The organism is Pseudoalteromonas lipolytica (assembly GCF_001306915.1).
Taxonomy (GTDB): Bacteria; Pseudomonadota; Gammaproteobacteria; order Enterobacterales; family Alteromonadaceae; genus Pseudoalteromonas; species Pseudoalteromonas simplex.
In genome coordinates, this window is the sequence record NZ_LJTC01000004.1 from 173,015 (window position 1) to 230,309 (window position 57,295).

The following is a 57,295-nucleotide window of genomic DNA, read 5'->3' on the forward strand; positions in this document are numbered from 1 at the left end:
GGTCGTCAGCACGTTCCTGTGTTCATCACAGACGAAATGATCGGTCACAAACTAGGTGAATTTGCACCAACTCGTACTTACCGCGGTCACGCTGCGGATAAGAAAGCGAAGAAACGTTAAGAGGGGAATGATAAATGCAAGCATTAGCTAAACATAAATTCGCCTCTGGTTCGGCGCAAAAAGCACGTCTAGTTGCAGATCAGATCCGCGGACTTCCGGTTGATCGCGCTCTAGAAATCCTGGCGTACAGCCCTAAAAAAGCGGCTGTATTAGTTAAAAAAGTACTTGAGTCTGCTATTGCTAACGCAGAGCATAACGAAGGTGCTGACATTGATGAGCTTCGTGTAACTACGATCTTTGTGGACGATGGTCCAACAATGAAGCGTATTATGCCACGTGCTAAAGGACGCGCAGACCGCATCCTTAAGCGTACAAGCCACATCACTGTTGTGGTTTCAGATAGCTAGGAGTATAAGTAATGGGACAAAAAGTTCATCCTACTGGTATTCGCCTAGGTATCTCTAAACCTTGGGTTTCTACCTGGTACGCGAATTCAAAAGATTTCTCTGATCAGCTTTTTGGCGATCACAAAGTACGTACTTTCCTTACTAAGGAATTAAAAGCGGCTTCTGTGTCTAAAATCGTTATCGAGCGTCCAGCTAAATCTATCCGTGTAACAATTCACACAGCTCGTCCTGGTGTTGTTATCGGTAAAAAAGGCGAAGACGTTGAAAAACTACGTCAAGCAGTAACTAAGATTGCAGGTGTTCCGGCTCAGATTAATATCGCTGAAGTTCGTAAGCCTGAACTTGATGCACAACTAGTAGCTGACGGTATTGCGTCACAGCTAGAGCGTCGTGTTATGTTCCGTCGCGCTATGAAGCGTTCGGTACAAAATGCAATGCGCATTGGTGCAAAGGGTATCAAAGTTGAAGTTAGCGGTCGTCTTGGCGGTGCTGAGATCGCACGTTCAGAATGGTATCGTGAAGGTCGTGTACCTCTACATACTCTTCGTGCTGATATCGACTACGCAACTTCTGAAGCCTTAACCACTTATGGTATCATTGGTGTTAAAGTTTGGATCTTCAAAGGCGAAGTTATTGGTGGTTTACCACTAGTACAAGAGCAAGAGAAGCCAGCTAAACGCGCGCCAAAGAAAGCCAAAAAAAGTGCTAAGTAGAGGTAGCGAGTAATGTTACAGCCAAAACGTACAAAATTCCGTAAAATGCACAAAGGCCGCAACCGCGGTTTAGCGCAAAACGGTAACAAAGTAAGCTTCGGTACTTTCGGTTTGAAAGCTACTGGCCGTGGCCGTATGACTGCTCGTCAAATCGAAGCAGCTCGTCGTGCTATGACACGTCACGTAAAGCGTCAAGGTAAAATCTGGATTCGTGTATTCCCAGATAAGCCAATTACGAACAAACCATTAGAAGTTCGTATGGGTAAAGGTAAAGGTTCTGTTGAATATTGGGTTGCTGAAATTCAACCTGGTAAAGTACTTTACGAAATGGAAGGTGTTTCTGAAGAGCTTGCTCGTGAAGCATTTAACCTTGCAGCGCGTAAATTACCATTCACAACAACTTTCGTAACTCGGACGGTGATGTAATGAAAGCTAGCGAACTAAAAGACAAAAGCGTAGAAGAGCTAAATGCTGAACTTCTAGGACTTCTTCGTGAGCAGTTCAACCTGCGCATGCAAGCAAGCACTGGTCAGTTAGCTCAGACACACACGCTAAGAACAGTACGTCGCGATATCGCGCGTGTAAAAACAGTTATTAACCAGAAGGCAGGTCAATAATGAGCGATAAAATCCGTACTCTTCAAGGCCGTGTAATCAGCGACAAGATGGATAAATCTTTCACTGTTGCTATCGCACGTTACGTGAAGCATCCAGTATATGGAAAATTCATCAAACGTACGACTAAACTACACGTACATGACGAAAACAACACAGCTCAAACTGGTGACGTAGTTACTATTTCTGAGTGCGCTCCTATTTCTAAGACTAAGTCTTGGACTTTAGTAGACGTTGTTGAGCGTCCAAAGAAAGCTTAATTTTTAATTAAGTTTCCTTACTAAAAAGCCCCGGCATCTGCTGGGGCTTTTTGTTTTTAAAATACCGCTTACCGCCATTTTCTGATGAACTATTTCACTCATCTGACACTCTTAAAAATAAAAAGCGAGGCGCTTGGGTGTTAAAAGGGAATTACAAAGCATGGATCATCTCGATTACGCTACATGCTATGCTTTTATTGTTATTTGCTCGATATGGAAAGTCTGTGAAACTTCCCGCAGTCGCTGAACCGCCCAAGGTAATCAACGCGTATGTGAGTGTCGATTTAACAAAGCTACCAAGTTTGCAGAAGACTCAAGACAAACGTTTATCGGATCAGCCGCCAGAAATAGTTGATGAAGCGAAGGCTTTGCCGCTAAGAGAGGAAACCCCTCATAGCAGTCCTAAGCAGAAAAGAGATGCTAAGGTTGTTGAATACTCAGTTAGTGAATCCCAAGAAGTGACAACTGAGGTCGCAAAGCCTGATCAGGCACCTGAACACTCAAAAATAACCGAAGTACCCTTTAAAAAGCTCAACCCGTATGCGCCAATTCCAGAACTTAAGTTTGAAAATGACTCTTCTAATGCATCGCTATTTGGTCTGGTGAACGCCGCAAATAATAATTCGTCTGTAGGCAGGATATCTGTACCTGTGCAATTAACAGTATCAGATAAGGCAAAAGTCGTTTGGCAGAGTGGTGATGGCAGCAAGCGCATCGAGGTGCTAAATGGTATGTGTTATGGCATCGATTTTAATTCGGTGTTTGGTAAATCTGGAGTGCCAAGCGGTTCGCCCAGACCTTGTGAAGACAAGGATGCTAGATTATTTAAAGAAATAATGAATAAGTGGAGTAAAAACTAATAAAAAAACACTTTACCTCAACCTAACTTGAGCTTTTAAAGTGGCGTTTTTAAAAGGGCGCTACAATGAATCCATTAGAAAACTATCTATTAAGTTTGCAGATTAATACTTATAAAACTTCAATTTATCAAGTTATTGAAATACAAACGCGTATTTGGCAATCACTCCAATCAGGCTCTAGCTATGCACTGGCCATGCTGGAGGTATTAGAAGTAGTAAACCATTCAAAACAACAGCAGCATCAAGCACTGTTAAAGCAGGTGTTACAGCTTCTTGGCTATAGTGCCCAATCTCAAGTCGGTAATAATTTACTTGTTGCGCATAAGCGCTTTTCACATTCGTTAGAATTATTATGAGCTGTCATTATTAGGTCACAAAGGTTGGGTGAAATAATACTGTTTTAAGGATTGAAACGGAGTTTCTGCATCATGAATGAGCAGCCAGAGATAATTATTATAGGTAATGGCCCAATAAATACCGAGCTTGCTGAGCTGATTGATTGTTGCCCTCGTGTCGTTCGTTTTAACCGCTGTGCAGCAATGCCTACGCACCTAGGTAGGCGGTGCACTGATCTTTGGCTACTGGGCCGAGGAAGGCAGGCGCAAAGCTTACTTACTGATCCGCTTGTGATGCCGCTTGAAGGGATAAGTAAAGTTGTCGTCACTGATCCTGCGCCAAATTTACTTATGCAGCACATATTCAAACTGATCCGCCGTCAAAGCCGGCTTGACCATGGTGACGCTTTGTTTAAGCACTATGGCACAGGTTTGCAGCAAGAAAGGTTAACCCAGCAATTTCGCCAATCAGTCCTTGAGTATCTATTAACGTTAGGGCCAACAATACATAAGCCATATTGCCCAAGTTCAGGAACTTTAGCGATTGTTCACTACCTTAAATTGTTTTCAAAAGTGCATATAGCAGGTTTTGGTTTTCAGGGCTGGAAGCGTCATCCGTGGCATTTAGAAAAACGCTATGTATCAGAGTTAATTCACGAAAACAAAGTCATTATGCTTGACTGAAAAAAGGCACTTAGCCGAAACTAAGCGCCTTGGCTTAACGAAGTTACCAAATCATTTCTACAAATTCTGGGTGATCCACAAATGGGTTGCGGTTACCTTGATGTTCATAAGCGGCTTGGTTACGGTCAAGCTCTAATTGGCTAACGGGATCCTCGTTATGCCACTTTAATAACATAGTAACGACCCAGCTCTCAAAGACCTGATTAGATGAACCATTCAGTACAGCGTTACTGTAGGTTGTGTTGTTTTGCCATGAGCCAATCACGTTTTCATAGCGTGTTGCCATATAGAAGTACGCTCTTGCAAAGTCACCTTTAAATTCATCAATTGGTTCAAAAACCGTTCCTGAGTAATTTAATGAGCTGGCTGCACTACCTACTTTGCTGCCGTTACTAGAGGTATAGTTTGCACTAGCTACTTCACCAAATGGGTAGTTACTGCGTTTTGAATTGACATAACCGTCAGTGGCAAAAATATGATGTACGTCTGAATTCATTGGCTCAATTGTTCCACCAAACCAACTTTTCGGGAAAGAATGCTCACGGTTGTAGCAGTCTGCTTCGCTGTTGTATGTCCCACATTGGTCGCTCACAGCAACATAGTTGTAGCTGTCTTGGCCTGCAGGGTTTTCTGAATAACGATCTAAAATAGAGTTGTCGTTTTCAAAATACTTATCGCGTGAAGCAACATCGTAAAAGCTCCAAATCGCAGAATAGCCTTGTGAGTTGTGATCTTTAATGATGTTGTATAACTCTGTTTTTAGTGCATAACCACTAAGGCCTTGCGTTGTAACATAGTATCCCGATGGCTCTGTTGGGGTTGTACCACCACCGTCACCGCCGCCTGAGCTATCGCCTAGGCTAAACGGCGTTGCTTCTGAGCTTTGGAAGCTTGCACCACTGGCAAGTACTGTTTGACCTAATGAAAGGCTGTAACTGCCATTGCCGAATGAGCAGCATATGCCATCACCATAACTATCAAAAATAGTAAAGCTATAGTCACCATCCGTTAAACATGCTTGCTCACTGTACTGAGTATTTGCTGCATAGCTGCCGCCTGATGCTACTGCACTACCTTGGCTATTGGTGATTTGCCAGCTGGTTTCTTCTCCATAGTTATCGGTAGTGAGGGTTAAAGACACTTGGTTATAGGCGCAGCTGCCCGAAGGTGGTGGGGTTGCGCCAGTGCTTGGTGCAAAGTTATCTACATAAACTACTTCGCTACCATCAAAACCAGTTACGTCGTAAAAGCGCAGGCCAACATTAATTGATGTGGTAGCAGAGGCTGTGTACTGATAACTGATTTGTTGCCATTGATTAGTTAATGCTGAATTAGAATAGCCTTGATAGCCATCAACCACTAAGCGAGCTTTTACGCCGCCTTCTGTATGGTAAACCCAAGCTGAAAACTCATAAGTTTCACCCGCCACTACATCAACTAGCTGCTGTAAATCGGTATTACTTTGCGTGCCAGTATTAACCACGACTTGCGCTGAGTAATTACCTGAGTAAACCACATTACTATTAGCGCTAAGGCTAATACCGCTATCTATGGTGCTCCAGCTTGCAGGGATGTTTGCTGACCAGCTTTCGAAGCTGGCGTTATTAACATTTGCCAATGCTGAACTCGCTAGGCACAGCAAGCCACTGGCTAGCATATATTTTTTACATGTCCCGTGTGACATTGTATTTTCCTTTTCATATTTTTTAATAGTTATTGCTGTTCTTAAAATGAACACAGCGAGTATAGGCTAATTGTCTCATGTTGCAATAATGTTAATTAATAAAAGTTTCTTATTTGGGAATTTTTGCTTTTAACATGTTTTTTTTGGATAAATACTAAATTAATAACTAAATGGAATATCAAAGCAGATTCTATTCTTTTTTAATCGCCTCAGACCTCGTTATTCTTCACGCTCAGATAAACCTTTAAAGCGTTTTTATTAGGTCTTTAAAGTCGAAAAAATTGTTCGCGAAATGACGGTAGCAAGTTCGTTTCGCAGTTAACTTTTCAGGGTTACGAGGAATAAATTCATGTTGTTAAGTCAACTAAATGCAGCGGCGAGCCCGCTATCGCAAGAGCAAGTACAAAAGCTGCAAGGCTTAGTGGCTGAACTTAATCCAATTCAGCAAGCGTGGGTAAGTGGTTACTTAGCTGCAAATGCCAACGCAGGTGCATTAACCGGTGGTGTTGCAGCCGCTCCAGCTGCAGGTGATGCACCGCCGCTAACTATTTTATACGGCTCGCAAACGGGTAACGCAAAAGGCGTGGCAAGTAAGTTAAAAGAGCAAGCAGAGTCGCGCGGTCTAACGGTTAAGTTAGTAAACATGGCTGACTACAAACCAACTGCCCTGAAAAAAGAAAAGTTCATCACGGTTGTTGTTTCAACTTACGGTGAGGGTGAACCACCAGAAGACGCTGAAAGTCTGCATGAATTCTTAACGACTAAAAAAGCACCAAAACTAGATGGTGTTAAAGTGGCTGTGATCGGCTTAGGTGATTCAAGCTACGAGTTCTTCTGCCAAACAGCAAAAGATTTTGAAGAGCGTTTTAACAAGCTTGGTGCAGAAACTATTTTCCAGCGTGCTGACTTAGACGTTGATTACGATGATGAAGCTGCTAAGTGGATTGACGGTGCACTTGATGCGTTTGAACCTGATCTTAAAGCGCAGCAGCAAGCAAGTGGTGGTCAAGTTGTGGCGATGCCATTTGGTGCCGCGGCACCAGCAGCAAGCCAATACACCAAGCAAAACCCATTTGCTGCAGAGCTAAGCGTTGTGCAAAAAATTACCGGTCGTGATTCAACCAAAGATGTGCGTCATGTTGAAATTTCATTAGAAGGTTCAGACATCACCTATACACCGGGTGATTCGCTAGGCGTTTACTTCTTAAATGACGAAGCGCTTGTTGATGAAGTCCTTGCGCTTACACAAATCGATGCATCTAGTACGGTTAAACTCGGCGACGAAGAACTAAGTATTCGTGATGCATTAATCGAAAAATTAGAATTAACTCAGTCATACCCTGGCTTTGTTGAAAAATATGCAACAGCAACGGGCAACCCTGATTTATTAAAGCTAGTTGAAGATAAAGCGGCAATGCGTGAGTACATTGAGCCTCGCCAAATCTTCGATATTATTCGTCAAAACCCAGCTCAGCTTGAAGCACAAACCTTAGTAGACTGCTTACGTAAACTACAAGCACGTTTATATTCGATTGCATCTAGCCAAGCAGAAGTTGAAGAAGAAGTTCATTTAACGGTGGGCCTGGTTGAGTTTGATGCATTCGGTAGCGAGCACTTAGGTGGTTGTTCTGGCTATTTAGCACGTCGTGCTGAAGAAGGCTGCAAAGTAAAAGTATTCAGCGAGCATAACGATAACTTCCGTTTACCGGCTAATGATGAAACGCCAATTATCATGGTAGGTCCGGGTACAGGTATTGCCCCATTCCGTGCGTTTTTACAAGAGCGTGATGCCCGTGAAGCAAGCGGTAAAAACTGGTTATTCTTTGGTAACCCACACTTTACCCAAGACTTTTTATATCAAGTAGAAATTCAAGGTTACTTGAAGTCAGGTTTACTGACAAAAGTGGATGTGGCGTTTAGCCGTGACCAAGCGGAAAAAGTATATGTTCAAGACAAACTTCGCAAAAACAGCCAAGAAGTATTTGCTTGGTTAGAAGCGGGTGCTCATTTCTATATCTGTGGTGATGCAAACCGTATGGCGAAAGATGTTCATCAGGCGCTTGTAGACATTATCAAAGAAAATAGCGGCAAAGATGATGAACAAGCTGAGCAATATTTAAAAGATTTACGTAGCGCAAATCGCTATCAGAAAGACGTGTACTAATCACGTTTAAAGCTAACAGCCGTCACTGTAACAAATTTAGGAAATACCATGAGCGAACAAGAGAAAAACGTAAAGCTTTCTGATAACGAGCGTTTGAAAAGAGAAAGTAACTTTTTACGTGGCACAATTGAGCAAGATTTAAAAGACGAGATCACCGGTGGCTTCACTGCTGATAACTTCCAACTGATCCGTTTCCACGGCATGTATCAGCAAGATGACCGTGATATTCGCCCTGAGCGCGCTAAACAAAAATTAGAGCCGTTACATAACGTAATGTTACGTGCTCGTATGCCTGGCGGTATCATCAAGCCAGAGCAATGGTTAGCGATTGATAAGTTTGCTGAAGAGAAAACCAGCTATGGCAGTATTCGTTTAACCACGCGTCAAACGTTCCAGTTCCATGGTGTACTTAAGCCAAATATTAAAGGCATGCATCAAATGCTCAATAGCGTGGGCATTGACTCAATTGCAACGGCGGGCGATGTAAACCGAAACGTATTATGTACAACGAACCCAGTTGAATCTGAGCTTCATCAAGAAGCGTACGAGTGGGCAGCGAAGATCTCTGAGCACCTATTACCAAAAACCAAAGCATACGCTGAAATTTGGCTAAATGGTGAAAAGAGTGAAACCACTGAAGAGCCAATTTTAGGTTCAACTTACTTACCGCGTAAGTTTAAAACCACAGTAACAATTCCACCGAACAATGAAGTGGATGTGCATGCGAACGACTTAAACTTCGTGGCAATTGCAGAAAACGGCAAGTTGGTTGGCTTTAACGTGTTAGTGGGTGGTGGTCTTGCGATGACTCACGGTGATACAGCAACGTATCCTCGTAAAGCAGATGACTTTGGTTTCATTCCACTTGAGCACACGTTAAAAATTGCTGAGCACGTGGTGTCTGTACAACGTGATTGGGGTAACCGCTCAAATCGTAAAAATGCGAAAACTAAATACACACTAGACCGTGTAGGTTCTGATGTATTTAAAGCAGAAGTTGAAAAACGTGCTGGTATTCAATTTCAGCAAAGCCGCCCGTATGAGTTCACTCACCGTGGTGACCGTATCGGTTGGGTTGAAGGTATTGATGGTAAGCACCACTTAACGCTGTTTATCCAAAGTGGCCGTATTTTAGATTACCCAAATCAACCTCTTAAAACAGGTTGCCGTAAAATTGCTGAAATTCACCAAGGTGATTTCCGCATGACTGCAAACCAAAACTTGATCATCGCAGGTGTTCCGGCTGATCAAAAAGCGGTAATCGAAGAGATTGCTCGCAACCATGGCTTAATTGATGACAGCCATACAGAGCAGCGTAAAAACTCAATGGCGTGTGTGGCATTACCAACCTGTCCGCTAGCGATGGCTGAGGCAGAGCGTTATTTACCAAGCTTAATTGAGAAAACAGAAGCGCTATTAGCTAAGCACGGCATTAGCGATGACAACATCATTATGCGTGTCGTGGGTTGTCCGAATGGCTGTGGCCGCGCCATGTTGGCAGAAGCGGGTCTGGTTGGTAAAGGTCCGGGTAAATACAACGTGTACTTAGGCGGTAACCGCGAAGGCACGCGTATTCCAAAATTGTATTTAGAAAATGTTGGCGAAGACGTATACCTAGAGGCATTCGATAAGCTAATTGGCCAATGGGCAAGTGAGCGTAATGAAGGCGAGTGCTTTGGTGATTTTGTAATTCGCAAAGGCATTGTTGCTGAAGTTAAAGTTTCAGTAACCGATTTTCACGCATAATTTTATAAGCGACACCGCTTTAAGGTTTGGAATTAACCATGAGTGAATTTAAAAACATCTTAACGATGAGCAAAGAAGACCAAACAGCTATGTTGGCTGATATTAATGGTCTTCTGGCTGATAAAAACGCAGAAGAGCGTGTTGCGTGGGCACTTGAAAACTTACCAAGCACGCACTTTTTGTCGTCGAGCTTTGGTATTCAAGCGGCGGTGATGTTGCATTTAGTGATATCACAGCAGCCAGATATTCCTGTGGTACTGACTGATACGGGTTATTTGTTCCCTGAAACCTATCAGTTCATCGAGCAAATGACGGAGCGACTTTCGCTTAATCTTAAAGTTTATAAAGCTAAGCTTAGCCCAGCGTGGCAAGAAGCGAAGTTTGGTAAACTTTGGGAGCAAGGTGAAGCCGGTATTAAGCAATACAATCAACTGAATAAAGTTGAGCCAATGACTCGCGCTTTAAACGAGCTGGAAGCAGGCACCTGGTTTAGTGGTTTGCGCCGTGACCAGTCATCAAGCCGTGCTGATAAGCAAATTGTTGAAATTAGCCGTGGCACAGTGAAAGTGTACCCACTTATCGAGTGGAATAACCGCGATATTTATCAGTATCTAACTAAGCATGATTTGCCGTATCACCCGCTTTGGGAGCAAGGTTATGTGTCTATGGGTGATGTTCACACCACCCGTAAACTTGAGCCAGGCATGACAGAAGAAGAAACGCGTTTCTTCGGTTTAAACCGTGAATGTGGCTTACATATTGATGGTGACGGTATCTAATCCTAAATTCCTATCAGAATTTTCTCAAAGCGCAGCTTAGCCTGCGCTTTTTTTGTGCTATTTATATACAATCCCTGGCTCAATTTTATGAGAGAAAATTATGAGTCGTGCCGTTGTTTTTTTATTATTGCTATTAATTACGCCTTTAGTGCGAGCAGAAACTTTACGTGTTGCGTTGTATGACACGGATTACCCACCTTATCATTTTGTAGATAGCGGTCAAAAAGGCCTAGTCGCTGACCTATTAAGCCGCTTTGCCGAAAAATATAATTATGATCTTCAGTACATGCTGGTACCAGAAGTGCGTTCGCAGCATTTACTTGATGAGGGTCAGGTTGATGTTCGTTTAGAGTCTGAGCAATGGTATCGTGGAGATAATCAATATTATTGGAGTGATAGTATTGCGATTGTTGAAGATATTTTAGTTATGCCCAGAGGTTGTCATATTCCAGCGATTGATGAGCTCGGCGGCTATGTGTTGATGGCTCGCTTTGGTTACACTTACCCGCAATTTGAAGCATTGTTTGCAGCTGGCAAGTTGCATCGTGAAGATTTTTACTCTGAAATAGATATGTTGAATGCTTTAGTCGATATGCAGCAAAATCAACGTGTTGCCGTCATCTCAAAAAACACATTGCAGTGGTATGCCTCAAGAAATCATGTCTTTAAGAAATTCACGGTAAGTGATTACAGTGTGGGTAGAGCGCCGATGCAATTACAGTTTACATACAATGAAAAAGGTAAGCATATGAGCGAGCAATTTAACGAATTTATGAAAAATCTTAAATCATCCGGTGAATTTGCTAAGATTGAGAGTAACTACCAATAATCGGTAAATGGAATGATTAAGCGTTTTTGTTATCTTGCGGTTATGTTGCTACTGACCAGTGTTGCCCTGCTGTTTTACATTAAAAAGCCAGACGGTAAACCTTACCTAGAGCTGAGCATGTTCGAGCGTTACGCAGAAAAAGTAAGTGGTGATGTGAGTGATTTTGCTTCGCAAGGTGCCGATACACTGACCAGCCAAGCAAAAAAGTTCACTGAGAAGTTGAGCTTTAGCAAAAACGCGGATGCACCTGTCGTCGTGTATAAATGGCAAGATGAACATGGTCAGTGGCACTATGCTGATACCCCTCACCCTAATTACGTTAGTACTACAGTAACTTTGGATCCGAACGATATAACTGTGTTACCTGCAGAGACTTTTCAAGCTGATGAAAAGCAAGCAGCAACAGTTAAAACTGACGAAGTACCTTCAGTGCTTGGGGTATACGACCCTAAAAATGTACAAAAGATGATGCAAGATGCTGAGCAAGTAAAACAGCTTATGGAGCAACGTAATAAGCAACTTGAGCAGCAGCTCAAAGAGCAAGGTGGGAATTAGCTTTGTTTGTTTTGAGCTGTGAGATCGCTTTCCATTTTCATCAGTAAAATAGTGAGATAAATTTTGGTGGGTAACGAGAACAGCACACCAACAGCAATACACGCTGCGCTTATCATAATGCCATGTATACCCATGCTATCACTTAAGTAATTGCCGGCTAATAAAGAATGCCCCAAAATGATTAGACAAATACCTAAAATAATAAAGGTTTTTAAGATTCGAATGATGGTTTGTTCAGTCATACAAGCACCTCACTTTAGCCTTAATTAAAGTGTAGGTACTGTTGTCATTAAGAGGATTGTTCTAAATCAAGCAAGTGTCGGTTATTTGTCTAATTTTAACGCGCTGGTTTTTATGCGCTTTTCATTTTTTGTAAATAAGTGTGTTGGCCTAAACTGCAATTTATTGTAAAAAAGGGCTGAAAATTCAGCCCCTTAGTTAACTTAAATGCAATTACTGCTCAGCCAGCATATTACGCAGAACATACTGTAAAATACCGCCATGTTTGTAGTAGTCCCATTCTTTCGGGGTATCTATACGTACATCAACACTAAAGCTAATTTGTTTGCCTTCGCTGTTAGTGGCAATCACACTGACTTCATTGGTTTTGTCGTATAAGCCTTCAAAATCGAACGACTCTTGGCCGGTTAAACCGAGTGACTCATAGCTTTCACCTTCTTTAAATTGTAGGGGTAAAACACCCATACCAATCAGATTTGAACGGTGAATACGCTCATAACTTTGTGCAATAACGGCTTTAACACCAAGTAAAAGTGAACCTTTAGCAGCCCAGTCGCGTGATGAGCCTGTGCCATATTCCGCGCCCGCTAAAATAATCAGTGGCGTACCATCTTGCTGATATTGCATCGCTGCATCATAAATACTGGCGAGCTCATCACTTGGTTGCATACGGGTCACACCGCCTTCGGTACCCGGTGCTAATAGATTACGTAAACGCACATTAGCAAAAGTACCACGCATCATCACTTCGTGGTTACCACGGCGCGAACCATACGAGTTAAATTGTGCTTTTTGCACGCCGTGCTCTTGTAAGTAAAGACCTGCTGGGGCATCTGCTTTAATTGCACCTGCTGGCGAGATGTGGTCAGTGGTTACTGAGTCACCTAATTTTGCTAAACAGCGCGCACCACTAATGCTCGGAATACCAGGAGGCTCAATCTCCATGCCATCAAAGAAAGGTGCTTTTTTGATGTAGGTTGACGCATCATCCCAATCATAAAGGTTGCCATCAGGAATTTGAATTTTCTGCCAACGATCATCACCTTGATACACATTGCCATAGCTTGATGCGAACATTTCTTTGGTGACAGTTTCGCGGACGAGTTCGTTTACCTCACTAACACTTGGCCAGATATTTTTTAGATAAATGTCATTACCATTAGGGTCTTGCGCAAGCGGCTCATTGTAAACGTCGATATCTGTACGGCCAGCAATTGCGTATGCAACCACAAGCGGTGGTGACGCTAAAAAGTTCATTTTCACATCTTGGTGAATACGGCCTTCAAAGTTACGGTTACCCGATAAAATAGAGCTTACAACTAGTTTATGCTTTTGAATAGCTTCACTGATTTCATCAGCTAGTGGGCCTGAGTTACCGATACAGGTTGTACAACCATAACCGACAAGGTTAAAGCCTAACGCATCTAAATCATCCATTAAGTCGGCTTTTTTCAAGTAATCAGTCACCACTTGTGAGCCAGGAGCAAGTGAGGTTTTAACCCATGGCTTAACCTTTAAGCCTAATTGTTTGGCTTTTTTAGCCACTAGGCCAGCAGCTAAAATAACACTTGGGTTTGACGTGTTTGTACAACTTGTAATTGCAGCAATGACACAAGCACCATCATTAAGCTCAAACTCTTCGCCTTTAAAGTTAACCTTAGCTGCGCCCATAAACTGTGCTTCGTTTACTGGCTCATCAGGGTTAGTGGTTGGGCCTTCATCTTCAATGCGCGCCTCTTGAACATCGCTTTTATCGCGATGTTGCATACGTTCTTCTTGAAAGCCTTTTAAGTGCTCACCAATAATGCTACCTGCTTTATCAAGGGCAATTCTATCTTGCGGGCGCTTAGGTCCGGCAAGGCTTGGCACAACATCATCAAGTGATAGCTCTAGTGTGTCGGTATAATGAGCCTCATCGCCAGGGTTACGCCATAAACCTTGGTGCTTAGCATAGTCCTCGATGAGTTTGAGTTGTTTGTCATCGCGGTTAGTTAAACGTAGGTAGTTGATGGTTTCATCATCAATTGGGAAAATACCGCAGGTTGCACCATACTCAGGCGCCATGTTTGCAATAGTTGCACGGTCTGCAAGCGGTAAATCAGCAAGACCATCACCATAAAACTCAACAAATTTACCTACTACGCCATGGTTACGCAGCATTTCTGTCACGGTTAGTACAAGGTCGGTTGCAGTTGTGCCTTCTGGCAGGCGACCATTGAGCTTAAAGCCAACCACTTGTGGAATGAGTAAGCTAATCGGTTGACCAAGCATTGCGGCTTCGGCTTCAATACCACCGACACCCCAGCCTAGTACCCCAAGACCATTGATCATGGTGGTGTGCGAATCGGTTCCGACTAGGGTATCTGGGTAGGCGAGTGATTTACCATTTTTACTATCGTTAAATACCACGCGGGCTAAATATTCTAAATTTACTTGGTGTACGATGCCGGTTGCTGGTGGCACGACTTTCAAGTTATCGAAGGCAGTTTGCCCCCAGCGTAAAAATTCGTAACGCTCTTTGTTACGCTCATATTCAAGTTTTGCATTTAAGTCGAATGAACCATCTTCACCGTAGCCGTCAACTTGCACAGAGTGGTCAATAACAAGCTCGGCAGGCGACAGTGGATTAATTTTCGCAGGGTCGCCGCCAAGTTTTTCCATGGCATCACGCATCGCGGCTAAATCGACAATGGCGGGTACGCCGGTAAAATCTTGCATTACAACGCGAGCGGGCGTAAACGCGACTTCTGCTGATGGTTTCGCTTGTGGATCCCAGTTTAGTAAAGCATCGATATCTTGCTTTTTAATATTAACGCCATCTTCATTGCGCAACAGGTTTTCAAGTAAGATTTTTAGAGAGAATGGCAGACGTTTTGCTTTGTCGCCTAAACCTTGTAAAGAGTGAATATGATATTGCTCACCATTAATCGTAAGCTGTTTTTGGGTATCAAAACTGTTATTCATTATTTGCCCCTGTGGTTTGAGCAAGCAATTTGGCTTGCTTTGTTGTTTCCTTTTCGAAATAGACACAGTGTTATTGCAAACTTAATACCAGCTGAGAAATTCATCTAGCTGATGAAAAAATATGCTACCTAATATAGTTGCTGCTGATGTGATTTATTTCAAGGGAAGGAGGCAGATAAAAAGGGTAGTCACTTTAAACTACCCTCAGAAATAAGTGTTTTTAGTTAAGCCAGTTTTGTTGTTTACCTTTATGGCTAATAAACAGTAATAGTAAACCAATAACGATAACACACAATGGCATTGCTAATGCGCTAGTACCAAACATAGCAAGGCTATCTATCACCACAAAATTATAATATTGCTGGACTAATACGGCGATAAACGAGATTAAAAATAACTCGCGCGCAAGGGCTTTTTTTACCAGTAATAAGATGCTCGCGAAGCTTGCTGCAAACACGGCTATCGCAAAGGCAGCCGTTGACCAGAGCGGTATGTCGCGGTATGCGGCTTGTTGTGCTTCGGGGAGTTGGTTAATCATTTCGGGTGTGATCAACAGTTGCATTATAAATGCAATGACACCTAAAAGATTCCATACAAGGGCTGCCCAAGCGAGTGGCTTGAGCCAAGCTGGAGGATTCATAAATCACCTTTTATTGTTGTTATAATCGCATTCAATTAAAGGTGATTTATGCTAACTAAGCAAGCTCTTGTTAACCAAAAGAGATAGGGCGGCGACCGGTTTTTTCGTCTACTTTTGGTTTTTTAGTACGTTTACGCTTCGATTTTTTTGGCGCTTCTTCAGAGCTTTGTGGTTGTGCTTTTTGTACTGGTTCTGGTGGGCGAGGATTTGGTGTTGCATCTTCGCTTAGTGTCAATTGGAACAACTCACCATCGAAAGCCAGCACGTCACCACTGTATAATTTTTTCCGTTTTATTGTACAAATTTCATAGTTAACCCCAACATAACCTTCACCAATTAAGGCTTTTGCTTGGCCGCCTGTTTCGACTAGGTCGAGCACTTTTAGCAAGTTACATAGCTCTATTGGCTCTTCTTCTAGTTCAATTTCGATGAAATCTTCGTTCATGTTGGTCTCTCTTAATTCAATCGCAGCCATTATAAAGCCTAGCACTCAATTGAACCAAGATTAAATTTTTAAGCTCTTCAAGCGGTTAAAATTTGCAGCAATAAATAATCTGACATTTTTCTAAACAGTAAAAAAACTGCAGTATTTACTGGGTACACTGCGCGCGTTTGGAATTGGTGTACAAATTGCTAAATGCATGTCCGTTTCATTTTTTATTCGTTCAGGAGAAGTTGTAATGGGCGTAAGAACAGCGCTAAGAAAAGAGTTAATGGGTTTGCAAGATTCGTCATTGCTTGCTGCAGATGATGTGCGAGCTTTGTTAACGCAAACAATTAAATCTCAGCCTGAAAAGTCAGAACAAGGTTTTGCGTTAATTTCGCGTTTTAATGATAACCATAGCCAGCTGAGTTCAGGGGAAACAAATAAAGAAAAACTGCTTCAGCATCAAACTCACCGTTTATTTAAAGATATTTTATATACCCGTCAAAGTGTTAATAGTTGGCTAAAAAAACATCTTAATTAATTGATTTATTGTTTTTCTCACTTTAGACTACACTTGTAATCTAAAGTGAGAAAGAATATGAAAAGGATAATTTCGGCAGCCATATTTTTAATTTTGGCTGGTTGTCAGCAAGCTACAGTCTACGTATACACAGAAAATCTTGATCAGTCGCAGTTGCAATCATTAGAGCAAGCATTAAATAAGCAAAGCTTACCCTATGAATACACTCAGCTCCCAGTGCCAAGAGAGTTTGCGGATGCAACCTTAATGTTATCGAGTGATAAAATCCTCACTCATGAAACTGAGCAACTTGCTGAAATTATGCAAGGATTGGGTTATGAAGTTGAAATCAAATACACCACAGATGCCAACCACTTTTACAATCATGGCAATATTGGCTTTTATTTAAAAGCTAAAAATACTACCACTAATTTTACTATGCCGGCTCGTGTACTCACCACAGGATGTGTTGAAGACAAGTATAATGATCTTGTTGTTACATTCAGTGATAAGCAAGCTCACTTTACTCTTGCTGGCGGTAGTAAAGTTACTCTTGATTGGGAATACTTATACGGCCACCTAGTCATTTATTATAAAAACTATTCGCAAAGTTACAGCCATTTAACGCCAGAAGTGAGTACCCCTTTTGGTATGAAACCATCAGACACCTACCGTTACACGGCTCGCGTTAATAGCCCAAGTTGGTTAAATTGCTCATTTCAAATTGTGTATATGGACTAGTTACGTGACTCAAGGTAAGTGCTTAACTTAGTAATACGTTCACTCATACCTTCGATTATGCGATCTTTAATTTTCTCGCGGATCACATTCGGCAAGCGGGTAAGTGCTTCAGGGGTGATAGCTAACAAAATGGTATCAACTTTTGCGCGCGCACTCGTACTGTGCTCGCGGTTATTGATAAAAGCACCTTCACCGATAAATTCGCCAGGCTCAATCGTGCCAAGTTCAAGGAGATGGCTTTGTTTGAATACCATCAGTGAGCCGCTTAGCACAATATAAAGCCGTTTATCAGTATCGTATTGTTTGAAAACAGCGCGGCCTTGTTTGACCAAATACAAATGACTGAATGACTCTAATAACACTTGTCGTTCGCTTAATGTGAACTCTCTAAAAAATGGTAATCTGTTAATAATTTCCATTTGTTTAATTAGTGGAATGTGCTCGATTAAATTCATTGACTCACATTGGTTTGCGCGAAATTAGCTAATATTGCGCTCTTTTAGCTTGCGGGTCAATGTATTACGACCCCAGCCGATTTTCACTGCGGCTTCTTGCTTGTGCCCAGCACAGTTGGCAAGAGCAGTTTTAATTAAGCGAGTCTCGAGTTGTGCTTGAATGGCAGGCCAAATATTTTCTTTACCTTGTTTAAGTTCAAGGTTAAGCCATTGTTGAAATGCATCTAGCCAGTCGCCTTCTTGCTCGATTGGTGTAACTGCGACGATTTCAGGTGGTAAATCTTGTTCACTAATAAGTTCACCCGGCGCCATAACGGTTAACCAACGGCAGGTGTTTTCTAATTGGCGCACGTTACCTGGCCAGTTAAATAGGCGTAGTTGCTCAGTGGCTTTTGGGCTTAAAATTTTGCTGTCAACTTGCAGCTCTTTGGCACTTTTATGTAAAAAGTGTTGTGCTAGTCGTTCAATATCTTCCGTACGCTCACGCAGCGCGGGTAAGCGTAAACGCACTACGTTTAAGCGGTGGAATAAGTCGTCACGAAACTTACCTTGTTTTACCAAGTCTTCGAGGTTTTGGTGCGTTGCAGCAATAATACGTACATCAACTTTAATACTTTGATGGCCGCCCACGCGGTAAAACTCACCATCGGCTAACACGCGTAATAAACGTGTTTGAACGTCGAGTGGCATATCACCAATTTCATCTAAAAATAAGGTGCCGCCATTCGCTTGTTCAAAACGGCCTTTACGAATGCTGTCGGCTCCAGTAAATGCGCCTTTTTCGTGGCCAAATAACTCTGACTCAACTAATTCTTTAGGAATGGCAGCCATATTCAGAGCTATAAATTGGTTTTCTTTGCGTGGGCTGTGGTTATGCAGGGCGCTTGCAACTAGCTCTTTACCTGTCCCTGACTCACCATTAATCAGCACGCTCATACTTGATGCTGATAATTTACCGATCGCGCGAAACACCTCTTGCATTGCAGGTGCTTCACCGATGATATGCGCATTGGTTTGTGGTGCTTGTTTGCGTTTAGTTTTCTTCGTTGAGTTAGCACGACAGGCGCTTTCTACCAGTGCCACGGCTTCGTCTAAGTCAAACGGTTTGGCGAGGTACTCAAACGCCCCTTTTTGGAAGGCATTTACCGCCGAATCTAAATCCGAGTGAGCTGTCATGATAATAACAGGTAAGCCAGGATTTTGCTCGGCAATTGTTTCGAGTAACGCCATGCCGTCCATGCCAGGCATACGCACATCAGATACCAATACCGTGGGCTGGCTAAACTTTAATGCGTTAAGCACATCTTGTGCGTTTGCATAGCTTTCAGTGTCAAATCCTGCACGTGCCAACGCTTTTTCCAATACAAAGCGAATTGAGGCATCATCATCAACTAACCAGACTGTTTTCATGACTACTCCAAAAAACCATTAATCCGTAAAAGGCAAATAGATATTAAATTCTGTATGGCCTGGCCAACTGTCACAATCAATGTGGCCGTCATGTTGGTCAACCAAGGTTTGCGCTATCGATAAACCAAGCCCTGATCCATTTTCTTTGTTGGTGATCATTGGGTAGAACAAGGTTTCACGTAAGCTCTTGTCTATACCTGGGCCGTTATCCGAAATTTGGATCAGCAAGGTTTTTTTCGGTGCCTTACCCGGGCGCCTGTGTTGATGATTGATGCGAGTTTTTATTCTTATCTCGCCACCATCAACAAGTGCCTGTTGTGCATTACGAATAATGTTCAGTACCACTTGCTGAATTTTACTCTGATCTATGTATACACTCGGTATACTTGGATCATAGTCTTTCACTAAAGTGATATTGGCATTGTTGTCTAACATGCTCAGTTTAATCACCGACTCTAACGCTTGGTGAATATTGCCATGGGATTTGTGTGGCAGTTGATTCGGACCAAGTAAACGGTCGACAAGCTCGCGTAAACGGTCTGCTTGTTCAATGATTAATTCGGCACATTGATCACGTTCTTGCTGATCAACCTCGTACTGCAATAATTGCGCCGCTCCGCGAATTCCACCTAAAGGATTTTTAATTTCATGTGCTAAACCACGAATAAGGTTACGGGCAGCTTGATATTGATGCATTTGATTCGAAGCTTGGTCATGGCGAATTTCATCATCCATTTGGCGGCATTCGAACAGGATATAATTTTCATCGTTGCTACTTATTCGGCGTGTGCTAATAGTTAACTTGGCATGGCGAGAATCGACGAACACCACGTCAGCTCTATGTTGGTGGCAATCGACACCGTCAAACAACGAATACTGAGCAATACGTTTTAAATCTATCGAGTGGTAGTTAAATAGGTTGTCGAACGGTTGGTTGATGATACGTTTTGGGCCTAAACCTAAAAGCTCACTGGCGCTATCGTTTGCGTAAACCAGTTTAAAATCATGATCGAGTAAAATAACAGCAGTACTTAAATTTTTCCAAATACTGTCGAGTAATTGAGAATTAAAATGTAAATCTCTGAGCATGGTTGCACCATTTTAGTGCGTTACAATTTAGTGCAGCTTAGCATAGTCTTTTTGCTTTGCGAGACATCATGTCGAAAATTCTAATTTCCGTTATTAATTGAAGTTCTGTGCATGAAAAAAGTGCTGACTGGGCTAACTGAAACGAGTTTATTATTTGCATCAAAAAGTTTCGCTTGTAATGTGTGTTCGCCTCGAAAGACCTCTCTTAGAGCAAAGGTTGTGCTATTACTTGGTGCGCCATGAGGTGAACCATCAACGAGTAATTGAACTTTGAAACCAGTTTCAAAACGGGGGCTGATTCGTGTAGTAACATAAACAGAACCTGTATTTTCTCTCACAGTTTCTTCATTTGCGGGGGCTGCAATTGACACTTTAAAGTTAACAGGGACTGCACTTGGAGCAGTATCAAGAATACTGGTATCAGCTGCAGGCATTGTAAGGTTTTGGGTATTTAACTTGACCTCAGTAGCACCGGGGCGAGGAGTATCAGAAAATACTAATACACCATTCTCATCTTTCCAAGAATAGACTTTTTGTGCTGCTGTATAACCAAAAAAGCTTGCAAATAATAACGATAATACCAATAAGGTTGTGCTTTTCACCCTGCGACCCTGCATTTTTTCACTTAACTAAAACTGTAGAGTAGAACCCGCTCAATTACCATTAAAAAAGCCCGCAGAGCGGGCTTGAGAACACACATTTATTATCTTTTAGATAATTCTGATACAGCGTGTATTACACGCTGTAGTACATTTCGAACTCAACTGGGTGAGTTGTCATGTTAAGTTTTTCAACTTCTTGGCTCTTAAGCGCGATGTATGCATCGATTAGGTCATCAGTGAATACGCCACCTTGAGTTAAGAACTCACGGTCTGCGTCTAATGATGCAAGTGCTTCTTGTAAAGAAGATGCAACTTGTGGGATCTCAGCTGCTTCTTCAGCAGGTAGATCGTATAAGTCTTTGTCCATTGCATCGCCAGGGTGGATCTTGTTCTTGATACCGTCTAGGCCAGCCATAAGCATTGCAGAGAATGCTAAGTATGGGTTAGCTGTTGGATCAGGGAAACGTACTTCGATACGACGTGCTTTTGCAGACGGTACCACTGGGATACGGATTGAAGCAGAACGGTTACGTGCAGAGTATGCAAGCATTACAGGAGCTTCGAAGCCTGGTACTAAACGCTTGTATGAGTTCGTTGACGCGTTAGCGAATGCGTTGATTGCTTTAGCGTGCTTGATGATACCACCGATGTAGTAAAGTGCTTCTTCAGAAAGACCTGCGTATTTGTCACCCGCGAAGATGTTTACGCCATCTTTACCTAGAGATTGGTGACAGTGCATACCAGAACCGTTATCACCTACGATTGGTTTAGGCATGAATGTCGCTGTTTTTCCGTATAAGTGAGCCATGTTATGGATAACATATTTCATCTCTTGGATTTCGTCAGCTTTTAATACCATTGTATTGAAGCGAGTTGCGATCTCATTTTGACCTGCAGTTGCTACTTCGTGGTGGTGAGCTTCTACTACTTGACCTAGTTCTTCAAGAACTAAACAAGTTGCTGAACGCCAGTCATGTGATGAGTCAACAGGTGAACACGGGAAGTAACCGCCTTTAACACCTGGACGATGACCCATGTTGCCACCTTCGTAATCTTTATCTGAGTTCCAAGCTGCTTCTACAGAATCGATTTTGTACATAGAACCAGACATGTCTGATTTGTATTTAACGTCATCAAAAAGGAAGAATTCTGGCTCTGGACCGAATAATACAGTGTCAGCAATACCAGTAGAGCGCATGTACTCTTCAGCGCGTTTTGCAACAGAACGTGGATCACGCTCGTAACCTTGAAGTGTTGAAGGCTCAACTACGTCACAACGTACGATTAGTGTAGCTTCTTCAGAAAACGGGTCCATTTTCGCAGACTCAGGAACAGGCATAAGTACCATGTCTGATTCGTTGATACCTTTCCAGCCAGCAATTGAAGAACCGTCAAACATTTTGCCGTCTTCGAAGAAGTCTTCATCAATTTGATGATGAGGAATAGAAACATGCTGTTCTTTACCTTTGGTATCAGTAAAGCGTAAATCAATGAACTTAACGTCATTTTCTTTGATAAAATCTAAAACCGATTGTGACATGTGTCCTCCAATTGTTGGGTTTTATTTTTGCTGCATTATTGCTTTTCGCTTATATAAGCTGGTTTCGTGCCATGTTTTTAACACCTTGTTTAGGCTTGTAAAAAGTGAACAGGGCTTCGTTTTGTTAACTTTCGTTGCACTAAGTTGGTGCGTAAAAAGATCATTCTGGTGCGTAAAAAGTGCGACCTTGTTTTGCACAATTATTGAGCGTGCCAATTTTTCGGTTATGAACACGATTTAGTGCCAAAATATGGTTCAAAAACTAAAATTTCGCCAGTTTTGAGCTCAGATTCACTTTAATTTTCATAAATTTGTCATTTATAAAACAGATACTTATAAAAAGCCTGAAGAAAGTTTATAAATTTATATTGGATAAACTTTCATCCATGCCATTATTAAGGGATAATATGCGCCCTTTTAAATCCTATGCTGGGACATCTGGTGAAAACGCAGGTGACTGCGTAGATCTTGCAGGATCAATGAGATTCAATTTCTCTGAGAAAAAATATGAGCATCGAAAAGTTAAGAAATATAGCGATTATCGCCCACGTTGACCACGGTAAAACAACTTTGGTTGATAAACTGCTTGAGCAATCAGGCACATTAGAAACGCGCGGCGGTAACGAAGAGCGCGTAATGGACTCAAACGACATTGAGAAAGAACGTGGTATTACCATTTTAGCTAAGAACACAGCTATCTCTTGGAACGACTACCATATCAATATCGTAGACACCCCAGGACACGCCGACTTCGGTGGTGAAGTAGAACGCGTACTTTCGATGGCTGACTCAGTATTGCTACTTGTTGATGCTCAAGAAGGTCCAATGCCGCAAACGCGTTTCGTAACGCAAAAAGCATTCGCACAAGGTTTAACGCCGATTGTTGTTATCAACAAAATCGACAAACCTGGTGCACGTCCTGACTGGGTTATGGACCAAGTTTTCGATTTATTCGATAACCTAGGTGCAACTGACGAACAGTTAGACTTTAAAGTAATCTATGCATCAGCTATCAACGGCTGGGCAACAATGGATTTAGACGAGCCATCAGATAACATGGAACCAATGTTCCAGATGATCGTTGACGAAGTATCTCCACCGGATGCAGATCCTGAAGGTGCTTTCCAAATGCAAATTTCTCAGCTTGACTACAACTCATACATCGGTGTTATCGGTGTAGGTCGTATCAAGCGTGGTACTGTTCGTCCTAACCAACAGGTGACTGTTGTAAGCGCAGACGGTACTAAGCGTAACGGTAAAGTTGGCCAAGTAATGAGCTACTTAGGTCTTGAGCGTCATGAAGCAGAATCTGCAGGCGCAGGTGACATCATTGCAATCACTGGTCTTGGTGAGCTGAAAATCTCAGACACTATCTGTGATGTAAATACCGTTGAAGCATTACCACCACTAAGCGTTGATGAGCCTACAGTAACAATGACGTTCTCTGTAAACACATCACCATTTGCTGGTAAAGAAGGTAAATTCGTAACGTCACGTAACATTCTTGAGCGTTTACAAGCTGAGCTTGTTCACAACGTTGCATTACGTGTTGAAGAAACTGACAACCCAGATAGCTTCCGTGTTTCTGGTCGTGGTGAGTTACACTTAGGTATCTTAATCGAGAACATGCGTCGTGAAGGTTACGAGCTTGCGGTATCTCGTCCACAAGTAATCCTTCGTGAAGTTGATGGTCAAAAAGAAGAGCCATACGAAACACTTACAATCGACTGTCAAGAAGAGCACCAAGGTTCTATCATGGAACAAATTGGTCTTCGTAAGGGTGAACTAACAGACATGTCTCCAGATGGTAAAGGCCGTGTACGTATGGACTTTATGATCCCAAGCCGTGGCTTAATTGGTTTCCAAACTGAATTCATGACATTAACGTCTGGTTCTGGTCTTCTTTACCACACATTCGATCACTACGGTCCACATAAAGGCGGTACTATCGGTGCTCGTAAGAATGGTGTAATGATTGCAAACGCAACTGGTAAAGCACTTACTAACGCATTATTCAACTTACAAGACCGTGGTAAGTTATTCATCGGTCACGGTGTTGAAGTTTACGAAGGTATGGTTATCGGTATCCACAGCCGTGACAACGACCTAACTGTAAACGCGCTTAAAGGTAAGCAACTTACAAACGTTCGTGCATCGGGTACAGATGAAGCACAAACGCTTGTTCCACCACTAAACTACACGCTTGAACAAGCGATTGAGTTCATCGATGATGACGAGTTAGTGGAAGTAACACCTGAGAACATCCGTATTCGTAAGCGTCACTTAACTGAAAGTGAGCGTAAGCGTGCGAGCCGTGCAGCTAAAGACTAAAAACGTCTTTTAGTTTTGCAAAATAGAAGCCGCCGTATTGAAAAATACGGCGGTTTTTTTGTTTTAGTGTAAGCCAGGTAGGTTGGGCAGAGCGAAGCGAAACCCAACTTAATTTATATAGATTTCTAAACGCAACTCGCAACTTTTTACTAACTCCCCCATCTGTACTATCTTTTCTAAATCCAACTTGCAGGAGAGTAAGATGTATTTAGTTAGACTGATTTATACAAGTGAAATTAGCGATGGGTTTGGGCCTAATGATATTGAGGATATTCTCGAAAAGGCGAAAAAGAAAAATGCTGAATGTAATGTAACAGGGCTACTTTGTTTTAATAGTACTCATTTTATGCAGTGTCTTGAAGGATCGCGAAAAGCAGTGAATGCAACGTATCATCGTATTTTGAATGATAAAAGGCATCGCAACATTATCATGCTGAACTATTGCGAAATTGCAGAGCGGGAATTCGAAAAGTGGTCGATGGGGTACATACCATATTCAAAACTAACAACGCCATTAAATATTAAATACTCAGGTACTAGCGATTTTAATCCATTAGCAATGTCAGCAGGAAGTGCTCACAAATTGATGCTTGCTTTGCGAGACTCCATGCTGGATAAAGTTATTTAATATTAGCCCGTACCTTTAAAGCGGGATTTGCTCTCCTTCGTTCATTATATAAACCGGAACTTGGCTGTTCATCTGCTTTTGCATATTTAACAACCTAAGTAATGCCGAATGACTTGAATGGTCACCCATTTGCCAGCTTGAGTTGCCGTAACCCCATGGGATCATCACTTTACAGCTTAACTCTTCTGCCGCGTTTAATGCATCTTCAGGTGTAGTATGAACATAACGATACCACTTACCATCTTCTTCATGGTAGTAGGAAGCAATTGGCATTAAGCACACATCAATCTCGCCGTATTTTTGCTTAATATCTTGAAAGTGTTTTGAGTAACCGGTATCACCAGCAAAAAACAAGGTCTTACCATTTTGCTCAAGTAACCAACCATTCCATAAGTCTTTATTGTGATCGTCGTAAATAAAGGGAACCATAATGCGACTACTAAAGTGATGGGCCGGCACCGAATGAATCGTTAGGTCATTAATTTGTGTACTTGCATACCACGCCATCTCTGAAATATTAAAGCCACCAGTCGGAAAATTATCTGCAAAGCCTAGTGGCACTAAATAGCGGGGAGCATTACCAATTTCTTCGATATCTGCTTTATTAAAATGGTCATAGTGAATGTGTGAGTACATTACCGCGTTTAAACCTTCGAGCTCTGACTTAGTAGGCCAAAATCCGGGCTTACGATAACTGCCACCAGCAAGTTTAAAGGCCAAGTCTACGGGTGAGTCAAACTGATCTTTAACAGGGTCAAACAACAGTTGTTCACCATTTGGTGATTGAATATAAAAGCCTGCATGACCTAACCAACGGACTATAAACCCTGTATTTGTTGCTGGAACTATTTGTTCTGCTTGATATTGGCACTGAGAATTGCTGTCATCACATATAAGTAGCTCTGATGGTTCATAGCAATTGTCTGTACAGGTTGTTGGGTATTCTTTATCACCCGGATAAAGGTTGTGGTAGCGACCTTCGAAGTCACCTTCAGTTTTTAATGGGGTTATAGTGCCTTCACCGGCAATAACATTCACTGTATTTGAGTTGCTACATGCGCTTATAAGTGCTGCTGCAATAAGTGTTGAGAGTGTTTTTAAATACATACTATGCTTACTTTTTATTCTTTGCCGTGAGTTTAGCAAAATAAAAATTAAGATAAATCATTAAAAAGTAACAAGAGGTTACACAAAAAAGCCTACGTTTAAGTAGGCTTAGATATTAATAGCTTGAGCTGATTAGCCCGCTTTATTCATTTGCTCAATGAACTTATTCGAGTCTTCAATTGATTTGTTCATATCGTCCATTAACACTTTAATATCCCGTTTAAGATTTGTGAACTCACCTTTGATAGCTGTAACAGCCTGTGCGTTTAGGTTATGTTTTAAGTACAAAACATTATCATGAAGTGATGATAATACCGGCTCCATTTTGCTTTCTGCACTGCGCATTGAGCGAAGTAGTTGATCAAACTGGCGCTTAGTTGCGTTGAGCTTTTTGCTGCTTTCACGTTTTAGTGAGGCGCTTTTGTATTGCTCTAGCTCGTCGGCCCATTCATCAAACAGTGCCTCAGCTACATCTTCTACTTTATTGATATTGTTTGTAACGTCGTTCGCTGCAGCTAAGCTCGACTCGTAATCATCATTCAGTTGATTGTAGGCATCTTGTAGCTCACCACCATCAAAGTTGATCAGCGTGGTTAATCTGTCTAGTGCTGATTGAAACTCTTCTTGTGACTCTTGCTGTGCTTCTTTTGTTTCTTCTACGCGGTCCACTAAAATGTCGCGTTTATGCACACCGACAGACTCCATGGCTGAGTAATAAGCTGACTGGCAGCCCGATAATGCCATTGTAACTGCAAATAGTGGTGCACTTAAAAGTGTCAGTTTTTTCATTGAGAATCCTTTTTAGGTACCTGTCATTTCAAATTATGTGGTGGATTGCTATGATTATCAAAACATTTTAGCAGAAATTAGATTCTATGGACGAGAAGCTCAGTCGGTATAAGCTGCAAATAAGCATTTTCTTAAAACAACAACCTGCTTGGTGGATGCAGTATCTCAATCGTTGTATTGACGATCAAATCACAGTCAATGCGGGTTATTTGGCTTATGTAACCTTATTATCAATCGTGCCTTTAGTGGCGGTTGGTGTGGCTATTTTTTCTGCTTTCCCAGGATTTGAAAGCACGTTAGTGACTATAGAAAACTTCTTGTTTACTAATCTTGTGCCGACCTCTACAGATGTAATTAAAGAGCATATCAGCGCTTTTGCCGGTAATGCGAATAAAATGACTGCCGTTGGTGTGGGCTTTTTAGCGGCGGTATCCTTGTTACTTATTCGCAATGTCGATGCTACATTAAATCGAATTTGGCGTATTAAGAAAAAGCGCCCAATGATGATTTCGTTTGCCGTTTATTGGATGGTGCTCAGCCTAGGCCCGGTGTTATTAGGGGCTAGTATTGGTGTTACTTCATATATTGTGTCGTTAGTGTCGTTTGCCGATCAAGGCATTCCCGGCTTTAGCGGCTTTTTATTGAAACTATTACCTTACATAATTTCAATGATTGGCTTCATTATGCTCTATACTTTAGTTCCTAACACACGAGTTCCATTTAGAGCGGCAATTCCGGGCGCTTTGTTTGCAGCTATGTTGTTTGAGCTGACAAAAAAAGGCTTTGCTTTGTACATCAGCCACTTCCCATCATACGAAGTTATTTATGGGGCGTTGGCGACAATCCCTATTTTATTTGTATGGGTTTATTTGTCGTGGATTGTCGTATTACTCGGTGCAGAATTTACTGTATGTATCAGCCCTGAGAATATCGAGGACACGCCTGATATAGAGGTTTAAATTCACTGCACCTAAGGAGAGCGAGGTGCAGTTACATCCACAATATGTTGCCAATCGCGATTACCATTTGAGTGTTGGCGATGGTCATCAAATCCATGTGCAAGAATATGGTGCTTCTACAGGGATTGCTGTGGTGTTATGCCATGGCGGGCCCGGTGCGGGCCTATGTCCTGAAAATTGCCGCTTTTTCGACTTAGAGCGTTTTCGAGTGATCATGTTCAGTCAGCGCGGTTGCGGTCACTCAACACCCCATGATAGTTCAACCAATACCACTTCAGAATTAGTCGCCGATCTCGAGTATTTACGCCAGCAACTGGGTATTGAAAAATGGCTGGTGTGTGGTGAGTCATGGGGGGCCACTTTGGCACTTGTCTATGCTATTCATCACCAAGAGCATGTTGCAGGGCTTATTTTACGGGCTAGCTTTTTAGCTTGTAACAGTGACTTCGAGTGGCTTTACACAACAAAAGGAGCCGGCGCGCATTTTTACCCTGAGTGCTTTAATGAATTTGCACATAATTACACTGATTGGCACGCCTTACTCGACTTTTATCAGCAGCAACTAAACAGTGACGATCAAATTAAAGCTAGTAAATTTGCCAAGTTATGGTGTCATTGGGAGCAGGTATTGTGTCATGGTGAGCCGTTAACAAACTGGGGGTTACAGGAGCCCCATGTCGGGTTAAATCAAGCAAGGTTAATGGTGCATTACTTTCGTCATCACTGTTTCATTGAAGAAGGCTTTATCGCAGAAAATGCACATTTACTGACTCATTTACCGATTTGGTTTATTCATGGCCGCGCCGATTTGATTTGTCGATATAGTGCCGTACAGCAGCTTGCTGAGCAGTTAAATGCACAATTATTGATTTTAGATGGCATTGGGCACAGCAGCGATAATCAGGTATATTTGGCGGCAATGCGACGTGCCGCAGATTTAATGTATATCAAGTTATCGAGGGATCAATGCAAGGCTTAATTCAAAGAGTAAAACAGGCAAAAGTAGAAGTGGCAGGCGAAGTAGTGGGTGAAATTTCAAACGGTATTTTGCTGCTATTAGGTGTTGAAAAACAGGATACAGAGCAAAGTGCCCAGAAGCTTTTACATAAGGTCAGCAATTACCGCATTTTTACCGATGAACAAGGAAAGATGAATTTAAGTTTGAATGATATCAAAGGTGAGCTTTTAGTGGTTTCGCAGTTTACCTTAGCAGCCGACACTAAAAAGGGTATGCGTCCAAGCTTTTCAAGTGCTGGCACGCCAGAACAAGCCAATACGCTCTATGAGTATTTTATTGCAGAGGCTAAAAAAGCAGGCTTAACAGTGGCTACAGGGCAATTTGGTGCTGATATGCAAGTAAGCCTATGTAACGATGGTCCAGTTACTTTTAATTTATCTATTTAACAGACAACTACTTTTTGATCATCACGATATGATTCACGTAGTCGGGGATTTTTACAATGCTTGGGCGCTTGCCAAACTCGGTGATTAGCAGGTGCTCAAGTTGCTTTAGTTGCGATGGGTGATTGGATAAAAAATTAATGAACAACAAGCCATCTTTTGTCATCGCTGCTCTTAGTTTGGTGTAAAACAGGTGCTTGTATAAAAATAATGGTGCATCTACCTCACTGAATAAATCTAAGATAATCCAATTGTATTCGTTATTTTGCTCTAATACTTGCTGCGCATCAAAACAGTGCAGGTTATTGGCATGGTCGCCACCAAAGTAACGTTTATAGCAGTGAATTATGTCGGGGTTTTTATCAACCGATGTCAGTTGGCTATCAGGGTAGGTGTGCTGTAAGTAGTTACGAATAGCACCACCGCCTAGGCCTAATTCTAAAATCTTTTTCGGTTCCTCTAAGTCTTGCCAAAGCTTTGCAAGGTATTGTAAATGAGGGAAAAGTAATCTGGCAGGTCGGCGTTTTTCAATGACCGATTGCAGAGTTTCGTTGATCAGTAACCAGCGTAATTGGTTAAGTTGCCTAACTTGAATACTGTAATTGCCTTGTTTATGCCAATAAATGAGCTGCCCTAATCGGTGACAGTCCTCAATAAAACTATGTTTTACTGCGCCACTGGGTTCAAGAAAATGTTCCATATTTCGGGCCTTTAGCGTGTTATTATAATAATTAGACAATTATTTCAGCATAGACCAGTAAGCATAAAGTGCAATTGTGCATTAGTTTTTACAGCTGTGAATAATAATTTAGGCTGGGTCACCAAAGTATTATTCCAACTTGATAGAAGATCGCGTATCGTAATTCGCATTGCAAAGGCCACGACAGAAAAACAACAGACCCGTGGCTGAATTATCACAGGAGTTTTTATGTTTAAAGTGACCACCCCGCAAAGCAGCGAAGATTGGCAAGCGTACTATTCATTACGTTGGCAGGTTTTAAGAGCACCCTGGGGCGAGCCGCGCGGTTCTGAACAAGATGACTTAGAGCAAGACGCAGAGCACCGCTTTATCAAAAATAATGATGGCGAAGTATTAGGCGTAGCTCGCCTGCATTTCAACAATCATCAGCAAGCGCAAGTTCGTTATATGGCGGTTGCTGAAGGTAATCGTAACCAGCATATTGGTAGCCGTTTATTACATGAATTAGAAAAAATCGCATGGACTCAAGATGCAGATGAACTGGTATTGTTTGCTCGTGAGCGAGCCCTTGATTTCTATAAGCGTCATGGCTACGAATTAAAAGAAAAAGCACACCTTGCCTATGACGATGTACAGCATTGGAAAATGGTAAAACAAAAACCCTCTGAGCCGGGTTGGTTCCGTCATCCAAACTGGACACAAGTACTACAAAACACGTGGCGTGAGTCGATCCCTATCAGCGATGCAATGGGAATTAAAGTAGAAAGCTATACCGATTGGCAGTTTACTACGCGCGCTGATCTAGATGCGAACTTAAATCTTCATAACACTATGTTTGCCGGCTCGATTTATAGTTTAGCGACCTTAACAGGCTGGGGCGCAACTTACCTAGCGCTTAAAGAAGCTGGCCTTGAAGGGAATATCGTGTTAGCAGATGCCAACATTAAATACCTTAAACCACTGAATAACGATCCTCGCGGGAGTGTTGAGTTGGCTGGCTGTAAAGGCAAGTTGGCGGAGCTAGAGGACAATGGCAAAGCAAGCTACCATGTGCCAGTGAATGTATACGATGGTGATGTGCTAGTAGCAGAATTTGAAGGTCACTTCATCGTTAAAAAATAACGAATATTCAGAGCGAGCTAACTAAAGCTCGCTCTTTAAGTTAAAGCAAGTCAGTTAACAGAATACCCACACCAAAACGTTCAATATCGGCGTTGTAATCAATCAAGCTCTCACCATAACCATTAAAGTATTGTGCATAACCACGTAATCTGCCCCAAAGAGGGAAAGACCAATCTAATTGAATTGCACCACGGTTATCTGAATTTAAGTTATTACGGGTCATAAAGCTAAACTCATGCTCGTTGTAACGGTATGCACCCGAGAATTCAAAGTAACCCATGTATTTGTAGATATCAGGGTTGTCATCACCTTTAGCTTCTAGTTCATCATCTTTTTTATCTTCAGGAATGCGGTACCAAGGCTTAAAGCTAAATACAAAGCCATCTTTTTCCCATAAGAAGTCAGCATAAATGCGGTTCCACGAACGTGAATTAGGCTGGCTGCGGCCATTAGATTGATGTGAAGCACCAATTGCAATCGCCATCTCATCGCCCCAAAGCACATGCTCAGGATCAAGATAGTTCACCCAGAAGATCTCTGGTTCGTAGTTTGTTTCACGAAACGGCGATGAAATATCTTTATTGTAAAATTGCCAAAACGATTGCATGGTAAATGCAAAAAATACGCCCTGATCTTTATCAGAGAAGTCTTCGAAGATTGGCACTTTAATTGATAGTTGATATTTTACTTCCAGGTTATCAAGTGGCTCGCCATCAGTTTGCTCAGCAAGGTCTTTTAGGCCATCAAAAGGGCGCTCATTCGGATTAGATACGTAAGAAAGCGGTAAAATATAGTTACGCTTATGTGGGGTGATCACATTACGGTTTTTCTTGCTCACTTCTTCACGCGCTTTACGTTTGTCTAAAGCGGTGAGCTTTTTGCTTTCATCTAAATCAGAGCACTTTTTACGAAGTTCTTCGAGTGTTTGCTTGCCGTCACCGCCAATAGCTTCGTTCAAAATACACTGCTTTACGAGTTCTAGTGCATCATCTTGTTCGTTAGTTTGTGGTTGTTCAGTTTGAGCAAATACAGGTACAGAAAATAAGCCAGCGGCTGCCAGCCAAATGCGCCATCCCATTGCAGTTCCCTTTCAGTAGACTTGTAAGTAGGTATAATTATAACGATTTTTACATAAGTAACCGTGAACTTGTACTGAATTGTTGAAATTTTAGGTAAATAGAGAGCCCCAAGCTAAGCTTGGAGCCCTGCTGTAACGGCCTAAGAGCATAAGCCGTTGACTCTCACGCAATGAGAAGGGATGAGCTTATAGCTCAAATACGTTGGTAAAAAACTTATAAAGTTCGGTACCTTGATTCACGCTTGCTGAAGCAAAATGCAAAATAGCAATGGCGTCTTTATCAAAACTTAATGTTTGTAGCGGCTGCTCAGAAAGGTAGCGCTCCATTCTTAAAATATGGGCGATAGGCTCACCAGCTTTAATATGGCCGCCCAGTGGGGCAAGGTATTCAACCATGCCACCCATAGGGGCATAGTAAGCTACATAATCTTCAAGCATGCAGGCATAGCGTGTCATCGCTTTTGGATGATACGCAGCATCAACTAATACCTCTTTTTGATTGAGGTAACTTAAAATGCTATTTGCATCTTCAAGTGCCGCACTTAAATCGATTTTTTCTTGGCTACCTAGCTCAACGGTGAATGCTTCTACTTGAACAGCAAATTCACGGCCTTGTTTGCCAAGCTCTTCAGACAGTGACCACCATGGACAGAAACTCGCTTCATCCATCGCGCCATCAAAATCACTTGGGATCAATAACACATGTTCGATGTTGAAGTAGCTCGCGCTGTCTTTGGCGTATTCAGGGCAATATAAGTGCTGACTTGAGATAGGCCCAGTGTGAAGGTCTAAAACAATATCTGCCTGATGGGCAAGCTTTTGCAAGTTAAGGGCAATACGCTTACCCGTTGTTAGGCTGTAATCAGGGCCCGTTAATTGACTATCGATGTCAGCAACGAGTGCCTGTTTAAACGCCGCTTTAAGGGTCGCATCATCACAGTCTTTATGCTGTTCAGCAACCTGTGACGGTAATGCTTTATTAAAGCGGTACATGCGGTTCCAGTTGGTGCCCGTAATTGGATCGAAGCGACCTAAAGTAAACTCACCTGATTTTTGATTGCAACCAATAGGGTTGGCATAAGGCACTAGGGTAATATCGCCACGCAGCTTGAGTGATTTTAGCTGCTCAAGCAATTGATAAATTACTGCATTACCTTGTACTTCAGCGCCGTGCATATTGGCTTGTATATACACGTTTGGGCCTGTGCCATCCCCTTTTAAGCGATACACTGGGATTGTCAGAGGTAGGCCGTTGGCAATCTCGCCAACCACAATATTCTCTTGGCTGATTAATTCTTTACTCATGGCGATTACCTTAAATAATAGCTGGCATCTTCAGCGCTACGAATGCACTCAATATTGCCTTGTTCAAGGATGTATTCAGCGGCTAATTCGTGGCATAAAAAGTACGGCATACTTTCGGTAAAGCCATACGCGCCACATTGGCTGAATACCAACCAGTCTTGCTCATTTAAATCGCTCGCTAATTGGTGCTCACCTAAGCAATCAAGGGCGGTGCAAAGCGGGCCGTATAAAGTCATTGCCGCAGGCTCAGCCGTCGATTCGCGAAGTAAGGCCGCAGGGAAATCTTGGCTTGTCACAGCTGGGCGAAGTAAATGGTTAATACCGCCTGATAAAATCACCTGCTGTTGATTGTAATTTACTTTACGCTCAACCACTGGCGTTGCGTAATGGCCGCATTCGCCCACCGCATAGCGGCCAAGTTCCATCCAAAGCTCTTTGACACCGGCATCTGCTTTAATGCTAGCCAAAGTCTCAATAAGTGCAGACCAATCGAGTCGGTTAGCATCTTGAGTATAAGGAATGCCTAAGCCACCCCCTAAGTCGAGAATATTAAGGTTAATGTTTAATGAGCGTGCTAGCTGTTGCAGTGGCGCAATCATCGCGCGCCATAGCTCGGCGAGCTTGTCAGTGCTCAGCATATTGCCCCATTGGAAAATATGCAGACCATCAAAGCTAAGAGCAGGGTAATCACTTGCAGTGAGTGCTTGCCACTCATCGCAGCCCAAACCAAAAGGAGTAAGACTATCGCCGCCAAGTGGATTCTTTTCGCTGTCTGGCCAACGAAGTTGAACACGCAATAGAACTTGCAGCTGACAATTTGCTTTTGTTGCTTGTTCGTTTAACCAGCGCACTTGGTTAATGCTCTCGGCGACAAAAGTACGTACGCCGCGAGCAATAAAATGTGAAATTTGTTTAGGGCTCTTTGCAGGCCCAGTGTTGAGCACGCGCTCGCTATCGATGCCTTGGGCAAGTACTTGCTCAAGTTCACCTTTACTTGCAACATCAAAGTTAAATCCTGCGCTGTCTAAACATTGAATAATGCGAGACAACGGGTTGGCCTTAACGGCATACCAAAGTTTCACATCGGTTTGCGCAGTCAGTTGATTTAAATGTGCAGTTAATTTATCTAAATCATAGATAAAAAATGGCGTATCAAGATGCGCTGAAACTTGCTCAACCGCTTGCTTGATATGCGTGCTCAAAAAGCTCATTAACGTAAAACCTCTTCTAACAGTAATGATGCATCGCTTTGTTCATCACGGTATTTCACGATCAATGCACACGACATGCTAAGACCTTGTTCACGAGCCCATGCATTTGAAGCTGGGCGAGAGCCTGGGATCACAATCGCGTTTTCTGGGATGGCTTCACCTTTGTCTAGCTGGCGCTCATTAACGCAATCGTAAACAGGAATGGTTGCCGATAAACGTACACCCGGCGCAAGTACAGCACCTTTTTTCACAACCACACCTTCAACAATAACGCAGCCTGCACCGATGAATGCGTCATCTTCAATAACCACAGGGCTGGCACCAATTGGCTCAAGCACACCACCTAATTGTACTGCTGCACTTAGATGAACATTTTTACCCACTTGTGCGCATGAACCCACTAATGCGTGGCTGTCGACCATCGTGCCTTCGTCGATGAACGCGCCAATATTTACATATGCTGGTGGCATGATAATGGTGCCTTTAGCAACGTGTGCGCCACGACGAACACTGCTACCACCTGGTACCATACGCACGCCAGCATCGGCTGCAAAGCCTTGTGGAGCTAAGTTGTGCTTATCAACAAAACCACCCGGGAACTCAGTGTTTGTGCCATTTTTAAAGGCTTCTAAAATGCCTTGTTTAACTTCAACATTGGCGTGCCAGTTGCCGTTCTCGTCTTGTGTTGCCGCGCGAACTGCGCCTGATTCTAAGTTGTTTAATAATTCTAACCAGCTCATGATAAAACCTGTTTTTAGTTCCAAGATAAAATTGTGTTGTTTGCGTGGGTGATGCTGTCTGTTTGCTCAAGCTCTAAATGCGTAAGCGGCGGACGTAAATGCGGGGTATTTATTTTACCTTGCAGGTGCATCAGTACTTTTACGGGGATTGGATTTGCCACAGCGAATAAACTTTGAATCGCTTGCGACCAATCGGTGAATAGATTTGGGTATTGACCACTTAAACTGCGTTTAACAAACTCATGGGTTTGACTCGGCCAAGCATTCGCGGCAACCGAAACTAAACCTTTTGCTCCAGCTTGAGCAAAATACGGCATAAGAGCATCATCGCCACTAAATATGGCCAGTGTTGGCGATGCCGTTCTAAAGCCTTCAAATTTGCTAATGTCGCCACTGGCTTCTTTTAAAGCCCAAAGATTTTTGTGGTCAGCAAGGTTTTTGATCACCTGCGGTGAAATCTCAACTGCACTGCGTCCAGGTACGTTATACAGCATACAAGGGTGGTTACTTGCGTTTAGTAGGCTTTCAAACCAATGCGTTTGGCCAACAACCCCAGGTTTTGCATACAGAGGTGAACCCAATAGATAGCCATGAATAGGTAGTTGGTTGCAGTATTCAACCCAAGCAACTTGTTGTTTGAGGTTCATGCCGCCCACAGCAACCATGAGTGGTACACTCGGTGCTAATTGGCAAACATGCTCAACGATGGCTTGTTGCTCTTTGAGTGAAAGCGCCAGTCCTTCACCGGTACTGCCAAGCAATAAAATGCCGTTATTTGCATCTTGTTGCTCTGCGACCAGTTGTTCAAGGGCCGTGTAATCGACCTCGCCAGATTCAGAAAATGGCGTGACAAGCGCTGTCCATAATGGATAGTCGTTTAAATCAAAATTGTTGATCATCTCTCACGAACTTATAAGGTATTCGAAGAGTTTATGCGGGAACATTTGAATGGAGCCGCATGTCGTCGTTCGAACAAGGTATAATTCGAAGAGCGAATGGGCTTAAAATAATAAAGACGCGACGGCCTTATTATACTAAGACCAGAAGCTCTCCACCAAACTAATCAATAGCACTTTGCTATTGTTGGTGACAGTCGCTGGGATTCAGCCCAGTCGCCCGAAATAAGCACCTCACAAACGGTGTTACTTCTCGGCGTTAATTCCCCTCACGTATGATCAACAGAGTCTGTGCTCTTCCCATACGCTACCTGAATAACGCACCTCTTCCAGCCCTTTATGCTCGCTTTAAAGGTTAAAGCCAACATACTTAAATAGGGTATTTGCAGCGATTAAAGCATTTTAGCCGTCTAGGTGTCAAGGCGAGGAATTTGTTTTTTAGTGACCGAATTTGCAACATGGTTACGTATAACCGTGTTTTTACGTACACTTAGCGCTAACCAAATCAATTGGAAAAATGATGGAAAAATTTAACGATATTTATCAACGAGCCGTATCTCGAAAGGGCAGTGAAGAAATGCTGCAAGCACTGTTATCAAACCCGCTCGACGATGCTGATATTGCTAAAATGCATGACGATTTATGGTTAGAAGAGTTCACGCGTAAAGTCTTTCAAAGCGGTTTTTATTGGTCTGTTATCAATAATAAATGGGCTGGTTTTCGTGATGTGTTTTGGGATTTCAGTGTAGAAAAATTGTTGATGATGCCGCCAGATATGCTCGAGCAAAAAGCCAGTGATGAGCGAATTGTTCGTAATTTTAAAAAAGTACAAACGATCCCAGAAAATGCGTACATGATCCACGAAGTTGCTGAGAAGCATGGCAGCTTTAGCCAATTTATTGCAGATTGGCCTACTGACAATATTATTGGTTTGTGGGCTTATCTTAAAAAGCATGGTGCGCGTTTAGGGGGAAATACTGGCCCATACGCTTTACGAGCGCTTGGTAAAGATACTTTTTTACTTTCTCGGGATGTAGAAGCCTATTTGCGTGCCCATGAGTTGATAGATGGCGGCTTACAAACTAAAAAGTCACTGCAAGCAGCGCAAGATTTTTTCAACGAATTACAACAGCAAAGCGGTTACAGCCTGCAGGCACTAAGCCAACTAGTGGCCTATGGTGTAGGCGATAATCGTGTGGGTGTCGCAACACGTTAAGGACAGTTATGAAACTGCAAACTCGATACACAGATATTAGTGAACTACTTGCTATCAAGGATATGCCGAGCGCCGTTGCCGAGCCGCAATTACTGCTATTTAATGACAAGCTAGCTGATAATTTCGCAATTAAACACGACAGCGAATTTTTAGCTAAATTGCTATCTGGTTCAACGATAGATAACGACGTTGCGCCGGTTGCTCTTGGTTACTCAGGTCATCAATTTGGTCATTTTTCACCGCGTCTTGGTGATGGTAGAGCGCATTTACTTGGTGCTATTGCAGATAAAGATGGCACATTGTGGGACTTGCAGCTAAAAGGCGCTGGAGCAACAGTATTCTCACGTGGTGGTGATGGTCGCTGTGCCATTGGTCCAGCTGTTCGAGAGTACATTATGAGTGAGGCACTTCATGCGCTTGGCATCGCAACTACGCGCTGTTTAGCTGTGGTTACAACTGGCGAAACGGTATATCGTCAGCCACCACGCCCGGGGGCAGTTGTTACTCGCCTAGCTAAAAGTCACATCCGTGTTGGTTCATTTCAATACTTAGCTACACAAGGTGATATAGAAGGACTAGAAAAGCTGGTCGATTACGCAATTAACTGCCACTACCCAGGCATTAGCAGTGCTGGCGAGCAACGATATATTGAGTTTTTAACCGCCGCGCTAGATAAACAAATAGAGCTGGTTATCAGTTGGATGCGAATTGGCTTTATACACGGTGTGATGAACACAGATAATACCTTGATTAGTGGTGAAACCATTGACTATGGCCCTTGTGCGATGATGAATCAGTTTGACCTAGACACGGTATTTAGTTCGATTGACCATCAAGGGCGTTATGCATTTGGAAATCAACCGAATATTGCTAATTGGAATATTGCACGCTTGGCTGAAAGCTTAATTCCGTTATTTGCTGATCAAGAGAGTGCCGTCGAACAACTCTCACCGGTTGTAAATGGCTTTGCAGCTAAATTTAATGATGCATTTAATACTATGTGGCAGCAGAAATTAGGATTAGCTGGTCAGCACGAAGGCGATCATGCTTTAGTTTCAGAGTTGCTAGGTTTAATGAAGCAACATCAGCTCGATTATACTAATACTTTCAATGCTCTGACTGAATCTTTACTTGCGGATTTTGCAATTCCAACTAGTTTAAAAGAGTGGCATAAAAAGTGGATCGTGAGGACTTCGTCTAAAAGTTATGAAACTATGCGCGCTGTTAATCCTGCAGTCATTCCACGTAATCATACTATTGAAATGATCCTAGCGGAATACGAAGCATCGGGAGAAAGTTCATTAAAAGACGCCTTTTTAGAAGCATTTAACGATCCATATGTTTACGATGAGCGTCAATTTGAATGGCTTCAGGCCCCAAAAGATTATGATAAAAATTATCAAACTTTTTGTGGGACCTAGTCATTTAAATTAACTAGGAAAATTCCTATTTATTGAATTTAACTGTATGCTGATTGAGCGCTCTAATAGGCGGTGGTATTATAGATTTTAGGCTAATCTATTGCTTTAAAAGATGATCTCATACGGTATTCGAAGCTGGTTTGGTCATACATTTAATCGCTTATCTACGAAATTAGGCTAGGCTATTATTAGTACCTTAATAGTTATGGATTAATTAATAAGTTGAATGTCAATGCAAAGTAACTAATCGTTTTTTGTATTGTTAAAGTTTTGATTACTCAAAAAATACGAGCTCTTACGAGCTTTATTATGAAAATGGGAAGGAAACAATGAAACTGAAATCACTGACTATAGCTTTGGCACTTGCTGCAACTAGTGCTTCAACATTTGCTGCTGAGAAACAAGGTTTTTATATCGGCGCATTTGGCGATTACTATGATAATTCATGGGAAAATGTTCGCGATTACGCACCAGGCGGCCTTGATGTTGATGATTCAACAGGCTGGGGTTTAGAGCTGGGTTATCGCTTTAGCGATTACTGGAGTGCTCGCTTAGAATATGCTGATATGGATTTTGACTGGACCGCTGAACTAAACGATGGCACATCGATGAGCGGTTCTGAAAGTGGTAAGCGTTACGGTATTGATGGTTTATATCACTTCGGTGGTGGCCCATTTTACGGTATTTTTGGTTTGAAAAACCTTGATGCTGTTGATGAGGATTTAATGTTTGCAAACGTTGGTGCTGGCTACCAACACTACTTCACAGATAACTTTGCTTTCAATGCCGAAACTTCTTTGTACCAAGGCCTTGATCGTGGTTATACCGATGTGGGTGCTAAGTTAGGTTTAAGCTATATCTTTGGTGATCAAAGCAGCTCTGCGGCTCCTGTTGAGCCAGCTCCTGTAGTAAGTGGACCTACAGATAGCGATAACGATGGCGTAATGGACGCTGATGACCAATGCGCAAATACACCAATGACTGATGCGGTAGATAGCAAGGGCTGTACTCTTTATGAAGAAAAAGAGGCAACAATCACTTTACTAGTTACTTTCCCGCATGATGTTGCAGAGGTACCAAATAAATACTTCAGCGATATTGCTGATGTTGCAGCATTTATGAAAGAAAACGAAGGCACATCAGTTGTTCTTGAAGGTCATGCATCAGCAGTTGGTGATGCGGATTACAACATGAAGCTTTCTGAAAAACGTGCTAAAGATGTAGCTGAAGAGTTAGTTAAAGACGGTATCTCATCAGATAGAATCTCTACGGTTGGTTATGGTGAAGAACGCCTGAAGAACAAAGCATATACGCTTGAAGCGCATGCAGAAAATCGTCGTGTTGAAGCACAAATTAGTACGGTTGAACGTGTAAAGGTTATGCGTAAGTAATAGATTACTATTAGCTTATTGTAATTTATTAATAATCTTGAGATTAAAGCTGAACTATTTTTATGGTTCAGCTTTTTTTATACCTTAAAAACGCATTTACTTTTTTAATAAACGCGATACTCTTAAAGGTATACGGCATGGTATAAAAATAAGGTACACTTATATTGATTTGAATCATCGCAGCAAATGGGTGATTATTGTACTATGTTCTTATTGTTATCTCGTGTAATTATCACTAGGTAAATTAGAGTTTTTTGAGCACTGTTAATTTGGTATGCCATTCTATGGCATTTCGACGGTGCTAAACGTCACTTTTTTAGGTGGTGTTTTGAAATTAACAAATTTATTGTAGTTTTAGTTTATTAAGTTTGGATTAATTACTCATCATCTATCTTGACAGAGTTTAGGCTACACAGCCTTTAGTTACTTAAATGGAAGGGAAGGAAACATGAAACTAAAATCACTAACTATAGCTTTAGCTCTTGCTGCAACAAGTGCTTCTAGCTTCGCTGCTGAAAAGCAAGGTTTTTATATTGGTGCGTTTGGCGATTACTATGATAATTCATGGGAAAATGTTCGTGACTACGCACCAGGCGGTCTTGATGTTGATGATTCAACAGGCTGGGGTCTAGAGTTAGGTTACCGCTTCAGTGATTACTGGAGTGCGCGTCTAGAATACGCTGATATGGATTTTGACTGGAAAGCTGAATTAAACGACGGTACGTCGATGAGTGGTTCAGAAAGTGGTAAGCGTTACGGTATTGATGGTCTTTACCACTTTGGTGGTGGTCCTTTCTACGGTATTTTTGGTTTAAAAAATCTTGATGCGGTTGATGAAGATTTAATGTTTGCTAATGTGGGTGCAGGTTATCAACACTACTTTACAGAGCATTTCGCATTTAATGCAGAAACGTCTTTATACCAAGGTCTAGACCGTGGTTATACAGATGTGGGTGCTAAATTAGGTCTTAGCTACATCTTCGGTGCTCAAAGCGCGCCAGCTGAGCCTGTAGAGCCTGCTCCTACGGTTGTTCCTGTTGCTGTAGAACCAGTAGATAGCGATGGCGATAATATCCCTGATGCAGACGATCAATGTGCAAATACACCAATGACTGACGCTGTTGATGGCACTGGTTGTACGCTATATGAAGATCGTGAAGTAACTAAGAGCTTACTAATCACGTTCCCTAACAACACATCTAAAGTATCTCAACAATACCTAGATGATATTGATGCTGCAGCAGCATTCTTAAAAGAGCACCCAGGTACTGACGTAGTGCTTGAAGGTCATTCTTCATCAGTAGGTAAAGCTGACTACAATAAGTGGTTATCTAAGAAACGTGCTGATGCGGTTGCTAAGAAACTAATCGAAGATGGCATTGATCCAATGCGTCTAACTACTGTTGGTATGGGTGAAGAGCGTCTTAAAAACCCAGCTAACACACCAGAAGCTCACGCCGAAAACCGTCGTGTTGAAGCGAAAGTAACTGTCATTGAACGTGTTAAAGTAGAGCGTTAATCTAACTCTTTACGCAAATTTTAAAAACCCAGCCTAGTGCTGGGTTTTTTCTTTTCTAAGTACTAGGAATTGGTTAGATAGGAATGATTCTTAATAAATATTCATTTGAATAGCGTTTTTTTCTAGTACTATTCATGATATTTATAGTGACTATTAAACTCCTTACTTACCGCATGGATTTTCATCTATACTTAAAAGCTTTATAATTAACTGTCAGAATACTATAAGTACTGGGTCTTAATTGGTATTTAGCTTAATACTACCGAGTACTTTCACGTCACCAAGAGGGCAATATTGTGCTACAAGAATATCGTAAACACGTAGAAGAACGTGCCGCGTTAGGTATCGTACCAGCGCCATTAGATGCTCAGCAAACGGCTGATCTTATTGAATTAATCAAAAATCCACCGGCAGGTGAAGAAGAGTTTATCGTTGATCTTCTAGTTAACCGTGTACCACCAGGTGTTGATGATGCTGCTTATATCAAAGCAGGTTTCTTGGCTGCAGTTGCAAAAGGTGAAGCGAGCTCTCCACTTGTATCAAAAGAAAAAGCAGCTGAGCTACTTGGTACTATGCTAGGTGGTTACAACATCGCGCCTATGATTGACCTTTTAGATGACGAAGCGTTAGCGCCAATCGTTGTTAAAGGTTTATCAAACACACTATTAATGTTTGATGCTTTTTATGATGTAGAAGAAAAAGCGAAAGCGGGTAACGAATTTGCTAAGCAAGTAATCGAATCTTGGGCAAATGCTGAGTGGTTTGTGAACAAGCCTGCAGTTGCTGAAAAAATCTCAGTTACCGTATTCAAAGTAACTGGCGAAACAAATACTGATGATCTTTCACCTGCTCCAGATGCATGGTCTCGCCCTGATATTCCACTACACGCTTTAGCAATGCTGAAGAACGAACGTGATGGTATCAATCCTGAAAAGCCAGGTGAAGTTGGTCCAATCTCACAACTAGAAGAGCTTAAAACGAAAGGTTTACCTCTTGCATACGTTGGTGATGTAGTTGGTACGGGTTCATCTCGTAAATCTGCAACTAACTCTGTACTTTGGTTCATGGGTGATGATATTCCTCACGTACCGAACAAACGCGTTGGTGGTGTATGTTTAGGCGGTAAAATCGCTCCTATCTTCTTCAACACAATGGAAGACTCTGGTGCATTACCAATCGAACTACCTGTTGATGAGCTAAACATGGGTGACCAAATCGATATCTTCCCATACGAAGGTGTTGTTAAGCGTCACGGTACTGATGAAGTAATCTCGACTTTCTCTCTTAAATCAGACGTAATTCTTGATGAAGTGCGTGCTGGTGGTCGTATTCCACTGATCATTGGTCGTGGTTTAACTGATAAAGCACGTGCATCACTAGGTATGGAAGCAGAAGATATCTTCCGTAAGCCTGCGCTTGTAACTGACTCTGGTAAAGGCTTCACATTAGCTCAGAAGATGGTTGGTAAAGCATGTAACATGCCTGGCGTACGTCCTGGTCAATACTGTGAGCCGAAAATGACAACTGTTGGTTCGCAAGATACAACAGGTCCTATGACACGTGACGAACTTAAAGACCTTGCGTGTTTAGGTTTCTCTGCAGACTTAACAATGCAGTCTTTCTGTCATACATCAGCTTATCCTAAGCCAATCGACGTAAACACTCACCACACACTTCCTGATTTCATCATGAACCGTGGCGGTGTATCACTACGTCCTGGTGACGGTGTAATCCACTCATGGTTAAACCGTATGTTATTACCAGATACAGTAGGTACTGGTGGTGACTCACATACTCGTTTCCCTCTAGGTATTTCATTCCCAGCGGGTTCAGGTGCGGTAGCATTCGCAGCAGCAACAGGTGTAATGCCTCTTGATATGCCTGAGTCAATCTTAGTACGTTTCAAAGGTGAAATGCAGCCAGGTATCACACTACGTGACCTAGTTCATGCTATCCCTTACTACGGTATCAAAGAAGGTCTTCTTACAGTTGAGAAGAAAGGTAAGATCAACGAATTCTCTGGTCGCGTACTAGAAATCGAAGGTGTTGAGCACCTAACAGTTGAGCAAGCTTTCGAACTTTCTGATGCATCAGCTGAGCGTTCAGCGGCAGGTTGTACTGTTAAACTTTCTAAAGAGTCTATCGCTGAATACCTTGAGTCAAACATCGTAATGCTTAAGTGGATGATCTCTGAAGGTTACGGCGATGTTCGTACTATTGAGCGTCGTATCACAGCAATGCAAGAGTGGTTAGCTAACCCAGAACTTATGGAAGCTGATGCAGATGCAGAGTACAAGCACGTACTTGAAATCGATCTTGCAGACATCAAAGAGCCAATCCTTTGTGCTCCAAATGACCCAGATGATGCGCGTCTTCTTTCAGACGTAACAGGCGAGAAAATCGACGAAGTATTCATCGGTTCTTGTATGACTAACATCGGTCACTTCCGTGCTGCAGGTAAACTACTAGATGGTTTCAGTGGCCGTATCCCAACTCAACTTTGGGTTGCACCACCAACGAAGATGGATAAAGACCAGCTTACTGACGAAGGTTACTACGGTATCTTTGGTCGCGTAGGTGCACGTATCGAAACGCCAGGGTGTTCACTATGTATGGGTAACCAAGCACGTGTTGCTGATAAAGCAACAGTTGTTTCTACCTCTACGCGTAACTTCCCTAACCGTCTTGGTACTGGCGCTAACGTATTCTTAGCATCAGCTGAGCTTGCAGCAGTAGCGGCAATCTTAGGTAAACTACCTACACCTGCTGAGTACCAAGAGTATGCAGATAAGATCAATGCAACTGCAGCTGATACTTATCGTTACCTGAACTTCCACCGTATGCCTCAATACACTAAAAAGGCAGACAAAGTAATCGTTCAGCAAGCTGTTTAATTTTAGCTAAATTAAATGACAAGAAAGCCCGCTTCTAGCGGGCTTTTTATTTTAGATAAAATTTCTAAAATATTTATAAATACGATCTTAAAGCTACATAAATCATCATCAGCGTTTACATAATAACGCAAAAATTTCCTACCAATTGCATTAAAATCCTCGCCAATATTCTCAACGTATTAAGGCGAGATCGAAATGACTACATTAAACAACCAGAACCTTTTACAGCTTCGTTTTGTAAGCCAAGCACATATTGACGCAGTTAAGCCTTCTTTTGCTAACCTACCTGCAAACCCATACGCAGATGGTGAATTTCGTAAGCGTCGTTATTCAGTAATCAAAGTTGTTGATGGTGAATTAAAACTACAACCAACAAAAGCATTTGTGCAAGATGACTCAATCAATACCTTCCAAGGTAATGTTGAGCGTACTTATGAAAATCTAGAAGATAGCTTATTAGCGACTGATGGCATGAAGCAAATCGTTAATCAATTTCGCGATATGACAGGCATAAGCGATGATCGCGTTATTGAAATTCACCAGTTCAGAATGCTTGCGATCGACAGCGACACACCAGCTGCACCTGAAGGTGTTCATCAAGATGGTTTTGATCACGTATGCGTATGTGGTGTATCACACGAAAACCTAGAGGGTGGTGAGCTACTTGTTTATGAACACCAACAAGCTGAACCATGTTTCAAAATGGAAATTAAAGACGGTATGTTCGCACTGATTAATGACCGTGAAGTATGGCACAACGCTACACCAATGAATAAATTAGACGCAAGCAAAGAAGGTTACCTTGATTGCTTCGTACTAACTGCGTAAGGGTAAACCATGAACTTAACGCAATTACGTCGCCAGTTCCCTGCACTTATGCAACAAGTTGCAGGTCAGTCACCGATTTTCCTTGATGGTCCAGGTGGCTCGCAAGTACCACAGTCAGTGCTAAGCGCTATGAGTGCATATTTGGGTTACTTCAACTCAAACTTAGGCGGTGCATTTTTCTCAAGTGATAAAACGGTAGAGTTAATGGCAAATGCTCGCCAAGCTGCAGCCGATTTATTAAATGCGCCATCTAAAGAGCAAATCGTGTTTGGTGCAAACATGACAAGCTTAACGTTTAGCTTTAGTCGTGCCATCTCACGTGATTGGACTGCTGATGATGAAATTATTGTCACCAATGCTGATCACTTCTCAAACGTATCATCTTGGCAGCAAGCTGCTGAAGATAAAGGCGCGACAGTAAAAACTACCCTTATCAACGAAGCTGATTGCAGCCTAGATATGGCACATTTTGAAAGCCTTTTATCTAGCAAAACAAAGCTTGTTGCTGTGACATATGCATCAAACACCACTGGTTCAATTAATGACATTAAACGCATCGTTGAGCTTGCACATGCTGTTGGTGCGCTAGTTTATGTTGATGCCGTACATTATGCACCTCATGAGCTAGTAGACGTACAAGCACTTGATTGTGACTTCTTAGCCTGCTCTGCATATAAGTTCTTTGGTCCTCACCTTGGTATTGTCTATGGCAAACGAGAGCACCTTGAAGGTTTCACACCATATAAAGTTGAACCTGCAAAAGATGTTGCGCCAGGTCGCTGGGAAACGGGTACACAAAGCTTTGAAGCGCTAGCTGGCTTAATTGCTGCTGTTGATTACATTGCTGCAATTAGTGAGCTTGATGATACTCATTCACGCCGAGATAAATTAGCTGCTGCATTTGCTATGACTAAACAGCACGAAATGACATTAAGTAAGCATTTCTTAACGCGTTTAGCAGATTACCCGCGCATTAAGTTATTTGGTATTGATGATCTAGAGCGCGTAGCTTCACGCACACCGACTTTTGCTTTAACGTTTGAAGGCATCGAACCACGCGTTGTGTCTGAATTTTTAGGTAAGCAACATATTTGCGTGTGGGACGGTAACTTTTATGCACAAGGTCTATGTAAGCAGCTAGGTGTATTAGAAACCGGCGGTGTAGTACGCATTGGTTGTATGCATTACAACACTATTGATGAGCTTGATAAGGTTTTCGATTTATTTGATCAATTACTGGCAGATTAAAGCTGAGCTTTAACTAAGTTATAAGCAGCCCGAGTGGGCTGCTTATTACCGCTAGGATTGTGGTTGGCCATATATTTGTTCCGCGCGGTTGAATAAGACCCACGAGGTTAAAATATACTTATCATTTGAAATTGGCTTATTACCACGGTGCGTGTGAGTAAAGTAGCCTGGCGCTACGACCATAGTGCCTTGTTTAGGTGATATTTTTCGTTGTTGATAGTAAAACTCAGTTTCACCACCTTCTTCTACATCATTTAAATAGAACATAAATAACAGCACGCGATGTAGAGCTTCGTTGTGGCCAGCTTGCGGGTATACCTCGCTATGCCAATAAGGGTAGCCACCTTTATTGATATCGTATTTCTGTGCTTGAATAGGACCCATGCGGAAAATTTGCTGCACGAGCAACGGCAATTGTGGTTTGCCGACTTCTTCAAAGTTATCTTGTGTTAGGTCAACAGGTTTGCCTGTTTGCGGATGGTAAACTTTTAAACCAAAGGCACCAATCATCATAAAAATATGCTCTTCAAGGTACTTGAAGATGTAACCCGCGGTCGTTTGTTGAACGTGTTTAAGTTGCTCAGCGTATTCAGGGTGATTATTAAGGTATAAATCGTGGCTGTCTTTTTTCGCTAGATCCACTCCGCCTGAGGTAATGCCTTGTTTTAAATGCGGGCTTTGTTCAAATACCGTGATAAAGTTGTCGCAAAATTCTTTGCTGAGGGCGTTTTCGTATACGCGAATAAAGTCCGTCATGAGCTACCTTTAGTTTATATTTTTTATAGGGTTACTATGTTTACTGAAACTATCACACCACGCTTTAGCGAAACAGATGTGCTAGGGCACATCAACAATACCGTACTCCCTGTATGGTTTGAAGCCGCCCGAGCGCCTATTTTCAGGTTTTTTACGCCCGATTTAAACCCTTATGAGTGGAAACTGATCATTGCTAAAGTTGAAGTAAGCTTTGTCGGTGAGTTGTTTTATGGTCACGATGTCACAGTGAAAACCAGTGTTGAGCACATCGGCTCTAGTTCATTTGTACTGCGCCAAGAGGCTTGGCAGCAAGATAACTGCTGTGCCGTTGGTAAAACCGTACTAGTACGTTATGACTTCGCAAATAAATGTTCGCAAAAACTTAATGAGCAAGAAAGGGCTGACCTTACAGCGCATTTAATCGCTGAGGAATAACCCATTTTTTGCCGACATTTATGAACGCTTGGGGTAAAATGCGCCTTCATTATTTTGACTGAGTAATTTTGGGTTACACGCAATGCTGTTAATGATCGACAATTATGATTCGTTTACATACAACCTAGTGCAATATTTTCAGCGCTTAGACCAAGATGTATTAGTTAAACGAAACGATGAGATCAGCATAGCTGAGATTAAACAACTTAACCCAGAGCACATCGTACTATCGCCTGGGCCATGTTCACCAAACGAAGCGGGTATTTCTTTGCAAGTGGTTGAACAACTAAAAGGCCAGTTGCCAATTCTTGGTATTTGCTTAGGTCACCAAACTATTGCTCAGGCTCTAGGTGCTGATGTTATTCGTGCAAAGCAAGTGATGCATGGTAAAACCTCGTTAGTTAAGCATACCAATCAAGGTGTGTTTAATGGTTTGGCAAATCCGCTGACGGTATGCCGCTACCATTCTTTAGTGGTGGATAAACAAAGCCTGCCTAGTGACTTCACTATTACTGCATGGACAGAACAAAATTCTGATTTTGATGAAATTATGGGGATCATGCATAATGATTTAGCACTTGAAGGCGTGCAATTTCACCCCGAAGCAATTTTGACCCAACAAGGGCTTGAATTACTTGCTAACTTTTTAACTCGCTTCTAATCTTAGGCTAGTGAATTAACAAATATGACCGACAATACGCCTGTGCAAATGACTGAAGAAACCCGACAACAAAGGACTGCGATGGTGCTTAATGAGCGCGCGCACGATCTTTTGCTTGGTCATAGTTTTGCGCAGCGCCAAATTGGCTTTATTCATACCTTAGAAATCGATTATGGCGAGTCAATGGAGCAACGTACTTTATTAGAAGTAGAAGTTGCTGCTGAAAAAAAACGTCAGAAGGTAAGTACGGCGCATCATAAATATCGTGCTCAAGCGAGTAAGCAGTTACATCAAGTAATTGAAACAGCGATGAATAAGCAGCTTGAAGATATTGATACTGTAATTCACGAAACGATTGGGATTCAAGACAGTGTACCTGCTATTTTAGATATTTTAGCTGTACGTTCAGCTTCAGTGGGTCGACTTGAGCCTTTGGTTAAAGATTTAAGCTGGCTGGGGCGCGAGCTAGTCGCGTTTGTGAACTTGCCTTTTTACCGTCAACAACGTAACAAACATACTTCCGTTAAAGTTGATAACCCGCTTTTAGCACTTCGTTACATTGGTTTAGATAACTTGAAGTTTGTCGTGCCGACATTTGCTGTACGCCACTGGATGCCTCATAGTACTGAGCCATTCCCGCTTTTAAAGCGTCGACTAAGAGATAATTCAATGGCGTGTGCCATTGCAGCGCAAGAAATAGCAAAGCTAAATGGCGTAAATGAAGAACATGCATTTACGCTTGGAATGCTGCTTGATGTTGGGAAGATTGCCTTAGTACGTTTGTATTTACGCACTTTTGAGCGAGTTTGGCAGCGTAAAGTAACTATGGCGCGTGATGAACAAAAGAAAGACTTGCATACCGCATTATTAGAGCTCAAGCCTGATCCTTTGTTTTTAAGTAGTTTGCTTAGCAAGTTGTCATTAAAAGTAACCGCAACAGTAATTGAACAAATGGCCTTTAGGTATTTACCATTTAATGCGGTGATGCACCAGTTAACGACTCCATTAGCTAAAAACGATGAATATTTGCCACTTACCAAGGTGATTTTAAAAGCACGTTGTTACGCTCAGTTTTTAAGTTTAAATGAGCATCAATTGGTCGAAAGTGACGAAACTGAGCGTTGGTTTGCACACTTCGATTTCACTAAGGAAGAGCTTGAACAGTTAGCTAAATGCAATTTTGATCACTTTCATATCCAAATTAATTAAAAAAATTGTTAATTTTTTTGCGACTATTCATTCATTGTTTATCAATCCACAGCGACAAAGTTTTTGTCATTAGCCAGTGCTTGGCTCACTAGCCTTACGCCTTTTTGTAGTATTTCGAGCAAAAAAAGGCCTTCAAATAGTTATTCACTATCCATGAAAAAATATCTCAAGCCCTTTGTTTTCAAGGCCTGCATGAAAGTTTTCTAAGAGACATAACGAAAATTTTCTGAAATAATGGATGAATGAAAATTGAACCAAAGAGTAATTTTGGTGATTTTGCGCTAAGCTCAATCGGCTAAGTAAAATGGCTTAGTTTTGCTTTAAAGCGCCACCAAACTCTGTGTGTGCTTACAATTATGAGGATATAAAATGACAGTCAATCGCGAATTATTTGATCAAGTAATGGTTCCAAACTATGCACCATCAAGTGTTATTCCAGTTCGAGGCGAAGGTTCTCGCGTATGGGACCAAGAAGGTCGTGAATTTATCGATTTTGCGGGTGGTATTGCTGTTAACTGTCTTGGCCATTGTCACCCAGCTCTTGTAAGTGCATTAAAAGAGCAAGGCGAAAAGATTTGGCACTTATCAAATGTAATGACTAATGAGCCAGCGCTTCGCTTAGCTAAAAAGCTAACTGATGCAACGTTCGCTGAAAAAGTATATTTTGCTAATTCAGGTGCAGAGGCAAATGAAGCGGCACTTAAACTTGCACGCCGTTTTGCACTTGATAACTTTGGTGAGCAAAAGTCACAAATTATCTCATTCAACAAAGGTTTCCACGGCCGTACTTTCTTCACTGTAACAGTAGGCGGTCAAGCTGCATACTCTGATGGTTTTGGTCCAAAACCTGGTGATATCGTTCACTGTGACTACAACGATTTAGCGGCATTTGAAGCGCTTATCTCAGACAATACTTGTGCGGTAATGATGGAACCTCTACAAGGTGAAGGTGGCATTATTTCGCCAACTGCTGAGTTTGTTGAGGGTGTTCGTGAACTGTGTACTAAACACAATGCACTACTAATCTTTGATGAAGTACAAACCGGTGTTGGCCGTACGGGTGAGCTTTATGCTTATCAAGGTCTAAATGTAACTCCAGATATCTTAACGACTGCAAAAGCATTAGGTGGTGGTTTCCCTATCGGTGCGATGATCACCACAACTGATATTGCTAAGCACTTAAAAGTGGGTACTCATGGTTCTACTTACGGTGGTAACCCACTTGCGTGTGCAGTAGCTGAAGCTGCATTCGACACAGTAAATACACCAGAAGTACTTAACGGCGTTAAAGAAAAGTCAGCGTTATTCCGTGAGTTACTAACTGCGATTAACGAAAAGTACAATGTATTCACTGAAATCCGTGGCGAAGGTCTATTAATTGGTGCTGTAGTAACAGAGCAATTCAAAGGTCGTGCAAAAGAGTTTTTAGTGGCTGGTACTGCAGAAGGCGTTATGTCTTTAGTAGCTGGCGCTGATGTTGTTCGTTTCACTCCGTCACTTGTAATTCCAGAAGCTGATATCCGCGAAGGTATGGCTCGTTTCGAAAAAGCAGTTGCAAAAGTCGTTAACGGCTAAACGAAACTGTCATTTCAGGGCAAGTTAAGCTTGCCCACATTTCTTAATTTACCGTTATTTATAAGGGAGCAAGCGGACTTATGATGATCCTTCGCCCAATCCAGCAAAGCGATTACCAAGCGTTAGTAAAGATTGCTGATGAGTCAGGCCATGGCTTTACGTCTTTGCCTAATAATGAAGAGTTATTACAAAAGAAAATTGATCATTCTGTCAGCTCATTTGCAAAAGCTGCGCAACAGCCAGGTGATGAAGGTTACTTGTTTGTTCTTGAAGATAGCGAAACGGGTGAAGTTGTAGGGACTTCGGGGATTGAAGCTGCAGTTGGTTTAGATGATGCTTTTTATCATTATCATCTAAGCAAAGTGATTCATTCTTCTCGTACGCTAGACGTGTATAAAGCCGTTGATATATTAACCCTGTGTAACGATTACACCGGCGCAACTGAGCTGTGCACATTATTCTTAAAAGATGGCTACCGTAAAAATAATAACGGTAAATTGCTTTCAAAAGCGCGTTTTATGTTTATTAATCAACATAAAGAGCGTTTTGCTGACACCGTAATTGCTGAGATGCGTGGTGTTTCTGATGACAATGGCGAAAGCCCATTCTGGCAATGGCTAGAAGAGCACTTTTTCTCGATGGACTTTCCAACGGCAGATTACTTAACGGGTATTGGCCAAAAAGTATTTATTGCCGAGTTAATGCCTAAATATCCAATTTACGTCAACTTACTGAGCAAAGATGCGCAAGCTGTGATTGGTCAAGTGCATGATAATACACGCCCTGCGATTGAACTTTTAAAGAGCGAAGGTTTTACCTTCAATGGTTATGTAGACATTTTTGATGCAGGCCCAACTGTTGAAGCAAAAGTTGATAACATTGCTACAGTGAGAAATGCCCAAACGGTTAAAGTAGAAATAGGTGAAAGCCAAGGCGACACTACGGTCTTGTTAGCAAATGATAAAATTGCTGATTTTAGAGCAACCGTGACTCAAGTTAGCCTATCATGTGATGCCGATAGCATTACAATCTCAAGTGAATTAGCAAAAGCACTTCACTTAGAAGCGGGTGATTCAGTATCACTTGCAAAACTATAGAATTCAGGAGACATATTAATGACTCATGCAGCGCAATTTATTAATGGTCAATGGCAAGCAGGCCTTGGTCATACTTTTCAATCTGTAAACCCAGCAAATAATGATGTAATTTGGCAAGCAAACACTGCCACTGCTGAACAAGTAGACGGCGCAGTCGCTGCTGCACGTGAAGCATTTTACAGCTGGGCTGATAAAACATTTGCAGAGCGTTTAGCGATTGTAAAAACATTCGCAGAAACACTGAAAGAGCACAGCGAAGAATTAGCGATTGCTATCGCACAAGAAACAGGTAAACCACTTTGGGAAACACGCACTGAAGCAGGTGCGATGGTGGGTAAAATTGCTATCTCTGAAAAAGCATTTTTAGAGCGTACAGGCGATGTTGAAAACCCAATGCCACAAGGTCGCGCGATGATCCGCCACAAGCCTCATGGTGTTGTAGCGGTGTTTGGCCCTTATAACTTCCCTGGTCACTTACCAAATGGTCACATTGTACCTGCACTATTAGCAGGCAATACCGTGGTATTTAAGCCGTCTGAGCTAACGCCAGCAGTTGCTGAGTTAACGTTAAAGTTATGGCAAAAGGCTGGCCTGCCTGCAGGTGTTATCAACCTTGTGCAAGGTGAAGTAGAAACGGGTAAAGCGCTGGCATCTCATAAAGGGATTGACGGTTTATTCTTTACGGGCTCTTCGCGCACTGGTCATATTTTACATGAACAGTTTGCTGGTCAACCGGGTAAAATCTTAGCCTTAGAAATGGGTGGTAATAACCCGCTTATCGTTACTGATGTTGCTGATACTAAAGCGGCTATCCACGATATTATTCAATCTGCGTTTATCTCTACAGGTCAGCGTTGTACGTGTGCGCGTAAGTTATTCTTACCAGCAGACGAGCAGGGTGACGCCATCCTAGCGGGTCTTATTAAAGCAACGAAAGCAATTAAAGTCGGTGACTACGACGCAGAAGATCAACCTTTCATCGGGTCAATGATTTCTTCAGCGGCAGCAGCTGGTATGGTCAAAGCGCAACAGCAGCTTGTTGAGCTTGGCGCAGAAGTGCTTGTTGAGCTTACACATAAAGAAAATACCGGTTTTGTAACTCCGGGTATTTTAGAGTGTACAAATGTCGCTAACTTCCCAGACGAAGAGCACTTTGGACCACTGCTTAAAGTATTCCGTTTCACTGATTTTGATGCTGCTATTGATAAAGCGAATGACACAAGCTTTGGTTTATCAGCTGGCTTATTAAGCGACAGTGCAGCAGATTACGACCATTTCCTACGTCGTATTCGTGCGGGTATCGTAAACTGGAACCGTCCTATCACGGGTGCATCAAGTGCTGCACCATTTGGTGGTATTGGTGCATCAGGTAACCACAGAGCAAGCGCATATTATGCTGCTGACTATTGTGCATATCCGGTTGCTTCGGTAGAACTTGAAAAAGTAGCAATGCCAGCGACATTAAGCCCAGGCTTAAAAATTGATTAATAATCGTAAATCATTACAAAAAGCAGCTTCGGCTGCTTTTTTTGTATGAGATGCTTGGCAAAGGTAGCAATTAAAAGCGCTTTCTGCTTAAATCTAAAGAGATAGTTTTTTATTAGGTGTGTAGTCGTATGGTTTTAGATAGGCAAGGGTACGATGATCTTGTCATGTATCTCACTCAAAATTTAGCGCTTTTTGAGAAGCCGGGTCAAATTAAACCAGGAGCTCCAACAGTGTTAGAGCTGATTGAAGATGTGATAGCTGAAAATGTCATGTTACTTTGCGAGCAACACACTGAGCTTAGTACTGAACAACGCAGCCAAATTGTTCGCGAAGTCGACGGTATCGTATATGACTTACAAGAAGTGCTAAGCAGCGTCACCAATCATACAGTAACCGTTGAACAGCACGCGTTTATAGATGAGTTTGCTGGATTAGTGAAAAACTTATTTGATAGTGCTGTTGTAGAAAGTGCTTAATGTATAAAGCACAACACAATTTCTAGTCTTTAAGCGAGCAGCTCAACGTTAGGCAACTCGCTTTCCTTTAAAGCTCACCTCTTATCCCTTGCATCTGTGTGTGACTTGCTTACAATCAAGCAAAATAACTTTAAGAGATAAAGCACATGCAAGCGAATGTAAAATGGGTAGAAGGCGATACGTTTATTGGCCTTTCAAATTCAGGTCATAATGTAGTTTTTGATGCAGGTAGCGATAGTGCTGCGCCAAGCCCAATGGAAATGGTTTTAATGTCAGCAGGTTGTTGTTCATCTGTTGATGTTGTTAGTATTTTAAAAAAAGCCAAGCAGTCATTTTCTGATGTGCAAGTTAAGCTAACAGCTGAGCGTGCTGAATCAGCGCCTCGCGTGTTTACTAAGATTAACCTACACTTTGTGGTTACCGGTGATAATGTCTCTGAAAAGCACCTTGCAAGAGCGGTACAACTGTCTGCTGAAAAGTATTGTTCTGTAGCCTTAATGCTTGATAAAACAGTAGAAATTACGCATAGTCATGAAGTTGTGCAAGAACAGGTAAAATAACGCTTTTTCCGAGCAGAAAATTCGTATAAAATCCGCGAACTTTTATTTCTGCTGGTGCAGGTTTCACTCGTTTTAAGGTTGGTTTAGCATGAATAAACCCTTCGATAAAATTAAGCTTCATGGCTTTAATAACTTAACTAAGAGCTTAAGCTTTAGTATTTACGATATTTGTTACGCAAAGACGGAACAACAGCGTAAAGAATATATTGAATATATCGACGAACAGTACAGTGCTGATCGCCTTACCGATATTTTAGGTGAAGTTGTGGATATTATTGGCGCAAACATTCTAAATGTTTCTCGCCAAGATTATGATCCGCAAGGTGCCAGCGTGACAATCTTGATCTCTGAAGAGCCAATTGAGCAACAAACAACGTATGACGTTGATGAGGCGCCGGGCCCTCTTCCTGAAACAGTAGTAGCGCACTTAGACAAGAGCCACATCTGTGTTCACACATACCCAGAAGCACACCCTGATGATGGTATTTGTACGTTCCGTGCTGATATCGAAGTATCAACGTGTGGCATTATTTCGCCATTAAAAGCGTTAAACTTCTTAATTCACAGCCTTGAGTCTGATGTTGTAACAATTGACTACCGCGTACGTGGTTTTACTCGTGACGTAGATGGTGTTAAACACTATATCGATCACGCAATTAACTCAATTCAGAACTACATGACTGAAGATACCAAAGAAGCGTACCAAATGATGGACGTGAACGTGTATCAAGAGAACTTGTTCCACACGAAGATGATGTTAAAAGAAACTGACTTGAATACTTACCTATTCGGTGTTTCTACAGCAGATCTTTCTGAAGAAGAAGAAGAAGTTATCTACTCTAAGCTGACCCGCGAGATGCAAGAAATCTTCTACGGTCGCAACTTACCAGACACTGAGTAAGTCACTAAAGCTTTAAAGAAACGGCGCGTAATGTAAGTTACGCGCCGTTTTTTTATGCCTCATTGACTGCACTTATCTGTGCTTATATGCTGATTAAAAGGCCAATTTAAGGATAGATATGTCAGTTGTTCTCTCGCAGTCAGTATTTTTAGCAGAGCAAGTGCGTGACCATGAAGGACCCGCAGCTAAGCGTTCTGGTATCACCTTATATGAGCTTATGGAGCGAGCAGGGCTGGCGACTTATCAGCAAGCTATCAGCTATTTTCCTAAGGCAAGTACATTCGTTGTGTTAGCGGGCGTTGGTAATAATGCCGGCGATGGTTATGTTGTTGCTCGTTTAGCTAAACAAGCGGGCAAACAGGTTACGGTTATTGCAGCAATACCTGATAAACCGCTCAAAGGTGATGCGCTCAGTGCTCAGCAAGCTTGGCTCAACGCAGGAGGGACAATTACCGCTGATGCCAGTGCTATTGAGCAAGCAGATATCATTATTGATGGCCTGCTTGGCACGGGAATTCAAAGCAAGGTACGCGAGCCTTTTTCAACCTTGATTAAAGCAGCTAACGAGAGCCAAGTGCCGATAGTTGCTATTGATCTACCTTCAGGCATTCATGCCGACACAGGTGTCGTACAAGGAGTCGCAATAAAAGCCGCGCTTACTGTGACTTTTGTGGGGATTAAACAAGGTTTAGTGACAGGGCAAGGTAGAGCGCATGCAGGGACATTAGAGTTTAATGATTTAGGTATTGAAGATGCCTTTTTAAAACTGACATCACCCACGGCAGAGCTTATCAATTATCAGACACAGCCGAGGCTTTCTGAGCGCGATAACAACAGCCATAAAACCAGCCATGGTAAATTGCTGTGTGTTGGTGGTAATGCCGGCACTGCAGGCGCTATTCGTTTAACTGCAGAGGCAGCGCTTCGCACCGGTGCGGGTATGGTCAAAGTGTATACCCATAGTAGCTCTATTCTACCAGTGAGTATTGGCCGGCCAGAACTAATGGTGACAGATACAAACCTGATTAGCGCCCT

The 57,295-nt window shown here is 42.2% G+C and carries 58 protein-coding genes and 1 riboswitch (2 of these 59 cut by a window edge); of the genes, 39 read left to right on the forward strand and 19 right to left on the reverse strand.

The annotated features are described in order from the left end of the window. The 9 genes from rpsS to AOG27_RS07395 form a co-directional block, all read left to right on the forward strand. Positions 1-120: the end of a 30S ribosomal protein S19 gene (gene rpsS / locus AOG27_RS07355; protein WP_010376377.1), read on the forward strand. The gene continues 159 nt to the left of window position 1, outside the view; 120 of the gene's 279 nt are visible here — the last part of the coding sequence; its start codon lies beyond the left edge, outside the window; its stop codon occupies positions 118-120. 14 nt (positions 121-134) lie between these two features. Next, complete coding sequence (gene rplV / locus AOG27_RS07360) at positions 135-467, forward strand: 50S ribosomal protein L22 (RefSeq protein ID WP_004588690.1); 333 nt, start codon at positions 135-137, stop codon at positions 465-467. Positions 468-478: 11 nt separating this feature from the next. Continuing rightward, the gene (gene rpsC, locus AOG27_RS07365) at positions 479-1,180 is read left to right on the forward strand and encodes a 30S ribosomal protein S3 (protein ID WP_054552370.1); all 702 of its coding nucleotides are present in this window, start codon (positions 479-481) and stop codon (positions 1,178-1,180) included. A 12-nt stretch (positions 1,181-1,192) separates the two neighbouring features. Beyond that, positions 1,193-1,606 carry a 50S ribosomal protein L16 gene (gene rplP / locus AOG27_RS07370; protein ID WP_036974208.1) on the forward strand — a complete coding sequence of 138 codons (414 nt, stop codon included), beginning with the start codon at positions 1,193-1,195 and terminating at the stop codon, positions 1,604-1,606. After that, positions 1,606-1,797, forward strand: a complete 192-nt coding sequence (gene rpmC / locus AOG27_RS07375) for a 50S ribosomal protein L29 (RefSeq protein WP_054552371.1) — start codon at positions 1,606-1,608, stop codon at positions 1,795-1,797. The genes rplP and rpmC overlap by 1 nt, the downstream gene beginning before the upstream one ends. Then, positions 1,797-2,054, forward strand: a complete 258-nt coding sequence (gene rpsQ / locus AOG27_RS07380; protein WP_054552372.1) for a 30S ribosomal protein S17 — start codon at positions 1,797-1,799, stop codon at positions 2,052-2,054. Before rpmC ends, rpsQ begins: the two co-directional genes overlap by 1 nt. 50 nt (positions 2,055-2,104) lie before the next feature. Further along, on the forward strand, positions 2,105-2,914 hold the full coding sequence (locus tag AOG27_RS07385) for a hypothetical protein (protein ID WP_152967123.1): 810 nt from the start codon (positions 2,105-2,107) through the stop codon (positions 2,912-2,914). Positions 2,915-2,979: 65 nt separating this feature from the next. Beyond that, positions 2,980-3,270, forward strand: a complete 291-nt coding sequence (locus tag AOG27_RS07390; protein ID WP_054552374.1) for a hypothetical protein — start codon at positions 2,980-2,982, stop codon at positions 3,268-3,270. 72 nt (positions 3,271-3,342) lie between these two features. Beyond that, the gene (locus tag AOG27_RS07395) at positions 3,343-3,933 is read left to right on the forward strand and encodes a hypothetical protein (RefSeq protein WP_054552375.1); all 591 of its coding nucleotides are present in this window, start codon (positions 3,343-3,345) and stop codon (positions 3,931-3,933) included. Between the two features lie 43 nt (positions 3,934-3,976). Here the strand turns inward: AOG27_RS07395 and AOG27_RS07400 are convergent, their stop codons facing one another. Continuing rightward, positions 3,977-5,617, reverse strand: a complete 1,641-nt coding sequence (locus tag AOG27_RS07400; RefSeq protein WP_054552376.1) for an endonuclease — start codon at positions 5,615-5,617, stop codon at positions 3,977-3,979. Between the two features lie 349 nt (positions 5,618-5,966). On the opposite strand from AOG27_RS07400, the gene AOG27_RS07405 reads away from it, so the two are divergent. The 5 genes from AOG27_RS07405 (at position 5,967) to AOG27_RS07425 (ending at position 11,690) form a co-directional block, all read left to right on the forward strand. After that, positions 5,967-7,781, forward strand: coding sequence for an assimilatory sulfite reductase (NADPH) flavoprotein subunit (locus tag AOG27_RS07405; RefSeq protein ID WP_054552377.1), 1,815 nt, complete (start codon positions 5,967-5,969; stop codon positions 7,779-7,781). Positions 7,782-7,829: 48 nt separating this feature from the next. Beyond that, positions 7,830-9,527, forward strand: coding sequence for an assimilatory sulfite reductase (NADPH) hemoprotein subunit (cysI, locus tag AOG27_RS07410; RefSeq protein ID WP_054552378.1), 1,698 nt, complete (start codon positions 7,830-7,832; stop codon positions 9,525-9,527). 38 nt (positions 9,528-9,565) lie between these two features. Continuing rightward, complete coding sequence (locus tag AOG27_RS07415; RefSeq protein ID WP_054552379.1) at positions 9,566-10,306, forward strand: phosphoadenylyl-sulfate reductase; 741 nt, start codon at positions 9,566-9,568, stop codon at positions 10,304-10,306. Positions 10,307-10,406: 100 nt separating this feature from the next. After that, entirely contained in the window at positions 10,407-11,135 is a 729-nt protein-coding gene (locus AOG27_RS07420; protein ID WP_054552380.1) for a substrate-binding periplasmic protein, read from the forward strand. 12 nt (positions 11,136-11,147) lie between these two features. Further along, on the forward strand, positions 11,148-11,690 hold the full coding sequence (locus AOG27_RS07425; protein ID WP_054552381.1) for a DUF4124 domain-containing protein: 543 nt from the start codon (positions 11,148-11,150) through the stop codon (positions 11,688-11,690). On the opposite strand, the gene AOG27_RS07430 is transcribed toward AOG27_RS07425, so the two are convergent. The 4 genes from AOG27_RS07430 to AOG27_RS07445 all read right to left on the reverse strand — a co-directional run bounded on the left by AOG27_RS07430 (position 11,687) and on the right by AOG27_RS07445 (position 15,979). Beyond that, the gene (locus AOG27_RS07430; protein ID WP_054552382.1) at positions 11,687-11,932 is read right to left on the reverse strand and encodes a hypothetical protein; all 246 of its coding nucleotides are present in this window, start codon (positions 11,930-11,932) and stop codon (positions 11,687-11,689) included. The genes AOG27_RS07425 and AOG27_RS07430 overlap by 4 nt on opposite strands. A 211-nt stretch (positions 11,933-12,143) precedes the next feature. After that, on the reverse strand, positions 12,144-14,894 hold the full coding sequence (acnA, locus tag AOG27_RS07435; protein WP_054552383.1) for an aconitate hydratase AcnA: 2,751 nt from the start codon (positions 14,892-14,894) through the stop codon (positions 12,144-12,146). A 220-nt stretch (positions 14,895-15,114) separates the two neighbouring features. Beyond that, positions 15,115-15,534 (reverse strand): hypothetical protein, encoded by a 420-nt coding sequence (locus AOG27_RS07440; RefSeq protein ID WP_054552384.1) that lies wholly within the window; start codon positions 15,532-15,534, stop codon positions 15,115-15,117. Positions 15,535-15,604: 70 nt separating this feature from the next. Beyond that, positions 15,605-15,979: an RNA-binding S4 domain-containing protein gene (locus tag AOG27_RS07445; RefSeq protein ID WP_054552554.1), complete on the reverse strand. Its 375-nt coding sequence runs from the start codon at positions 15,977-15,979 to the stop codon at positions 15,605-15,607. A 235-nt stretch (positions 15,980-16,214) separates the two neighbouring features. Between AOG27_RS07445 and AOG27_RS07450 the strand changes: the two genes are divergently transcribed. Together AOG27_RS07450 and AOG27_RS07455 are read left to right on the forward strand one after the other, a co-directional pair. Beyond that, complete coding sequence (locus AOG27_RS07450; RefSeq protein WP_054552385.1) at positions 16,215-16,502, forward strand: hypothetical protein; 288 nt, start codon at positions 16,215-16,217, stop codon at positions 16,500-16,502. Between the two features lie 57 nt (positions 16,503-16,559). Beyond that, complete coding sequence (locus tag AOG27_RS07455) at positions 16,560-17,222, forward strand: hypothetical protein (RefSeq protein ID WP_054552386.1); 663 nt, start codon at positions 16,560-16,562, stop codon at positions 17,220-17,222. Here the strand turns inward: AOG27_RS07455 and AOG27_RS07460 are convergent. The 5 genes from AOG27_RS07460 to glnA all read right to left on the reverse strand — a co-directional run bounded on the left by AOG27_RS07460 (position 17,219) and on the right by glnA (position 22,318). Beyond that, on the reverse strand, positions 17,219-17,677 hold the full coding sequence (locus AOG27_RS07460; RefSeq protein ID WP_054552387.1) for a cyclic nucleotide-binding domain-containing protein: 459 nt from the start codon (positions 17,675-17,677) through the stop codon (positions 17,219-17,221). The two genes, AOG27_RS07455 and AOG27_RS07460, sit on opposite strands and share 4 nt — an antisense overlap. Positions 17,678-17,701: 24 nt before the next feature. After that, on the reverse strand, positions 17,702-19,087 hold the full coding sequence (gene ntrC / locus AOG27_RS07465; RefSeq protein ID WP_054552388.1) for a nitrogen regulation protein NR(I): 1,386 nt from the start codon (positions 19,085-19,087) through the stop codon (positions 17,702-17,704). Positions 19,088-19,105: 18 nt separating this feature from the next. Beyond that, on the reverse strand, positions 19,106-20,176 hold the full coding sequence (gene glnL / locus AOG27_RS07470) for a nitrogen regulation protein NR(II) (RefSeq protein WP_054552389.1): 1,071 nt from the start codon (positions 20,174-20,176) through the stop codon (positions 19,106-19,108). 80 nt (positions 20,177-20,256) lie between these two features. Then, a complete protein-coding gene (locus AOG27_RS07475; RefSeq protein ID WP_054552390.1) occupies positions 20,257-20,793 on the reverse strand; it encodes a DUF4124 domain-containing protein in 537 nt (178 codons plus the stop codon). A 118-nt stretch (positions 20,794-20,911) separates the two neighbouring features. Continuing rightward, positions 20,912-22,318: a glutamate--ammonia ligase gene (gene glnA / locus AOG27_RS07480; RefSeq protein WP_054552391.1), complete on the reverse strand. Its 1,407-nt coding sequence runs from the start codon at positions 22,316-22,318 to the stop codon at positions 20,912-20,914. Positions 22,319-22,825: 507 nt separating this feature from the next. On the opposite strand from glnA, the gene typA reads away from it, so the two are divergent. Further along, complete coding sequence (gene typA / locus AOG27_RS07490; RefSeq protein WP_054552393.1) at positions 22,826-24,649, forward strand: translational GTPase TypA; 1,824 nt, start codon at positions 22,826-22,828, stop codon at positions 24,647-24,649. A gap of 202 nt (positions 24,650-24,851) precedes the next feature. After that, positions 24,852-25,277, forward strand: coding sequence for a BLUF domain-containing protein (locus AOG27_RS07495; RefSeq protein ID WP_054552394.1), 426 nt, complete (start codon positions 24,852-24,854; stop codon positions 25,275-25,277). A 15-nt stretch (positions 25,278-25,292) separates the two neighbouring features. Here the strand turns inward: AOG27_RS07495 and AOG27_RS07500 are convergent, their stop codons facing one another. Together AOG27_RS07500 and AOG27_RS07505 are read right to left on the reverse strand one after the other, a co-directional pair. After that, the gene (locus AOG27_RS07500; RefSeq protein ID WP_054552395.1) at positions 25,293-26,384 is read right to left on the reverse strand and encodes an MBL fold metallo-hydrolase; all 1,092 of its coding nucleotides are present in this window, start codon (positions 26,382-26,384) and stop codon (positions 25,293-25,295) included. A 132-nt stretch (positions 26,385-26,516) separates the two neighbouring features. Further along, a complete protein-coding gene (locus AOG27_RS07505; protein ID WP_054552396.1) occupies positions 26,517-27,173 on the reverse strand; it encodes a DUF2959 domain-containing protein in 657 nt (218 codons plus the stop codon). Between the two features lie 86 nt (positions 27,174-27,259). On the opposite strand from AOG27_RS07505, the gene AOG27_RS07510 reads away from it, so the two are divergent. The 3 genes from AOG27_RS07510 to dtd are packed head-to-tail and all read left to right on the forward strand — an operon-like array spanning position 27,260 to position 29,536. Next, on the forward strand, positions 27,260-28,132 hold the full coding sequence (locus AOG27_RS07510; protein WP_054552397.1) for a virulence factor BrkB family protein: 873 nt from the start codon (positions 27,260-27,262) through the stop codon (positions 28,130-28,132). 25 nt (positions 28,133-28,157) lie between these two features. Then, positions 28,158-29,111 (forward strand): alpha/beta fold hydrolase, encoded by a 954-nt coding sequence (locus tag AOG27_RS07515; protein ID WP_054552398.1) that lies wholly within the window; start codon positions 28,158-28,160, stop codon positions 29,109-29,111. Then, positions 29,099-29,536, forward strand: coding sequence for a D-aminoacyl-tRNA deacylase (gene dtd / locus AOG27_RS07520; RefSeq protein ID WP_054552399.1), 438 nt, complete (start codon positions 29,099-29,101; stop codon positions 29,534-29,536). Before AOG27_RS07515 ends, dtd begins: the two co-directional genes overlap by 13 nt. Before the next feature lie 7 nt (positions 29,537-29,543). Here dtd and AOG27_RS07525 read toward each other — a convergent pair whose 3' ends face one another. Next, positions 29,544-30,233 carry a spermidine synthase gene (locus AOG27_RS07525; protein WP_054552400.1) on the reverse strand — a complete coding sequence of 230 codons (690 nt, stop codon included), beginning with the start codon at positions 30,231-30,233 and terminating at the stop codon, positions 29,544-29,546. A 228-nt stretch (positions 30,234-30,461) separates the two neighbouring features. Between AOG27_RS07525 and AOG27_RS07530 the strand changes: the two genes are divergently transcribed. Beyond that, positions 30,462-31,355 (forward strand): bifunctional GNAT family N-acetyltransferase/hotdog fold thioesterase, encoded by an 894-nt coding sequence (locus AOG27_RS07530; protein WP_054552401.1) that lies wholly within the window; start codon positions 30,462-30,464, stop codon positions 31,353-31,355. A 40-nt stretch (positions 31,356-31,395) separates the two neighbouring features. Here AOG27_RS07530 and AOG27_RS07535 read toward each other — a convergent pair whose 3' ends face one another. The 5 genes from AOG27_RS07535 to dapA form a co-directional block, all read right to left on the reverse strand. Then, positions 31,396-32,433 carry a phospholipase A gene (locus AOG27_RS07535; RefSeq protein ID WP_054552402.1) on the reverse strand — a complete coding sequence of 346 codons (1,038 nt, stop codon included), beginning with the start codon at positions 32,431-32,433 and terminating at the stop codon, positions 31,396-31,398. 186 nt (positions 32,434-32,619) lie between these two features. Then, a complete protein-coding gene (locus AOG27_RS07540) occupies positions 32,620-33,738 on the reverse strand; it encodes a succinylglutamate desuccinylase/aspartoacylase family protein (RefSeq protein WP_054552403.1) in 1,119 nt (372 codons plus the stop codon). A gap of 5 nt (positions 33,739-33,743) precedes the next feature. Then, a complete protein-coding gene (locus AOG27_RS07545; protein ID WP_054552404.1) occupies positions 33,744-34,949 on the reverse strand; it encodes a PLP-dependent decarboxylase in 1,206 nt (401 codons plus the stop codon). Then, positions 34,949-35,689: a 2,3,4,5-tetrahydropyridine-2,6-dicarboxylate N-succinyltransferase gene (locus AOG27_RS07550; RefSeq protein WP_054552405.1), complete on the reverse strand. Its 741-nt coding sequence runs from the start codon at positions 35,687-35,689 to the stop codon at positions 34,949-34,951. The genes AOG27_RS07545 and AOG27_RS07550 overlap by 1 nt, the downstream gene beginning before the upstream one ends. A gap of 14 nt (positions 35,690-35,703) precedes the next feature. Then, positions 35,704-36,588, reverse strand: a complete 885-nt coding sequence (gene dapA, locus AOG27_RS07555; RefSeq protein ID WP_054552406.1) for a 4-hydroxy-tetrahydrodipicolinate synthase — start codon at positions 36,586-36,588, stop codon at positions 35,704-35,706. A 137-nt stretch (positions 36,589-36,725) separates the two neighbouring features. Continuing rightward, a riboswitch (Lysine riboswitch) is annotated at positions 36,726-36,922 on the reverse strand. A 183-nt stretch (positions 36,923-37,105) separates the two neighbouring features. Here dapA and AOG27_RS07560 point away from each other — a divergent pair. From AOG27_RS07560 to AOG27_RS07590, 7 genes are all read left to right on the forward strand, one after another. Beyond that, on the forward strand, positions 37,106-37,801 hold the full coding sequence (locus AOG27_RS07560) for a DNA-3-methyladenine glycosylase I (protein ID WP_054552407.1): 696 nt from the start codon (positions 37,106-37,108) through the stop codon (positions 37,799-37,801). Positions 37,802-37,809: 8 nt separating this feature from the next. Further along, entirely contained in the window at positions 37,810-39,222 is a 1,413-nt protein-coding gene (locus AOG27_RS07565) for a protein adenylyltransferase SelO (protein WP_054552408.1), read from the forward strand. A 329-nt stretch (positions 39,223-39,551) separates the two neighbouring features. Continuing rightward, on the forward strand, positions 39,552-40,613 hold the full coding sequence (locus tag AOG27_RS07570; protein WP_054552409.1) for an OmpA family protein: 1,062 nt from the start codon (positions 39,552-39,554) through the stop codon (positions 40,611-40,613). A gap of 448 nt (positions 40,614-41,061) precedes the next feature. Further along, complete coding sequence (locus AOG27_RS07575; protein WP_054552410.1) at positions 41,062-42,132, forward strand: OmpA family protein; 1,071 nt, start codon at positions 41,062-41,064, stop codon at positions 42,130-42,132. A 296-nt stretch (positions 42,133-42,428) separates the two neighbouring features. Then, on the forward strand, positions 42,429-45,026 hold the full coding sequence (gene acnB / locus AOG27_RS07580) for a bifunctional aconitate hydratase 2/2-methylisocitrate dehydratase (protein ID WP_054552411.1): 2,598 nt from the start codon (positions 42,429-42,431) through the stop codon (positions 45,024-45,026). Between the two features lie 195 nt (positions 45,027-45,221). Then, on the forward strand, positions 45,222-45,854 hold the full coding sequence (locus tag AOG27_RS07585) for a 2OG-Fe dioxygenase family protein (protein WP_054552412.1): 633 nt from the start codon (positions 45,222-45,224) through the stop codon (positions 45,852-45,854). A 9-nt stretch (positions 45,855-45,863) separates the two neighbouring features. Next, positions 45,864-47,102, forward strand: coding sequence for a cysteine desulfurase-like protein (locus AOG27_RS07590; RefSeq protein WP_054552413.1), 1,239 nt, complete (start codon positions 45,864-45,866; stop codon positions 47,100-47,102). Between the two features lie 51 nt (positions 47,103-47,153). On the opposite strand, the gene AOG27_RS07595 is transcribed toward AOG27_RS07590, so the two are convergent. Next, positions 47,154-47,858, reverse strand: coding sequence for a 2OG-Fe(II) oxygenase (locus AOG27_RS07595; RefSeq protein ID WP_054552414.1), 705 nt, complete (start codon positions 47,856-47,858; stop codon positions 47,154-47,156). Positions 47,859-47,894: 36 nt separating this feature from the next. Here AOG27_RS07595 and AOG27_RS07600 point away from each other — a divergent pair, with 36 nt between their 5' ends. The 10 genes from AOG27_RS07600 to AOG27_RS07645 form a co-directional block, all read left to right on the forward strand. Further along, positions 47,895-48,293 (forward strand): acyl-CoA thioesterase, encoded by a 399-nt coding sequence (locus tag AOG27_RS07600; protein WP_054552415.1) that lies wholly within the window; start codon positions 47,895-47,897, stop codon positions 48,291-48,293. 82 nt (positions 48,294-48,375) lie between these two features. Beyond that, a complete protein-coding gene (locus AOG27_RS07605) occupies positions 48,376-48,954 on the forward strand; it encodes an anthranilate synthase component II (RefSeq protein WP_054552416.1) in 579 nt (192 codons plus the stop codon). A 48-nt stretch (positions 48,955-49,002) separates the two neighbouring features. Beyond that, positions 49,003-50,163: an HDOD domain-containing protein gene (locus AOG27_RS07610; RefSeq protein ID WP_054552555.1), complete on the forward strand. Its 1,161-nt coding sequence runs from the start codon at positions 49,003-49,005 to the stop codon at positions 50,161-50,163. 369 nt (positions 50,164-50,532) lie between these two features. Beyond that, entirely contained in the window at positions 50,533-51,738 is a 1,206-nt protein-coding gene (locus AOG27_RS07615) for an aspartate aminotransferase family protein (RefSeq protein ID WP_054552417.1), read from the forward strand. Positions 51,739-51,818: 80 nt separating this feature from the next. Next, positions 51,819-52,835 carry an arginine N-succinyltransferase gene (astA, locus tag AOG27_RS07620; RefSeq protein ID WP_054552418.1) on the forward strand — a complete coding sequence of 339 codons (1,017 nt, stop codon included), beginning with the start codon at positions 51,819-51,821 and terminating at the stop codon, positions 52,833-52,835. Positions 52,836-52,853: 18 nt separating this feature from the next. Then, the gene (gene astD / locus AOG27_RS07625; RefSeq protein ID WP_054552419.1) at positions 52,854-54,323 is read left to right on the forward strand and encodes a succinylglutamate-semialdehyde dehydrogenase; all 1,470 of its coding nucleotides are present in this window, start codon (positions 52,854-52,856) and stop codon (positions 54,321-54,323) included. 128 nt (positions 54,324-54,451) lie between these two features. After that, positions 54,452-54,799: a DUF3802 family protein gene (locus tag AOG27_RS07630; protein WP_054552420.1), complete on the forward strand. Its 348-nt coding sequence runs from the start codon at positions 54,452-54,454 to the stop codon at positions 54,797-54,799. Between the two features lie 146 nt (positions 54,800-54,945). Continuing rightward, entirely contained in the window at positions 54,946-55,359 is a 414-nt protein-coding gene (locus AOG27_RS07635) for an OsmC family protein (RefSeq protein WP_054552421.1), read from the forward strand. A gap of 88 nt (positions 55,360-55,447) precedes the next feature. After that, positions 55,448-56,260: an adenosylmethionine decarboxylase gene (gene speD, locus AOG27_RS07640; protein WP_054552422.1), complete on the forward strand. Its 813-nt coding sequence runs from the start codon at positions 55,448-55,450 to the stop codon at positions 56,258-56,260. Between the two features lie 118 nt (positions 56,261-56,378). Further along, positions 56,379-57,295, forward strand: the 5' portion of a protein-coding gene (locus AOG27_RS07645) for a bifunctional ADP-dependent NAD(P)H-hydrate dehydratase/NAD(P)H-hydrate epimerase (protein ID WP_054552423.1). Its footprint extends 562 nt past the window's final position; only the first 917 of its 1,479 coding nucleotides appear in the window; it begins with the start codon at positions 56,379-56,381; the stop codon falls past the right edge of the window.

What these genes read in the sequence shown, in the direction of transcription:
- rplV (WP_004588690.1), top strand. Translation starts at nt 135, where the DNA reads ATGCAAGCATTAGCTAAACATAAATTCGCCTCTGGTTCGGCGCAAAAA.
- rpsC (WP_054552370.1), top strand. Translation starts at nt 479, where the DNA reads ATGGGACAAAAAGTTCATCCTACTGGTATTCGCCTAGGTATCTCTAAA.
- rplP (WP_036974208.1), top strand. Translation starts at nt 1,193, where the DNA reads ATGTTACAGCCAAAACGTACAAAATTCCGTAAAATGCACAAAGGCCGC.
- rpmC (WP_054552371.1), top strand. Translation starts at nt 1,606, where the DNA reads ATGAAAGCTAGCGAACTAAAAGACAAAAGCGTAGAAGAGCTAAATGCT.
- rpsQ (WP_054552372.1), top strand. Translation starts at nt 1,797, where the DNA reads ATGAGCGATAAAATCCGTACTCTTCAAGGCCGTGTAATCAGCGACAAG.
- AOG27_RS07390 (WP_054552374.1), top strand. Translation starts at nt 2,980, where the DNA reads ATGAATCCATTAGAAAACTATCTATTAAGTTTGCAGATTAATACTTAT.
- AOG27_RS07395 (WP_054552375.1), top strand. Translation starts at nt 3,343, where the DNA reads ATGAATGAGCAGCCAGAGATAATTATTATAGGTAATGGCCCAATAAAT.
- AOG27_RS07400 (WP_054552376.1), bottom strand. Translation starts at nt 5,617, where the DNA reads ATGTCACACGGGACATGTAAAAAATATATGCTAGCCAGTGGCTTGCTG.
- AOG27_RS07405 (WP_054552377.1), top strand. Translation starts at nt 5,967, where the DNA reads ATGTTGTTAAGTCAACTAAATGCAGCGGCGAGCCCGCTATCGCAAGAG.
- cysI (WP_054552378.1), top strand. Translation starts at nt 7,830, where the DNA reads ATGAGCGAACAAGAGAAAAACGTAAAGCTTTCTGATAACGAGCGTTTG.
- AOG27_RS07415 (WP_054552379.1), top strand. Translation starts at nt 9,566, where the DNA reads ATGAGTGAATTTAAAAACATCTTAACGATGAGCAAAGAAGACCAAACA.
- AOG27_RS07420 (WP_054552380.1), top strand. Translation starts at nt 10,407, where the DNA reads ATGAGTCGTGCCGTTGTTTTTTTATTATTGCTATTAATTACGCCTTTA.
- AOG27_RS07425 (WP_054552381.1), top strand. Translation starts at nt 11,148, where the DNA reads ATGATTAAGCGTTTTTGTTATCTTGCGGTTATGTTGCTACTGACCAGT.
- AOG27_RS07430 (WP_054552382.1), bottom strand. Translation starts at nt 11,932, where the DNA reads ATGACTGAACAAACCATCATTCGAATCTTAAAAACCTTTATTATTTTA.
- acnA (WP_054552383.1), bottom strand. Translation starts at nt 14,894, where the DNA reads ATGAATAACAGTTTTGATACCCAAAAACAGCTTACGATTAATGGTGAG.
- AOG27_RS07440 (WP_054552384.1), bottom strand. Translation starts at nt 15,534, where the DNA reads ATGAATCCTCCAGCTTGGCTCAAGCCACTCGCTTGGGCAGCCCTTGTA.
- AOG27_RS07445 (WP_054552554.1), bottom strand. Translation starts at nt 15,979, where the DNA reads ATGAACGAAGATTTCATCGAAATTGAACTAGAAGAAGAGCCAATAGAG.
- AOG27_RS07450 (WP_054552385.1), top strand. Translation starts at nt 16,215, where the DNA reads ATGGGCGTAAGAACAGCGCTAAGAAAAGAGTTAATGGGTTTGCAAGAT.
- AOG27_RS07455 (WP_054552386.1), top strand. Translation starts at nt 16,560, where the DNA reads ATGAAAAGGATAATTTCGGCAGCCATATTTTTAATTTTGGCTGGTTGT.
- AOG27_RS07460 (WP_054552387.1), bottom strand. Translation starts at nt 17,677, where the DNA reads ATGAATTTAATCGAGCACATTCCACTAATTAAACAAATGGAAATTATT.
- ntrC (WP_054552388.1), bottom strand. Translation starts at nt 19,087, where the DNA reads ATGAAAACAGTCTGGTTAGTTGATGATGATGCCTCAATTCGCTTTGTA.
- glnL (WP_054552389.1), bottom strand. Translation starts at nt 20,176, where the DNA reads ATGCTCAGAGATTTACATTTTAATTCTCAATTACTCGACAGTATTTGG.
- AOG27_RS07475 (WP_054552390.1), bottom strand. Translation starts at nt 20,793, where the DNA reads ATGCAGGGTCGCAGGGTGAAAAGCACAACCTTATTGGTATTATCGTTA.
- glnA (WP_054552391.1), bottom strand. Translation starts at nt 22,318, where the DNA reads ATGTCACAATCGGTTTTAGATTTTATCAAAGAAAATGACGTTAAGTTC.
- typA (WP_054552393.1), top strand. Translation starts at nt 22,826, where the DNA reads ATGAGCATCGAAAAGTTAAGAAATATAGCGATTATCGCCCACGTTGAC.
- AOG27_RS07495 (WP_054552394.1), top strand. Translation starts at nt 24,852, where the DNA reads ATGTATTTAGTTAGACTGATTTATACAAGTGAAATTAGCGATGGGTTT.
- AOG27_RS07500 (WP_054552395.1), bottom strand. Translation starts at nt 26,384, where the DNA reads ATGTATTTAAAAACACTCTCAACACTTATTGCAGCAGCACTTATAAGC.
- AOG27_RS07505 (WP_054552396.1), bottom strand. Translation starts at nt 27,173, where the DNA reads ATGAAAAAACTGACACTTTTAAGTGCACCACTATTTGCAGTTACAATG.
- AOG27_RS07510 (WP_054552397.1), top strand. Translation starts at nt 27,260, where the DNA reads ATGGACGAGAAGCTCAGTCGGTATAAGCTGCAAATAAGCATTTTCTTA.
- dtd (WP_054552399.1), top strand. Translation starts at nt 29,099, where the DNA reads ATGCAAGGCTTAATTCAAAGAGTAAAACAGGCAAAAGTAGAAGTGGCA.
- AOG27_RS07525 (WP_054552400.1), bottom strand. Translation starts at nt 30,233, where the DNA reads ATGGAACATTTTCTTGAACCCAGTGGCGCAGTAAAACATAGTTTTATT.
- AOG27_RS07530 (WP_054552401.1), top strand. Translation starts at nt 30,462, where the DNA reads ATGTTTAAAGTGACCACCCCGCAAAGCAGCGAAGATTGGCAAGCGTAC.
- AOG27_RS07535 (WP_054552402.1), bottom strand. Translation starts at nt 32,433, where the DNA reads ATGGGATGGCGCATTTGGCTGGCAGCCGCTGGCTTATTTTCTGTACCT.
- AOG27_RS07540 (WP_054552403.1), bottom strand. Translation starts at nt 33,738, where the DNA reads ATGAGTAAAGAATTAATCAGCCAAGAGAATATTGTGGTTGGCGAGATT.
- AOG27_RS07545 (WP_054552404.1), bottom strand. Translation starts at nt 34,949, where the DNA reads ATGAGCTTTTTGAGCACGCATATCAAGCAAGCGGTTGAGCAAGTTTCA.
- AOG27_RS07550 (WP_054552405.1), bottom strand. Translation starts at nt 35,689, where the DNA reads ATGAGCTGGTTAGAATTATTAAACAACTTAGAATCAGGCGCAGTTCGC.
- dapA (WP_054552406.1), bottom strand. Translation starts at nt 36,588, where the DNA reads ATGATCAACAATTTTGATTTAAACGACTATCCATTATGGACAGCGCTT.
- AOG27_RS07560 (WP_054552407.1), top strand. Translation starts at nt 37,106, where the DNA reads ATGGAAAAATTTAACGATATTTATCAACGAGCCGTATCTCGAAAGGGC.
- AOG27_RS07565 (WP_054552408.1), top strand. Translation starts at nt 37,810, where the DNA reads ATGAAACTGCAAACTCGATACACAGATATTAGTGAACTACTTGCTATC.
- AOG27_RS07570 (WP_054552409.1), top strand. Translation starts at nt 39,552, where the DNA reads ATGAAACTGAAATCACTGACTATAGCTTTGGCACTTGCTGCAACTAGT.
- AOG27_RS07575 (WP_054552410.1), top strand. Translation starts at nt 41,062, where the DNA reads ATGAAACTAAAATCACTAACTATAGCTTTAGCTCTTGCTGCAACAAGT.
- AOG27_RS07585 (WP_054552412.1), top strand. Translation starts at nt 45,222, where the DNA reads ATGACTACATTAAACAACCAGAACCTTTTACAGCTTCGTTTTGTAAGC.
- AOG27_RS07590 (WP_054552413.1), top strand. Translation starts at nt 45,864, where the DNA reads ATGAACTTAACGCAATTACGTCGCCAGTTCCCTGCACTTATGCAACAA.
- AOG27_RS07595 (WP_054552414.1), bottom strand. Translation starts at nt 47,858, where the DNA reads ATGACGGACTTTATTCGCGTATACGAAAACGCCCTCAGCAAAGAATTT.
- AOG27_RS07600 (WP_054552415.1), top strand. Translation starts at nt 47,895, where the DNA reads ATGTTTACTGAAACTATCACACCACGCTTTAGCGAAACAGATGTGCTA.
- AOG27_RS07605 (WP_054552416.1), top strand. Translation starts at nt 48,376, where the DNA reads ATGCTGTTAATGATCGACAATTATGATTCGTTTACATACAACCTAGTG.
- AOG27_RS07610 (WP_054552555.1), top strand. Translation starts at nt 49,003, where the DNA reads ATGACTGAAGAAACCCGACAACAAAGGACTGCGATGGTGCTTAATGAG.
- AOG27_RS07615 (WP_054552417.1), top strand. Translation starts at nt 50,533, where the DNA reads ATGACAGTCAATCGCGAATTATTTGATCAAGTAATGGTTCCAAACTAT.
- astA (WP_054552418.1), top strand. Translation starts at nt 51,819, where the DNA reads ATGATGATCCTTCGCCCAATCCAGCAAAGCGATTACCAAGCGTTAGTA.
- astD (WP_054552419.1), top strand. Translation starts at nt 52,854, where the DNA reads ATGACTCATGCAGCGCAATTTATTAATGGTCAATGGCAAGCAGGCCTT.
- AOG27_RS07630 (WP_054552420.1), top strand. Translation starts at nt 54,452, where the DNA reads ATGGTTTTAGATAGGCAAGGGTACGATGATCTTGTCATGTATCTCACT.
- AOG27_RS07635 (WP_054552421.1), top strand. Translation starts at nt 54,946, where the DNA reads ATGCAAGCGAATGTAAAATGGGTAGAAGGCGATACGTTTATTGGCCTT.
- speD (WP_054552422.1), top strand. Translation starts at nt 55,448, where the DNA reads ATGAATAAACCCTTCGATAAAATTAAGCTTCATGGCTTTAATAACTTA.